Source organism: Streptomyces sp. NPDC102514, from assembly GCF_055584525.1.
The window spans coordinates 715294-761813 of sequence record NZ_JBVJLW010000002.1 but is presented as its reverse complement, the minus strand read 5'-3'; the positions used below and the strand labels follow the sequence as shown (position 1 = coordinate 761813).

Here is a 46520-nt window from a genome sequence, read left to right as displayed (position 1 = left end):
CGCCAAGCGTCACGACCACCGCACGCCGCAGGTCACTGTCCACGGATTCGCCCGCCCCTTCCCACAATTCCGGTCAAAGTATCACCGAGGCGTCTTACCAGATGATCGCCAGGACAGGTCCTAGGGGGTTTGCCTGCGGGTTCGGTGGGGGCGGGCCCAAAGGATTGCGCAGTTCCCCGCGCCCCTGGGTACGTCAGCGCGTCCGCTGCCTTTCAGCCCGTCCGGCGTTCGAGGACGAGCGCGGAGCGCGATGGCGGGGGCTCGGGGGCGGCAGCCCCCGTGCAGTGACCCGCTGCCAACACCACCTGCCCCCCCCCGGGACGGGACCCCCTCAGCCGGACTTCTGGCTCTCGGCCGCCGCGAACAGCGCGAACGACAGCACGAGCAGCGCGACGCTCCCGTAGATCTCGCGGCCGTCGAGGAAGTCGAGCCCCTGTACGAGGCCCCAGCCGTGCAATCGGCCGGTGAGCTCGTGGACCAGGCCGACCCCGCCCTGCAGGAGGGCGATCACACCGAGAAACTCCAGAACCTGCTTCATACGAGGATGCTCGCCCCGCGGCCCCGGCGGATTCATCGGCCACGGGTCGCGCCGCGCACGGCGGAAGTCCCGGAACGGCGCCCGGGATCGCGCCGAAAGTCTGACGTGTCCGCGACTTTGGTAGCCGACCTGGCGACGGGAGCGGCACCGGCGCGCATCGATGCGTAGATTGCCGACTGTGAGTGATATCGCGCCGCTGCCGAAGCCCCCGAACCCCCCGGTCCGCCGGTGGTTTCTGCCGTCGGCCGTCACCTCGGAGCTGGACCCGGAGAACACCGACCGCAAGGGCCGCCCCCGGCGCACCGCGCGGGACTGGGCCGTCGACTTCGCCTGTTTCCTGATCGCCGTCGGGGTGGGCCTGCTCGGCGCGGACCAGGCGGACGGCGACCCGAACATCCCGTACGCCCTGGAGGTCGTCGACCAGTTGCTCGGCGCGGTCGCCTGCGCGGCCGTCTGGCTCAGGCGGCGCTGGCCGCTCGGCCTCGCCATCGCGATGGTGCCGGTCTGTTTCGTCTCCAACACCGCGGGCGGCGCGGGACTGGTCGCCCTGTTCACGCTCGCCGTGCACCGCCCCTTCAAGTACGTAGCCTGGACGGGCGGCGCGCAGCTCGCCCTGCTGCCCTTCTTCTCCTGGTGGCGTCCCGACGCCGACCTGCCGTACCTGGCCGTCGTCGGACTCGGAGTGCTGCTGACCGGTGCGGTGGTCGGCTGGGGCATGCTCGCGCGCTCCAAGCGGCAGCTCATGCTGAGCCTGCGCGACCGGGCACGGCGTGCCGAGACCGAGGCGGCGCTGCGTGCCGAACAGGCGCAACGGCTGGCCCGGGAGGCGATCGCCCGCGAGATGCACGACGTCCTCGCCCATCGCCTGACCCTGCTCAGCGTGCACGCCGGAGCACTGGAGATCCGCCCGGACGCCCCCCGGGCGGAGGTCGCGCGGGCCTCCGGGGTGATCCGTGAGAGCGCGCACGAGGCCCTGCAGGACCTGCGCGAGATCATCGGGGTGCTCAGGGCCTCCGGGGACGACGCCGACGAGTCGGGGCGGCCCCAGCCGACGTTCGGCGCGCTGGAGGGGCTGGTCTCCGAGAGCCGGGAGGCCGACATGAAGGTCACGCTCGACAACCGGGTCGTCGACGCGGCGACCATCCCCGCCTCGGTGGGCCGCACCACGTACCGGATCGCCCAGGAGTGCCTGACCAACGCCCGTAAGCACGCCCCCGGCGCGGAGGTCACGGTCACCGTGGCCGGGGCCCCGGGCACCGGTCTCACCGTCTCCGTACGCAATCCGCCGCCGCCCGGCGACGTTCCGCACGTCCCGGGCTCCGGCCAGGGGCTCATCGGCCTCACCGAGCGGGCCGTACTCGCGGGCGGACACCTGGAACACGGTCCCGAAGGGGACGGCGGCTTCCTGGTGCACGCGTGGCTGCCCTGGGGATGACGGATCACTACGGTGGGCGCATGAATCCGATCCGCCTCCTCCTCGTCGACGACGACCCGCTGGTCAGAGCAGGCCTGTCCTTCATGCTGGGCGGCGCCGACGACCTGGAGATCGTGGGGGAGGGCGCCGACGGCAGCGAGGTCGAGGCGCTCGTCGACCGCACGCGCCCCGATGTCGTCCTCATGGACATCAGGATGCCCACGGTGGACGGGCTCGTCGCCACGGAACGGCTCCGGGGCCGCGAGGAGGCTCCCCAGGTCATCGTCCTCACCACCTTCCACGCCGACGAACAGGTGCTGCGGGCGCTGCGGGCGGGTGCGGCCGGCTTCGTCCTCAAGGACACTCCGCCCGCGGAGATCCTCCACGCGGTGCGCCGGGTCGCGGCGGGTGATCCGGTGCTGTCGCCCGCCGTGACACGGCAGTTGATGGAACAGGCCGCGGGGGCGGGGCCCGACACGCGGCGTGCGGGTGCGCGTACGCGGGTCGCCGCGCTCAACGACCGTGAACGCGAGGTCGCCGTGGCGGTGGGGCGGGGGTGTTCCAACGCGGAGATCGCGGCGGGGCTGTTCATGAGCGTGGCCACGGTGAAGACGCACGTCTCCCGAATCCTCGCGAAGCTGAGCCTCAACAATCGCGTCCAGATCGCGCTACTGACGTACGACGCGGGCCTGTTGGACAACGACGCCGATGACCGCTGACGCGTTCGCGTTTCGTCGCTGTCTGCGGCGTCTGCGGCCCGACGGGGGCTGGCCGCGCAGTTCCCCGCGCCCCTGAATGGTGCCGGCCGGTTTGTTGCCTGCGGGCCGGTGGGGGCTGGTCGCGCAGTTCCTCGCGCCCCTTAAAAGACCGGGCCGGTGGGGGTTGAGCGCGCAGTTCCTCGCGTCCCTTCGGCGGGGTCGCTTGCTCTGGGGGTGAAAAGCTGGGGCGCAGCCCCGGTTTTCAGGGGCGCGGGGAACTGCGCGACCGGCCACGACGGCGCCGCAGCCGACCACGCACCCCACCTCCACCGCACCCCCGACCCGCGGTCGACGGTCAGTCGATCAGTCCCGGCCGCCCGGGATCTCCGACAGCGGGACGGACCGGCGCCCGCGCCGAGACAACTCGCACGCCTCCGCGACCCGCAACGCGTGCAACGCCTCACGCCCGTCGCACGGATTCGCCCGTTCGCCCCGCACGACCTCGACGAACGCGTGCAGCTCCGCCTCGTACGCGGGCCCGAACCGTTCCAGGAACCCCGTCCACGGCTTGGTGGCCGCAGGCGGCCCCGCCGGTTCCGTGGAGGCGATCGGCGTACGGTCGTCGAGCCCCACCCCGATCTGGTCCAGCTCCCCGGCCAGCTCCATGCGGACGTCGTAACCCGCCCCGTTCAGCCGCGTCGCCGTGGCCGTCGCGAGCGTCCCGTCGTCCAGCGTGAGGACGACCGCCGCCGTGTCGATGTCACCCGCCTCGCGGAACATCGCGGGCCCGGCGTCCGATCCCATCGCGTAGACCTCGGTGATCTCACGCCCGGTGACCCACCGCAGCATGTCGAAGTCGTGCACGAGCGTGTCCCGGTACAGCCCGCCGGAGAGCGGCAGATGTTCGGCCGGCGGCGGCGACTGGTCCGAGGTCATCGCCCGTACGGTGTGCAGCCGGCCGAGCTGCCCCGACCGCACCACCTCCCGCGCGGCGGCGTACCCCGAGTCGAAGCGCCGCTGGAAGCCCATTTGCAGGATCGTTCCGGCGGCCTCGACCTCCGCGATGGCCGTGAGGGTGCCTGTCAGGTCGAGGGCGATGGGCTTCTCGCAGAACACGGGCAGTCCGGCGCGGGCTGCCCGACCGATCAGTTCGCCGTGTGCCGAGGTGGCCGCGGTGATGACCACGGCGTCCACCCCCCAGGTGAAGATCTCGTCCACGCCGGGTGCCGCGGTGGCACCTAAGCGGTCCGCGAGCCGGCGTGCTCGTGCGGGATCCGCGTCCGTGACGATGAGGGAGCCGCCCACCTCGCGGTGGCGGCTGAGGGCGGTCGCATGAAATGTACCGATACGACCCGTCCCGATGAGTCCGATGCGCATGCGACAAAGTTGAGGGCGAACCCTACACCCTGTCAACTCTTTGTCCGGACAATCGAACCTCACAACTTCCCGTCAACATGCACCGGAGCTACGCTCGGGCCCGTGCCCAAACCAGATGTGGACCCGACCACGCCGCTCCAGCTCAGCGTCGACCGGAACAGCCCGGTACCGCTGTACTTCCAGCTGGCCCAGCAACTCGAAGCGGCGATCGAGCGCGGTGCCCTCACCCCGGGCAGCCTGCTGGGCAACGAGATCGAGCTCGCCGGACGCCTCGGTCTGTCCCGCCCCACGGTCCGCCAGGCCATCCAGTCACTGGTGGACAAGGGCCTCCTCGTACGCCGTCGGGGTGTCGGCACCCAGGTCGTCCACAGCCAGGTCAAGCGCCCCCTGGAACTCAGCAGCCTCTACGACGACCTGGAGGCGGCCGGACAGCGTCCCGCGACCCGTGTCCTCGTCAACACCGTCGTCCCGGCGACGGCCGAGGTGGCGGCGGCCCTGTCGGTGGCGGAGGGCAGCGAGGTGCACCGGGTGGAGCGGCTGCGGCTGGCCCACGGCGACCCGATGGCGTACCTCTGCAACCATCTGCCGCCCGGCCTGCTCGACCTGGACAGTGCACAGCTGGAGGCCACCGGTCTGTACCGGCTGATGCGCGTCGCGGGCATCACCCTGCACAGCGCCCGCCAGTCCGTCGGCGCCCGGGCCGCCACCGCCGTGGAGGCGGAGCGCCTCGACGAGTCCGCCGGCGCCCCGCTGCTCACCATGCAGCGCACCACCTTCGACGACACGGGCCGCGCCGTCGAGTTCGGTTCCCACACCTACCGCGCCTCGCGCTACTCCTTCGAGTTCCAGCTGCTCGTTCGCCCCTGAGCCCTCGTCCGCCCCTGAGCTGGTACGACTCCACGCACTCCCACGCATGCCCGCGTGGCGGTGTCGACGGCCCCGCTGTCCGGAATCCTTCACTCCGTATCCGATACTTGGTTGTTTCATGTATCGGACATCAAGAAGGGCACGGCCTCGTGGCACGGTTTCGGACCTGGGTCAGCATCGCGGTGGCAGGGGCGCTGGGCGCATCCCTGGCCGGGTGCAGCAGCACCGGCGGCAAGCGCGCCGAGGACGCCCGCAAAGCGGCGTCGGCCCAGGGCGGGGGCGCGGTGAGCACGCCGCGCTGGACCGTCGCGATGATCACCCACTCGGGTGATGGCGACACCTTCTGGGACATCGTCCAGAACGGCGCCCAGCAGGCCGCCGACAAGGACAACATCAAGTTCCTGTACTCCCACGACGACGAGGGACAGCAGCAGGCGCAGCTCGTGGACGCCGCCGTGGACAAGGGCGTCGACGGCATCGTCGTCACCCTCGCCAAGCCCGACGCCATGAAGAGCGCGGTCGCGCGCGCCGTGAAGGCCGGCATCCCCGTGATCACCGTGAACTCGGGATCCGAGAAGTCCAAGGAGTTCGGCGCGCTCACCCACATCGGGCAGGACGAGACGATCGCCGGCGAGGCCGTCGGCGACGAACTGAACAGGCGTGGCCGGAAAACGGCCCTCTGCGTCCTCCACGAACAGGGCAATGTCGGCCATGAGCAGCGCTGCGCGGGCGTGAAGAAGACCTTCGACGGCACCGTACGGAACATCTACGTGGAGGGCACCGACATGTCGGCCGTCCAGTCCTCCATCGGCGCCAAGCTCCAGGCGGACACCGCGGTCGACGCCGTCGTCACCCTCGGCGCGCCCTACGCGGACACCGCGGTCAAGGCCAAGGAGGACGCGGGCAGCAAGGCCGAGATCGACACCTTCGACCTGAACGCCAAGGTCGCCGCCTCCCTCAAGGACGGCACCCTCGGCTTCGCCGTCGACCAGCAGCCCTACCTCCAGGGGTACGAGGCCGTGGACCTGCTCTGGCTGTACCGGTACAACGCCGACACCCTCGGCGGCGGACGCCCCGTCCTCACCGGCCCGCAGATCATCACCAAGGACCAGGCCGCAGAGCTGGAGAGCTACGCGGACCGGGGCACCCGATGACCGCGACGAACCCCACGCCTCCCACGCCCCCCGGGGGTTCCACGGGCTCCACCGCGGACGACCGGCTGCTGCGGACCTCGCCGCTGCGCAGGCTGCTGGGCCGGCCCGAACTCGGCTCGGTGGTCGGCGCGCTCGCCGTCTTCCTCTTCTTCGCGCTGATCGCGGACGGTTTCGTACGGGCCGCGGGCCTCAGCACCGTGCTGTACGCGGCCTCCACCATCGGCATCATGGCGGTGCCCGTCGCCCTGCTGATGATCGGCGGCGAGTTCGACCTGTCCGCCGGCGTCATGGTGACGTCGTCCGCGCTGATCTCGTCGATGTTCAGCTACCAGATGACCGCGAACGTCTGGGTGGGCGTCGGGGTCTCGCTCCTCGTCACCCTCGCGATCGGCTTCTTCAACGGGTTCATGCTCACCCGCACCAAGCTGCCCAGCTTCATCATCACGCTCGGCACCTTCCTCATGCTGACCGGGATGAACCTCGGCTTCACCAAGCTGATCAGCGGCACCGTCTCCACCAAGACGATCGCCGACATGGAGGGCTTCGCCTCCGCCAAGGCCCTCTTCGCGTCCGTCCTCACCGTCGGCGGCGTCGACTTCAAGGTCACCATCCTGTGGTGGCTGGGCCTGGTGGCCCTCGCCTCCTGGATCCTGCTGCGCACCCGCGTCGGCAACTGGATCTTCGCCGTCGGTGGCGGAAAGGAAGCGGCCCGCGCGGTGGGCGTACCCGTCGCCGCGACCAAAATCGGCCTCTACATGGGGGTGTCCTTCGCCGCCTGGATCGCCGGACAGCACCTGCTCTTCTCCTTCGACGCCGTGCAGTCGGGAGAGGGCGTCGGCAAGGAACTGACGTACATCATCGCGGCCGTCATCGGCGGCTGCCTGATCACCGGCGGATACGGCTCCGCCGTCGGCTCGGCGGTCGGCGCGCTGATCTTCGGCATGACCGACAAGGGCATCGTGTTCGCCGAGTGGAATCCCGACTGGTTCAAGTTCTTCCTGGGAGCGATGCTGCTCCTCGCGACCCTGCTGAACGCCTGGGTCCGCAAGCGCGCGGAGGCCACGGCATGACGCAGCCCGCCACGACGACGTCCACCGGGCGCACGCCCCTGGTCGAGCTCGACGACGTCAGTAAGTACTACGGCAACATCCGCGCCCTGGAGGGCGTCTCGCTGGAGGTCCACGCGGGGGAGATCACCTGCGTCCTCGGCGACAACGGCGCCGGCAAGTCGACCCTCATCAAGATCATCGCGGGGCTCCACCAGCACGACGCGGGCACCTTCCGCATCGAGGGCGAGGACACCCGCCCGGCGTCCCCGCGGGAGGCCCTGGACCACGGTATCGCCACGGTCTACCAGGACCTCGCCGTCGTCCCCCTGATGCCGGTCTGGCGCAACTTCTTCCTCGGCTCCGAGCCCCGCAAGGGGTCCGGCCCCTTCAAGCGCCTGGACGTCGACCACATGCGCCGCACGACCCATGCGGAACTCCTGCGCATGGGCATCGACCTGCGGGACGTCGACCAGCCCATCGGCACCCTCTCGGGCGGCGAGCGCCAGTGCGTGGCGATCGCCCGGGCCGTCCACTTCGGCGCGAAGGTCCTCGTCCTCGACGAGCCCACCGCGGCGCTGGGCGTCAAACAGTCCGGTGTGGTCCTCAAATATGTGGCCGCCGCACGTGACGCGGGCCTGGGTGTCGTCTTGATCACCCACAACCCCCACCACGCGTACCTTGTCGGCAACCGCTTCGTCCTCCTCAAGCGCGGCACCATGGTCGGCAACCACACCCGGGAAGAGATCACCCTGGACGAACTGACCCGCCAAATGGCGGGCGGCAACGAACTGGACGACCTCCGCCACGAACTGGAGGGCAGCGCCTCGTAGGGCGCCCCGGGTGCTGCCCCGCAGGGGGCGCGGGGCTTTGCCGATGCGCGGCTCCGCCGCGCGGGCACGCCCGGCCGAGGCTTCTTCCAGGGGCGCGGGGCCGCGTCGATCTGCGGTTCCGCCGCCTGGGCCCGCCCGGCTGCGGCTTCTTTTAGGGGCCGCGGGGCTGTGCCGATGTGCGGCTCCGCCTCCTGGCTCGTCCGGCCGCGGCTTCCTTTAGGGGCGCGGGGAACTGCGCGACCAGCCACGACGCTCCCGCAGGCAGCGGATCACCGGCACCACCCCAGGGCGCCCCGAGCGCGGCGAAGGACGCCGCCGTGCGGCCGAGCGGCAGCGTGGGGCAGAATCGGCGCGATGAGCACCTACCGCGACCTCGCCCTGCCCAGGGCGCTCGGCTCCGCCAGAGCCGCGGGCGCCCCCATCGGCTCCCGCCGTGCCACCGCCCTGCGCACCGTGGGCACGCGCGAGCGCCGTTCCCACCTGACGGCGCCGCGCGTCCCCACCGTCGGCATCGACATCGGCGGCACGAAGGTGATGGCGGGCGTCGTGGACGCGGACGGCAACATCCTGGAGAAGGTCCGCACCGAGACCCCCGACAAGTCCAAGAGCCCCAAGGTCGTCGAGGACACCATCCTCGAACTGGTCCTGGACCTCTCCGACCGCCACGACGTGCACGCGGTCGGCATCGGCGCGGCCGGCTGGGTCGACGCGGAGCGCAACCGGGTCCTGTTCGCACCCCACCTCTCCTGGCGCAACGAACCCCTGCGGGACCGCCTGGCGGGCCGCCTCGCCGTCCCCGTCCTGGTGGACAACGACGCGAACGCCGCCGCCTGGGCGGAGTGGCGCTTCGGCGCGGGCCGCGGCGAGGACCACCTCGTCATGATCACCCTCGGCACCGGCATCGGCGGCGCGATCCTGGAGGACGGGCAGGTCAAGCGCGGCAAGTTCGGGGTGGCGGGCGAGTTCGGCCATATGCAGGTCGTGCCCGGCGGCCACCGCTGCCCGTGCGGCAACCGCGGCTGCTGGGAGCAGTACAGCTCCGGCAACGCCCTCGTCCGCGAGGCCCGCGAACTCGCCGCCGCCGACTCCCCGGTGGCCTACGGCATCATCGAGCACGTCAAGGGCAACATCGCCGAGATCACCGGCCCGATGATCACCGAGCTGGCCCGTGAGGGCGACGCGATGTGCATCGAGCTGCTCCAGGACATCGGCCAGTGGCTGGGCGTCGGCATCGCGAACCTCGCGGCGGCCCTCGACCCGTCCTGCTTCGTCATCGGCGGTGGCGTCAGCGCGGCCGACGACCTCCTGATCGGCCCCGCGCGCGACGCCTTCCGCCGCCATCTGACCGGCCGCGGCTACCGCCCCGAGGCCCGGATCGCCCGCGCCCAGCTCGGCCCCGAGGCCGGCATGGTCGGCGCCGCGGACCTGGCCCGCCTCGTGGCCCGCCGCTTCCGGCGCGCCAACCGGCGCCGCGTCGAGCGGTACGAGCGCTACGAGCGGTACGCCGAGTCGCGCCGCGAGGCGCAGGAGACGCTGTGATGACGGCCTCGCTGCCGCGCCAGGCCTCACCCCCGGACGAGCCGCCGCGCCCGCCCGAGGAGCCGGGCCACAGGATCCGCCGCCGCGCCCTGACCCTGCTGATCATCGTGCTGCTCATCGGTGTCCCGGCCGGCTATCTGGTGATCTCCGCCAACCAGAGCCGTGACAGCGGCAAGGACAAGGAGGCGAAGTACTCGGCGACCGGACTCACCCCGGGCTGGCCCTCCCGGGTCCAGCGCCGCCTGTACCAGGTGCCCATCCCCGGCTACTCGGCCGAGGTCGCGTACTACGAGACGAACAACTGGAAGACCAGCCGTCTCTACGTCCAGTTCCTCACCAGCGACGAGGGACTGGAGAAGTTCCTCAAGACCATCGGGACCAGCCTCGACGCCCTGGAGAAGGACGAACTCGCCATCAGCGCACGCGACCGGCGGGTCGTCGGCTGGGAGTTCACCGGACCCGGCCCCTGGTCGGGCCTGAACCACGCACGGAAGAACCCGATGCCCACGCAGCACATCGTCGTGGACTGGGCGAAGCCCGGCCATCCCATGGTCTACGTGGTCTCCAGAACGACCCCCTGACCCCACCCCGAAGCCACCGCGACCACGCCCCGACGACCTGCCCCTTCCGGCCGACGGGCCGCGTTGTCAGACCCGGCCCGTAGAGTCGAAGACGATCGATCCGACCGGGACGAGAGCGGGCGAGGGAGGTGGCCGGGAGCATGACTGCGGGGACGCGTACGAGTACGGGGACGGGTGAGGGGACGAGCACGGGGGAGCCCCGTGCCGAGGCCGGCCCCGGCGCCGGCCCGAAGCCCGAGGTCTCCCTCCGGCTGGCCGCGGTGTTCCTGCCCGCCGCGCTGCCCCGCGGCGGACGGATGGCCTTCTGGGACCCGGACGGCGACCTCCCGCTCCCCACACCGGACACCGAGCTGACGGTCGTACGACGGCACGGTACGGGGACACGACGGCACGCGGTCCCCGCGCTGACCATGCCGGTCACCGAGGCCCTGCCACTTCTGGTACGGGCCAGGCGCGACCCCGCCGCCCACCCCGCCACGGCCTGCTGGGGAGCCGCCGCCCTGCACGCGCTGCGGCTCGTCGCGCGCGGCCGGCTGCTGCCCGGCCTGACACCCGAAGGGTTCGACGCGTGGCGTGCGGGCCCCCTGGACCCGGACGACATCGCCCACCTCAGGGCGATCGCCGCGGCCCTCCCGTACGAGGGACACGCCGTCCCCCTGCCGGGCAGTGGCCCGCTCAGGCTGCCCGAGCCGGAAGCGCTGACACGCGCCTTCCTGGACGCGGTCGCCGACGCCCTGCCCCGCACCCCGGCCGCTCCGTACGCGGCGGGGAGGCCCTTCGCAGCGAGCGGGGCCCAGCGGCTGCCGGGCGCCCAGGACTGGGCGGCGGAGGTCGCCGCCGGAATGGACGCCGGGGTCCGCATCTCCCTGCGTCTCGACCTGTCCGCGGACGAGCTCTTCGACGACAGCGAGGGCGCGCGGCGGGCGGGCGCGGCCGTCGTCCAGGTGCACAGCCTCGCCGACCCCACCCTCGTCGTCGACGCGGCGGCCCTGTGGGCGGGCACCGCGGACGCCACGTTCGGCCCGCGCGCCCGGGTCGACGCGGCCCTGGCCGTGCGCCGCGCGGCCCGCGTCTGGCCGCCCCTGGACCGGCTGTCCGCGCAGGACGTGCCGGACGTACTGGCCCTGTCCGAGGACGAGCTGTCGGACCTGCTCGGTGTGGCGGCCACCCGCCTCGGCGCGGCCGGGGTCGCCGTGCACTGGCCGCGCGACCTCGCCCAGGACCTGAGCGCGGCGGCGGTCGTCCGCCCCGCGCCGGGCTCGGCCACGGACGGGACGGGCTTCTTCGAGAGCGAGGAACTGCTCCAGTTCCGCTGGCAGCTGGCCCTGGGCGGCGACCCGCTCAGCGAGGCGGAGATGGACGCCCTCGCGGAGGCGCACCGCCCCGTCGTCCGGCTGCGGGACCAGTGGGTGCTCGTCGACCCGGCCCTCGTCCGCAAGGCCCGCAAGCGCGAACTGGGCCTGCTCGACCCGGTCGACGCCCTCTCCGCGGCCCTCAGCGGCAGTGTGGAGGTCGACGGGGAGAGCGTCGAGGCGGTGCCCGTCGGAGCGCTCGCCGCGCTGCGCGACCGCCTCACGGCCGGACTGCGCCCCGCCGAACCGCCGCCCGGCCTGCGGGCGACCCTCCGCGACTACCAGCTGCGCGGGCTGGCCTGGCTCGACCTCATGACCTCGCTCGGCCTCGGCGGCTGCCTCGCCGACGACATGGGACTCGGCAAGACCATCACCGTCATCGCCCTCCATCTGAAGCGGGCACGTACCGAGCCGACCCTCGTGATCTGCCCCGCCTCGCTGCTCGGCAACTGGCAGCGGGAGATCGAGCGGTTCGCCCCCGGCGTGCCCGTGCGCCGCTTCCACGGACCGGAGCGCTCCCTGGCGGACATGGACGGAGGCTTCGTCCTGACCACCTACGGGACGATGCGCTCGACGGCACCGCGGCTCGCCGAGCAGACCTGGGGCATGGTCGTCGCGGACGAGGCCCAGCACGTCAAGAACCCGTACTCGGCGACGGCCAAGGCCCTGCGGACGATCTCCGCACCGGCCAGGGTCGCGCTGAGCGGCACACCGGTGGAGAACAACCTCTCCGAGCTGTGGGCCCTGCTCGACTGGACGACCCCGGGACTCCTCGGACCGCTGAAGTCCTTCCGCGCCCGGCACGCGCGCGCCGTGGAGAACGGCGAGGACGAGGAGGCCGTGGCCCGCCTCGCCCGGCTGATCCGGCCCTTCCTCCTGCGCCGCAAGAAGTCCGACCCGGGCATCGTCCCCGAACTGCCGCCCAAGACGGAGACGGACCACCCCGTCCCCCTCAGCCGCGAACAGGCCTCCCTGTACGAGGCCGTGGTGCGCGAGTCGATGCTCGCCATCGAGACCACGCAGGGCATCGCCAGGCGGGGCCTGGTCCTCAAGCTCCTCACGGCGCTCAAGCAGATCTGCGACCACCCCGCGCTGTATCTGAAGGAGGAGCCCGACGGGCTCCCCAGTGGCTCGGGAACGGCTCGACAGGCCGCCCGTTCCGGCAAACTGGCCCTGCTCGACGAGCTGTTGGACACGCTGCTCGCCGAGGACGGCTCGGCCCTCGTCTTCACCCAGTACGTGGGGATGGCCCGGCTGATCACGAACCACCTCACGGCACGCGCGGTCCCCGTCGAACTGCTCCACGGCGGCACGCCGGTGTTCGAGCGCGAACACATGGTGGACCGCTTCCAGAGCGGGGCGACGCCGATCCTGATCCTGTCGCTGAAGGCCGCCGGTACGGGTCTCAACCTCACGCGCGCGGGGCATGTCATCCACTTCGACCGCTGGTGGAACCCGGCCGTCGAGGAACAGGCCACCGACCGCGCCTACCGCATCGGCCAGACCCAGCCCGTCCAGGTGCACCGCCTCATCACCGAGGGCACCGTCGAGGACCGCATCGCCGACATGCTCGCCTCCAAGCGGGCCCTGGCGGACGCGATCCTCGGCTCCGGTGAGGCGTCCCTGACGGAACTGACCGACCGCGACCTGTCCGACCTGGTGTCACTGCGGAGGTCCACGTGATGTCTCCGACGGATCAGCCGGGTACGGACGACGGGACGCCTCAGGCCGAGTCCCCGGCCCCCGCCCCCGCCCCCGCCCACGACGATGTGGCGTCTTCGGTGTACGGCTCCCGCCCGGCGGCCGAGGGGACGCGACCTGCCGACGCCGCCCGACGGGCCCTGCGGGAAGCCCGCCGAGCCGAAGCGATCTCGGACTCGGGCCTGGGCTCGGAATCGGGCTCAGGTCCGGGCTCGGGGGAGTCCTCGGTGGCTCCGGCCTCGAAAGCGCCCCCGGCGGCCGTGGAGCCACGCCGCCGAGCCGTCCACGGAACCGCACCATCCGGGCCGCGCCCGGGCGACGCCGCGCGCGAGGCACTGCGGCGAGCGGTGAGCCGTACCGGCGGTGACACCGCCGCGGGGACCGAGGGCGGGGGAGGAGCACCGGACTCCGTGGACACTCAGCAGCCGGAGGCCCGTGGTTCACGCCCGGCGTCCGAGGCGACGGCGACAGGGGTACCCGACGCGGTGTCCGATGCGGACTCCGTGTCTGATGCGACCGCCGAGCCGGAGGCGGTCGGCCGACTCGACGAGGTCTCCGAGCCGCCCGCGGCCGACCGGCCCGACGTTCCCTCCGAAGCCTCGCGTCCCGGCGACGTGGCCCGGGAGGCGCTGCGTGCCGCGCGCATCCAGGCGGAGCGGGAGCGAACTGCCGTGCAGGACAAGGGAGTCGGGGCGTCCAGGAAGCGGCGCGGGGGCGCCGCGGTCACCGCCCCCGGCTCTCGTCCGACGCGTCCCACCGGTCCGAGCCGCGAGGCCGCGGCCCATGTACGGGAACTGGCCGAGATGCTGGGCACCAGCCTCGATCTGTCGTCCCGGCTGGAGAGGGAAGAGCGGGCGGACGAGTCCGGCACAGCCACGGAAGCCGGTGCCGAAGCCGGTGCCGACGCCGGCCCCCTCGGCTCCGAAGCCGCTCATCCGCACCCCCACCCACATCCCCATCCCCCTGCCGAGCCCGCCCCCGGCATCTTCGCCGTCCCCGGCGAGCCCCCGGCCCCCGCACAGCGCAGCGTCCCCGCAGCCGGTCGTTCCATGGCCGCCCCCGCCCGGGACGGTGAGCTGCGGCGTACGTTCCCGCCGCCGAAGCGGGCGCGGCGCGAGGGGGGCGGGTTCGCCGAGACGTGGTGGGGCAACGCGTGGGTCGCCGCGCTGGAGGAGATGGCGCTCGACGAGGCGCGGCTCGGGCGGGGGAAGGCGTACGCGGGGGAGGGACACGTCGACGCGGTCACGGTCACCCCGGGGCTCGTGCTCGCCTATGTGCACGGGAGCCGTCCGCGGCCGTACCGCGTGCAGATCCGGATGCGTACGCTCTCGGACGACGACTGGGAGCGGTTCCTCGGCGCCGCCGCCGAACGCCCGGCCCGCATCGCCGCGTTGCTCGACAAGGAGCTGCCCCAGGCACTCGCCGACTGCGGGGTGGACCTGCTCCCCGGCCCCGGCGACCTGGTCCCGCGCTGCAGTTGCCCCGACTCCGGCCACCCCTGCAAGCACGCGGCGGCCCTCTGCTACCAGACCGCGCGGCTGCTGGACGAAGACCCGTTCGTGCTCCTCCTGTTGCGCGGCCGGGGCGAGCGCGAACTGCTGGACGAGCTGTCCCGGCGCAACGCCACGCTGGCCGCCCGTTCGGCCCGCGCCGCCGAGGAGCCGGCACTTCCCGGAGTTCCGGCCCGGGAGGCGGTCGAGCGCCGCGTACGGGCGGCCCTGCCGGCCCCGCTGCTGCCGCCCGCGCATCCCGAACAGCCCCCGGCCTACCCGGCCTCGCCCGGCGGGCCCGACCCGTTCGCGCTGGACCAGTTGGCCACCGACGCGGCCGCCCGCGCGCACGCCCTGCTCACCACCGGCCGCGACCCCCTGGCCGAGCTGACGCTCTGGCAGGACGCCGTCCGGCTCGCCGCCACCCGCCCGGGTTCCGGCCTCACCGCCACCACCCGCGCCCTCTACGCGGACCTGGCCACCGCCGCGCGTCGCACCCCGGGAGACCTGGCCCGCGCGGTCGCGGCATGGCGCCAGGGCGGGCTCGAAGGGCTCGCCGTCCTCGAAGAGGCCTGGGACCCTCCGGCGGGCCGTTTCGACCGGGCCCGCCCCCTCCTCCTCGCGGCCGACTTCCCCGCCTTCCGGCCCTGGCACAACCACCTGACGCACCCCCATGGCCACATACAGCTCCGCCTGGGCCACGACGGCCTCTGGTACGCGTACGAGTCGGAACCGGGCCACGACGACTGGTGGCCCCGCGGCACCCCCGACCTGGATCCGGTCGGCGCCCTCACCGGCCTGGGCTCGCCGACCGACGTCTGAGCGCGCCCGACTCCCGCGATTCACCGGCGAGTCGGCGCGCGGACTCGTACCATGGCGCCCATGATCCTCAGCCGGTGCCGCCCTGCTCCGCGGTTCAGCGTGCGTACGCCGCACGGCTGTTGTTGATCTTCACCGAGCCCGTAACCGCGCTCCCGGCCGCACTTCTCCTCCTGCGGCCCACCTCCACCCCCAGGCCCGAGGGCCCGGCGAGTTCTGCCGTACCCGCGGGCCCGCGGTCACCCCACCACCTCCGCACCCGTGCCCGTGAACCCCCGACAGGCAGGAGCCCACCCATGTCCCGTACCGACTCACGTACCGACTCCCGTACCGGCACGCGCGATGAAGAGTCCGTCTACGACCGTCGCAGACTCCGTCAGTGGTTCGCGGGCGAGGCCCGGGCCGACGGCATCGAGCGGCGCGACATGCTCCGCCTGCTGGCCGCCGCCGGACTGGCCACCACAACCACCGCGGCCACCGCCGGTTTCGCCGCACCCGCCGTGGCCGCTCCCGCGACCGACACCGGAACAGTCACCGCGACCACCGACCGCGCGTCCGCCGCCGCCGTACCCGGGATAGTCAAGCCGCTTCCCGACGCCTGGTTCACCTCGCGCGGCACGAACGCCGAGACCAGGTTCGAGGCACTGGCGGGCACCGGCCACCACACCCCCACGGACCGCTTCTTCGTCCGCAACCACACCGCCACCCCCGTCCTGGACGCGAACGCCTGGAGTGTCACCGTCTGGGGAGACGGCCTCGCGGGCGGCGGGTCCGCCGAGTTCACGCTGGACGACCTCAAGTGCCTGCCCGCCACCACCCGCAGCGCGTTCGTGGAGTGCGCGGGCAACGGCCGCAGCTTCTTCACGACACAGCAGGGCCAGACCGTGTCCGGCACGGCGTGGACCCTGGGCGCGATCGGCGTGGCCCGCTGGCGCGGGGTACGGCTCGGCGAGGTGCTGCGCCGCGCCGGGCTGAGCCGCGGCGCCGTGGACGTCCTGCCCCGCGGCCTGGACGCCGACTACGTCACGGCGGACGGCACGAACCTCGGCCGCGTCCGCCGCCCGCTGCCCCTGTCGAAGGCCCTGGACGACGTGCTGCTCGCGTACGAGATGAACGGCGAGCCGCTCCCGCCGGACCACGGCGGTCCCGTACGGGTTCTCGTGCCGTCCTGGATCGGGATCGCGTCGATCAAGTGGGTCGGTGACATCGAGGTCTCCGCCCAGCCGCTGTACTCCCCGTGGAACACCGATTTCTACCGGCTGTTCGGCGACGCGTACCCGGCGGGCGGCAGCGCCCCGCTCAGCCGTCAGACGCTCAAGTCGGCCTTCGAACTCCCGTGGAACGCAAGCCTGGAGGCCACCGCCGAGCACCGTCTCACCGGCCGTTCGTGGTCGGGCGCGGGCGTCGTGGCGCGCGTCGACGTGAGCACCGACGGCGGTTCGAGCTGGCGGCGCGCCCGTCTGCACGACGCCCCGCGCCGCGCCGACTGGGTCCGCTGGTCCGCCGACTGGCGTCCGGCGGCCCCGGGAACGTACACGCTCCTTGCCCGTGCGACCGACACCACGGGCCGCACCCAGCCGCAGACCACCGTCCACAACACCCAGGGCTATCTCTTCGACGCGGTCGTCCGGCACCCGGTCCGGGCGGTGTGACCCGCGCCCCGCGACGCCCGCCTCCACGGGGAGCCCCGGCCGTCGCCCCGAGCCCCTGAAGGTTCGTAGGGTCCATCTGTACGATGACGCGCGGTGCGGCCGGGGTCCCTTGCCACCCGGCTGCCACTCGGTGAGTTGTGAAGGCCGGTGCGGAGGATCTTCGCGAGGCTGCCACAACGTGGGACGCCTTGCATGGGGATCCGACCCAAGTGCGTGAGAAATCGTGAGATGTGGGAGCGTGAGTCGGGTGAGCGACGCACAGACCAACACCCTTCAATACCGCTTTGACGGGCCAGAAGACGCACCTGTCCTGATCTTGGGTCCCTCACTGGGCACCACCTGGCACATGTGGGACCGGCAGGTCCCGGAGCTGGCCAAGCAGTGGCGGGTCTTCCGCTACGACCTGCCCGGTCACGGCGGCGCACCCGCGCACCCGACCGGCTCGGTCACCGAGCTCGCCGAACGGCTGCTCGCCACCCTCGACGGGCTCGGCGTCCAGCGGTTCGGCTACGCGGGCTGCGCGCTCGGCGGAGCCGTGGGGGCCGAGCTGGCGCTGCGCCGCCCCGAGCGCCTCGCCTCGCTCACGCTGATCGCGGCCTCCCCGCGCTTCGGCACGGCCGACGAGTTCCGGCAGCGCGGTGTGATCGTCCGGTCGAACGGCCTGGACCCCATCGCGCGGTCGTCCCCCGAGCGCTGGTTCACGACCGGGTTCGCCGCGGCACAGCCCGCGATCACCGAGTGGGCCGTACAGATGGTCCGCACCACCGACCCGGGCTGCTACATCGCCGCCTGCGAGGCGCTCGCCGCGTTCGACATCCGTGCCGACCTCGGCCGTATCGGTGTGCCCACGCTCGTCCTGGTCGGTTCGGACGACCAGGTGACCGGCCCCGCCGAAGCCCGCACCCTGGTCGCCGGGATACCCGACGCCCGCCTCGCGGTCGTGCCCGGCGCCTCCCACCTGGTCCCCGTGGAGCAGCCGGCGGCGGTCACGGACCTCCTCGTACGGCACTTCTCCACGGCCTGGCAGCAGCCCGCCTACGACTCGTCCACCGGGCAGATGTCGGTCGTGGTCCCGCAGGCGAGCCCGGTGCTCTCCGTGCCGCAGCAGGCGTCGCCCGTCGCCGAGATCGCCCCGGCCCCGCAGCCCGAGGCGCTGATGGGCAGGTCCGATCCGTACGACGCGGGCCTCAAGGTCCGCCGTGAGGTGCTCGGGGACGCCCATGTGGACCGGGCGCTGGCCCAGGCCGACGAGTTCTCCGGGGACTTCCAGGAGTTCATCACGCGCTACGCGTGGGGCGAGATCTGGGACAGGCCGGGCCTCGACCGGCGCTCGCGCAGCTGTGTGACCCTCACCGCGCTGGTCGCGGGCGGCCACCTCGACGAGCTGGCCTTCCACACCCGGGCCGCCCTCCGCAACGGGCTCACCCCCGTCGAGATCAAGGAAGTACTCCTCCAGGCGGCCGTCTACTGCGGCGTACCGGCCGCGAACAGCGCCTTCAAGGTGGCCCAGCAGGTCATCCGCGAGGAGACCACTCCGCAGGAGTGAGCGGCGGGAAAGGGCCCCCTCGGGTGGGCCCGCTCCGACGGGCGGAGGCAGGATGGAAGGCATGAAGTTCACAAAGAAGTCGCACGCCTGCGTCCGCCTGGAGAAGGACGGCCGCACACTCGTCATCGATCCCGGGGTCTTCAGCGAGGAGGACGCCGCGGTCGGCGCGGACGCGATCCTCGTCACGCACGAGCACCCCGACCACTTCAGTGAAGGGCACCTGCGGGCCGGTCTCGACGCCAACCCGCAGGCGGAGATCTGGACCCTGAAGTCGGTCGCCGACCAGCTCTCGGCCGCGTTCCCGGGCCGGGTGCACACCGTCGGGCACGGCGACACGTTCACCGCCGCGGGCTTCGACGTACAGGTCCACGGCGAACTGCACGCCGTGATCCACCCGGACATCCCGCGCATCACGAACGTCGGCTACCTCGTCGACGGCGGGCGCGTCTTCCACCCCGGCGACGCGCTCACCCTCCCCGACCACCCGGTCGAGACGCTGCTGCTGCCCGTCCAGGCCCCCTGGAGCAAGATCTCCGAGGTCATCGACTACGTCAGGGAGGTCAAGCCGCAGCGCGCGTACGACATCCACGACGCCCTGCTCACCGACCTCGCGCGCCCCGCCTACGACCGCCAGATCGGCACCCTGGGCGGCTCCGAGCACCTGCGCCTGGCCCCGGGGGAGACCGCCGACCTCTGAGTGGCCGATCTCCGACTGTCAGAGGCGCCCGGTAGGTTGTGGGGCATGCGTATCGCCACCTGGAACGTGAACTCGATCACCGCCCGTCTCCCGAGGCTGCTGGCCTGGCTGGAGAGCAGCGGCACGGACGTGCTGTGCATCCAGGAGACGAAGACCACCGCCGAGCAGTTCCCCACCGAGGAGCTGCGCGAGCTGGGCTACGAGTCGGCGGTGAACGCGACCGGGCGGTGGAACGGCGTGGCGGTGGTGTCCCGGGTGGGCCTGGAGGACATCGTGCGGGGCCTGCCCGGCGACCCGGGCTACGAGGGCGTCGAGGAGCCCCGCGCGGTCTCCGCGACCTGCGGGCCGGTCCGCGTCTGGTCGGTCTACGTGCCGAACGGCCGCGAGGTGGACCACCCGCACTACGCGTACAAGCTCCAGTGGTTCGAGGCCCTGAGGACGGCCGTCGCGGGCGACGCGGCCGGCAGCCGCCCGTTCGCGGTGATGGGCGACTACAACGTGGCTCCGACGGACGACGACGTCTTCGACCGCGCCGTCTTCGAGGGCTCCACGCACGTCACGGAGCCCGAGCGCGCCGCGCTCACCGCCCTGCGCGGCACGGGCCTCACGGACGTGGTCCCGCGCCCCCTGAAGTACGACCACCCGTTCACGTACTGGGACTACCGCCAGCTCGGCTTCCCCAAGAACCGGGGCATGCGCATCGACCTGGTCTACGGCAACGCCCCCTTCACCAAGGCGGTGACCGACTCCTACGTGGACCGCGAGGAACGCAAGGGCAAGGGCGCCTCGGACCACGCCCCGGTGGTAGTGGACCTGGACGTATAGCCCCGCAAGGGGCGCGGGGAACGGCGCGCCCGGCCGCATCGGCCCCGCACCCGACACACGACCCAAGCCCCGTAAGGGGCGCGGGGAACGGCGCGCCCGGCCGCATCGGCCCCGCACCGGACACACGACCCAAGCCCCGTAAGGGGCGCGGGGAACTGCGCGACCAGCCACATCGGCCCCGCACCCGAACAGCGACCTCACCGGCCCAGAATCCGCCCCGCCTACAACAACCCCAGATCCACGGACTCAGCCAGCGCAGCGAGCCCCGCATCGCCAGGGTGCAGATGGTCTCCACTGTCATAGACAGGAAGAAGCCGCGCAGGATCCCCCGGATCCCGCAACACCGCGTCGAAGTCGAGCACCCCGTCGAACCCGGCATCGGCCGCCCCGGACCGGATCCACCGGTTCACATCACTCCGCTGGGCATCGACATCGGCCGTGCACCGAGCCTCGCCCTCACAGGGCACGATCGTCGCGGCCAGCACCCGCAGCCCCCGCCCGTGCGCCCGCTCGGCGACCTCCTTCAGCCCCTCCACGACCTGCTCGGCGCCGGCGCCCCAGCGGACGTCGTTGATCCCCTCGAAGACGATGACCGTACGTGCCGACGTCTGTGCGAGGACATCCCGGTCGAGGCGGTGCAGCGCGCTCACCCCGCCCGTGTCGGTGGAGACACCGTCACCGACGTACCGGTCCGTGACCACACGATTCGCCGAGATCCCCTGGTTGAGCACCCCATAGTGCGGCACCACACTCTGTTCCCGGAGCCGGTCGGCCAGCAGATCGGGCCAGCGCCGGTTCGCGTCCCGCGTCGACTTCTCACCGTCGGTGATCGAGTCCCCGAGTACCACGACGGACCCCGGCCCGCCGTCTGCACCGCCGCCTGACCCACCGCCCGGTTCGTCACCCACGTCGACACCGGTCAGCAGCGGCCAGTTGAGGATCGTCGAGGTGTACGCGTCCGGGGCGGTGTCGCCGGCGTGGTCACCGGGCTCGCTGACGTACGACTGCTGCACGGCCAGGCTGTGCACGGGCGCCGCCACCACCGTTCCGGGCAGGTGGAAGCTCACGAGGAGATTGCTGTCCGCGGGCACGTCGAAGCCGAGCGGATCGCTGAACGCCTGCGCCCCCGCAGGGATCCCGGTGCCTGCGGAGCCCCCGAAGGACAGCGGCACGGGAGCGCCTCGCGGGCTCGCCCCGGACGCCTGCACCGCCACCGTCGCGCTCCCGATCCGTACGGGCGTGGCCGCGAAGGTGTTGTCGAGCCGGATCCGTACCCGGGGCCCGCCCGCCGAGGTGTGCACCACCAGCCGCAGTGTCCGGTCGGTCCAGGGCCCGACGGCCGGGTAGCCGGAGGTCGAAGCGGCCCAACTCCCCGTCCAGCCGGGGCTGTCGGAGCGTACCGACAGGGCGAACACATGCAGGTCTTCGTTGTCCGGCAGGTCCACGGAGTCCACCGCGCGCCCTCGGACGAGCGGCACGGTCACCACGTACAGCCGTGCCTTCTCGGCGAGTTGGCCGTCGGAGGTGTTGACGTGGGGGAGGGCCACGGCCTTGGTGGCGAGCGGCCCGCCGCGCCAGTCCGACGCGCTCAGCCGGTACGCGGAGCTGGACCCGTCGAGGTACCGCACCACGCCCGTGCCGCTCTCCTCGCCGCCGCCCGTGCCCGCGACCAGGAAGGCGAGCGCGTCACCGTGGCCGCGTACCCGTACGGACTGGCCGTCGGCGCGTACGTTGTCGGGCCGGCCCGGGGTCCGGCGGGGCCAGGTCAGCCGGGCGCCCTGGACGGTGAGTGCGCGTCCCGGTGTCCAGCCGGCGGCGGTGAGGTCCTGCGCCGACAGGGAACGGCCCGAGCCGTCGAAGTCCGCCTGGGCGGGCCGGGCGTCGTCGCTCACGGCCGTGTTGTCGAAGTGCCGCTCCAAGGGCAGCGGGCGCTCCTTGACCTGCGGAGCGGCCGTCGCACGGACCGCCTCCGCCGGAGCGACCGCCTCCACCGCCGGGACCGCGGCCGTCGCCGGGACCGCGGCCGTCAGCACTGACAGCAGGGTCAGGGCAACGGTGGTACTCCACACGCGTCGGCGCACACCGACTCCTCCCGCTCAGGATGCACCGTAAAGCTGCACGGTGAAGCTAAGGAGACGACAGGGTCCCGCCAATGAGGCAGGCGCGAACTGCGTGCGAACTCCCCGGGAACAGGCATTCCGCGCGCCCTGTGGTGCGGTGGGCGATACGGATGAAAGGCTGGGTGTATGAACATCCCTTTCCTGGGCAACTGGCGCAAGAAGCGGGGCCCCGCCCATGGGGTCGCGGTGTTCTCGGACAGCGAGAGCGACCACGAGGGGGTGGCCGAACTGCTCTCCGAATGTGAACTGCTCCGCTCCCAGGCGCATCAGGCGGGGATCGAACTGGACGACACCGTCGCCTCGTTGGAGGCGCTCGACCAACTGCTGCCACGCTGGCGCGACGACGAGGAGAGCCTGCCCTGGCTCGGCAACGACGCCGGCCTCTACCTCGGCACGGTCATCGTGCGTACGGTGCCCGGCGCGCTCTGGGAGGTGTGGCCCAACGGCCAGCCGGTGGTGCGGCTGGTGTCGGGCCGGGAGATCGACGTGGTCGTGTCGGGCCGTGAATGGGCGGCCAGCGGAGTTCCCGAACTCTCTCAGCTGTACGCCGAGGTCGCGGAAGCGTGAAGCCCTGGCCCGTACTGGCGGAGTAAATACGGCTAATGCCCGAAAAGTGCGTGTCGTGTATTAAGTCCATCCTCGTCTGGATAGTTTGCCGCAATCGCGACACTGCTGAGAGTGGGTAGGGCTGAGCATGGCCGTCGATCCGTTGATCGAGCTGCGTCACGTCAACAAGTACTTCGGGGAGCTGCATGTCCTGCAGGACATCAACCTCACCGTCGGCAAGGGGGAGGTGGTCGTGGTCATCGGCCCCTCGGGGTCGGGCAAGTCGACCCTCTGCCGGGCGATCAACCGTCTGGAGCCTATCGGGTCGGGTGAGATCAGGCTGGACGGACAGCCGCTGGCCGAGGAGGGCAGGGAACTCGCGAAACTCCGCGCCGAGGTCGGGATGGTCTTCCAGTCCTTCAACCTCTTCGCGCACAAGACGGTCCTTCAGAACGTCTCCCTGGGGCAGATGAAGGTACGCGGCCGCAAGAAGGACCAGGCCGACAAGCGCTCGCTCGAACTCCTCGACAGGGTGGGACTCGCCTCGCAGGCGCCGAAGTACCCGGCGCAGCTCTCCGGCGGTCAGCAGCAGCGCGTGGCCATCGCCCGCGCCCTCGCGATGGATCCCAAGGCCCTCCTGTTCGACGAGCCGACCTCGGCGCTCGACCCGGAGATGATCAACGAGGTTCTGGAGGTCATGCAACAACTCGCGCGCGACGGTATGACGATGGTGGTCGTCACCCACGAGATGGGCTTCGCGCGTTCGGCGGCCAATCGGGTCGTCTTCATGGCCGACGGCCGCATCGTCGAGGACCGCACCCCCGAGGAGTTCTTCACCGACCCACGCAGCGACCGTGCCAAGGATTTTCTCTCCAAGATCCTCACACACTGAGCGGGGGAGCGTGATCATGACCCGTACGGCACGTGCGGCACGTGTACGCCCTGAACCCGCGTCGGTTCCGCGCCTCGGCGCCGGTGAGGGCTTCCGCCAGGCCGGGGGACGGGCCGCGCCCGGTCTCGACTACGCTTTGTCGTTCATCCCCGCGGTGACAGAGGCTGTCGAAGGCGCCTCGGCCGACCCAGGGACGCTGCTGCCGGGCACGCGGTAGCGAGGGGCAATGGCCCGTCCGGCGGCAGCCGGGGATCACTGCTCACGCAGCGGGACCGACATGTACGTCGGCCGCTGGTGAGAAGAAGGTCAGCTGCGCCGGTCGGGTTGTGCTCCCCCCGCCACCGCCCTACTGCCCGGCACGATGGGTGGTGGTCCGGGTGGCCCCCTCGGGCAGGGGCGTCTGCGCGGCGCGGGTGACGTCCGCGACCAGCTCGACGACATCCGGCCCGTACGCCTGGGAGTTCACGACCTTCAGAAGGAGCGCGAAGGAGCTGTTGCCGTGCTTGCGGTACAGCCGCTCGTGGTTGCGGGCCAGATAGCGGGTCGCCGCCTGGTTGGTGATCGCACGCTGCCCGCAGAAGAGGAACACGGGCCTGCCGAGGCCCGGCTGCCCGGCGGTGAGCCGCGCGAGCAGGACGTACTCGGCCACCCCTGGCTGCATACGGTGGCGATCGCTGCCTATCTGGAACGCCAGACGGTCCGGACCCGGCTCCGGATCGACGTTCACCCGCACACCCGGCAGCATGGCCTGCATGTGGGCGGCCATCCGGCGGTTGGACCCCGGGCCGCCGACACAGAACTCCGTGCGCTCCCCGAAGCCCTGCCGGGCAGCGTCCTGGGTGATCACGTCGGCATGCGCGTTGCAGTCCTTGATGAGCGCGGAGAGCTCCAGGAGCGCGAACACGTCGTAGCGGTGCACGGCCAGGTCGGGGCTGCCGGCGTCGCGGTTGACCACGAGCAGCGACTCGGAGTGGTCGGGCAGCCCGAAGAAGGCCTGCTTGCGGCGGAGCCTGCGCTTCCACAGGTAGGTCCGGGCGAGCCAGCCCAGCGAGGCGCTGAGGCCCGCCGCGACCACTCCGAGGACGATGTTGCGCACGTCGTCAGTCATGGGCGCGCATGTTAGCGGGCAGGCGCATCCGTGTTCGAGAGGCACCTGACGCGGCCATGCCGAGGAAGTTACGCTGCGCAGGGAATCGCTGACTGGAGGTACTGATGGGGCGCTCGGTCGCGCGGAGACTTGCTGTGCTGGCGGTGTCGGCCGCTGTGGTGTCGGTGGGGGCGGCACCGCCCTCCTCGGGGACCGGCGGGAGCGGTTCAGGACCGGCGGGGAAGGTGCCGGTGGCCGTCGGCTACGGCGGAGCCGTCGCGAGCGTCGACGCGGACGCCTCGGCCGCCGGGGTGGAGATCCTCCGCAAGGGCGGCAACGCGGTGGACGCGGCCGTCGCCACGGCGGCGGCCCTCGGCGTCACCGAGCCGTACTCGTCGGGCATCGGCGGAGGCGGCTACTTCGTCTACTACGACGCCAAGTCCCGTACGGTGCATACGATCGACGGGCGGGAGACGGCGCCCCTGACGGCCGACTCGGGGCTCTTCCTGGAGAACGGCCAGCCGATCCCGTTCGCGGACGCGGTGACCAGCGGTCTGGGCGTGGGCACACCCGGTACACCGGCCACCTGGCAGACGGCGCTGGACAGTTGGGGCAGCAAGCGGCTCGGGCCGCTGCTGGAGCCCGCGGAGCGGCTGGCGCGGGACGGGTTCACCGTCGACGCCACGTTCCGCTCGCAGACCGAGTCCAACGAGACGCGGTTCAGGAACTTCCCCGACACGGCCGACCTGTTCCTGCCGGGCGGCGCGCTGCCGGTGGTCGGCTCGACGTTCAAGAACCCCGATCTGGCCCGCACGTACCGGGAGTTGGGCCGCAAGGGCGTGGGCGCCCTGTACCGCGGCGAACTGGCCGAGGACATCGTCGACACGGTCAACGAGCCGCCGGTGGACCCCGCTTCGGGATACGACGCCCGCCCCGGCGACCTGACGCTGAAGGACCTGGCGAAGTACCGGGCGAAGCGGCAGGCGCCCACGAAGACCTCGTACCGCGGTCTGGGTGTCTACTCGATCGCGCCCTCCTCCTCCGGTGGCACCACGGTCGGTGAGGCGCTCAACATCCTTGAGAACACCGACCTTTCGAAGGCCTCCGACGTCCAGTACCTGCACCGGTACATCGAGGCGAGCCGGATCGCCTTCGCGGACCGGGGCCGCTGGGTCGGCGACCCCGCCTTCGAGGCCGTACCGACGAAGGAACTGCTGTCGCAGCGGTTCGCCGACTCGCGCGAGTGCCTGATCAAGGACGACGCGGTGCTCACCAGCCCGCTGGCGCCGGGCGATCCGCGCGACCCGGCGGCGTGCGCGACCGGGGGCAAGGCCGCGCCGACGACGTACGAGGGCGAGAACACGACCCATCTGACGGCGGCCGACAAGTGGGGCAACGTCGTCGCCTACACGCTCACCATCGAGCAGACCGGCGGCAGCGGGATCACCGTCCCGGACCGCGGGTTCCTCCTCAACAACGAGCTGACCGACTTCTCCTTCGCCCCGGCGAGCCCGGCCGTGCACGACCCGAACCTGCCCGGGCCCGGCAAGCGTCCGCGCTCGTCGATCTCGCCGACGATCGTGCTCGACCGCCACGCGAAGCCGGTGGTGGCGCTCGGCTCACCCGGTGGCGCGACCATCGTCACGACCGTGCTGCAGACGCTGACGGGCTTCCTCGACCGGGGCCTGCCGCTCGTCGACGCGATCGCCGCCCCGCGGGCCAGCCAGCGCAACCAGACGACCACCGAGCTCGAACCGGGCCTGTGGAACAGCCCGCTGAGGACCCAGCTGGAAGGCATCGGCCACGGTTTCCGCCAGAACCCGGAGATCGGCGCGGCGACGGGCGTCCAGCGCCTCCCGAACGGCAAGTGGCTGGCAGCCGCGGAGACCGTACGCAGGGGCGGCGGCTCGGCGATGGTGGTGAAACCGGCGCCATAGGAGTCCGCTCAGTTGCCGGACCCCTCGCGGCCGACCGTCATGGACCAGCGCACGGCCGAGGGGCCGGCAACCGAGACACTGCCCTCCTTCTCCGCTCCCACGACACCGACCCGGTGGTGGGCGGTGGTCGCCCTGCCGGCGAGGCATGCCACCGGGAAGCCGACGTTCAGCGGCTGCACGGAGACCTGGATCTCCCCCTTGCCCCGGCACCGGACGGCGACGATCAGGGCATCGCCCTTCTCGCCGGCGCCGAATGCGAGGGTGCCGCCGCCACGGGTCCCGCCCCGGCGGCCGGCGACGGTCTCGGTGCCGTCCAGCGGGTCTCCGTGGCCCGTGCGGGCACCTCATTCTCACCTTACGTTCCGGGGTGGTAACCGCACTCTGCGTCCAGGTCGAAAACTCGTCGTAGCGCTTTCGTAACACGACTGGTGTTTTCTGCCATATTGGAGTGCTCCGGTCCGGCGTGGGGTGGTGGGGTGAACGGCATGACGGTGGAACAACTTCCGGACCGGGTCCGGGAGTTCGCGCACTACCTCAACGGCCTGCTGTCCCGGCTCGACCAGGGCGGCGGCTGGTGCGGTGTGTTCTGGCAGCGCGACCCCGAAGGGATGCGGGCCTGCCTGGACGGGTGGGAAGTACCGCCCTGGGACGTCGTGGAGGCCATCCTCCAGGATCTGGGCGCCGAGTACGGCGACCGGGCCGCGGCTCGGGAGACCGAGCGGGCCAGGGCCCTGCACGCCGCATCCCTCACCGCGTACGACGCACGGCCCGGCGGCCGTGACGCCCTCGGCGACCGGCTCGACGTGATGCTGCGCGAACAGCGTTACGCCGCCGAACGGCTCTCGGAGCTGGGGCGTTCGCTACCCGCGGCCACCACCCAGGAGGAGAACGACTCCCTCCGTCTCGATCTCGCCTGGGCCCGCGACGACCACGACCGCGCGACCGCCCGTTGCGCCGAAATCCGGTCCCGCATAGACGAGTTGGACCGGCAGGCGATGGACGGACACGCCCGGAGCGGGAACGACGGCCGTGATCCCGGCCGAACGGCCGCCCAGGCAGCCGCCCCGCGCCTGGGCGTACAGCGCCCGGCGCCGGACGAGGACGACTGGCCGGGCCTCTGGCGCGACGCCTCCGCGGACCGGGCCGCCCGGCAGGACGCGGCGGTCCACCCGGACGCGCACGAAGCCCCCGACGCGCACGAAGCGTACGAAGCGCATGAAGCTCCCGAAGTGTCCGGAGCCACCGAGCACCCCGTCCCTCCCGAAGCCCCCGCGCCCAAGCAGCGCTCCAAGCGCCGCCTCCGGGGCGGCGCCCGGGGCAGCGCCCGCTTCGCCGGCATGGCGGACGCGAACACGGACGCCGACCCGGACGCGAACACGGGTGCAGGCGCAGGCTCGGGTACCGGCCAGGCAAGGGACGCGAGCAGCCCCGTGACCCCCGTTCCGCCCGCGCCGCAGCGCGCGGACCGCACCCCCCGGGGCGCCCGGTTCGCGGGCGGTGCCGAGGCGGGCGGTGGGCAGCGGGCGCCACGGCGCGAGGCCCTGGACGACGACGCGCGGCGGACCACCGTCGAGACCGTCGCCACGCTCGTGCGGCTGCGGGGCGAAGGCCGTACCGGCGAGGCGCACGCCGTACTGGTCGAGGCCGCCCACTGGCCCGCCGCCCGCTTCCCGCTCCTCGCCGCCGAACTGCACCGCGCCGGACTCGACGCGGACTGGGCCTCCCTCCTCTGGGAGGCCGTCTCGCTGCCCGCCGACCGGCTGGTCGCCGCGGCCGACGCGCTGGTCGCGGCCGGACGCACCGCGGACGGCCGGCAGATGCTCCGGCAGGGCGTCGCACGCCCCGCCCCCGAGATAGGCGAGGCGGTCCTGGGCCTCGTCGAGGAGGGGCGGCACCGCGAGGTCCGCGCCCTGCTGGACGCGTACGTCCGCGTCCGCACCCCGGAGGAAGCCGCCCGCAGCATCGACGCCGACCCGCAGTTCCTCGCCCCGCTCCTCCTGGAAGCGGCCCGCGAGGTCTCGGAGCAGCGCTACTGGGACCTGATCCACGCCCTGCGCGTGGCCGGCTACACGGCCTGAGGCGGGACACGCAGTCCCGCTCACCCACAGGGGTGTGAAACATGATCGACTCCGCCGGTTAACGGCGATGGTCTTGCCCAGGGCAGCGCCGAGGCTTACTTTCAGGGCTCTACGCCCCGTGTCTACGGGCGTAGAAGCTCTCTGACGTCACGTCGAAGGAGCAGCTCATGGCCAACGTCGTACGCGCCGCTCTGGTCCAGGCCACCTGGACCGGCGACACCGCATCCATGGTCGCCAAGCACGAGGAGCACGCCCGCGAGGCGGCCCGTCAGGGCGCGAAGATCATCGGATTCCAGGAAGTCTTCAACGCCCCCTACTTCTGCCAGGTCCAGGAGCCCGAGCACTACCGCTGGGCGGAACCCGTACCGGACGGTCCGACCGTCACCCGGATGCGGGAACTCGCCCGCGAGACCGGCATGGTCGTCGTGGTCCCGGTCTTCGAGGTCGAACAGTCCGGCTTCTACTTCAACACCGCCGCGGTCATCGACGCCGACGGCACGTACCTCGGCAAGTACCGCAAGCACCACATCCCCCAGGTCAAGGGCTTCTGGGAGAAGTACTACTTCAAACCGGGCAACCTCGGCTGGCCCGTCTTCGACACCGCGGTCGGCAAGGTCGGCGTCTACATCTGCTACGACCGCCACTTCCCGGAGGGCTGGCGCCAGCTCGGCCTGAACGGCGCCCAGCTCGTCTACAACCCCTCGGCGACCTCCCGCGGCCTGTCCGCCCACCTGTGGCAGCTGGAACAGCCGGCCGCCGCCGTCGCCAACGAGTACTTCGTCGCCGCGATCAACCGGGTCGGCGAGGAGGAGTACGGGGACAACGACTTCTACGGGACGTCGTACTTCGTCGACCCGCGCGGCCAGTTCGTCGGCGAGCCCGCGAGCGACAAGAGCGAGGAACTCGTCGTCCGCGACCTCGACCTCGACCTGATCGACGAGGTCCGGCAGCAGTGGGCGTTCTACCGGGACCGCCGCCCCGACGCGTACGAAGGGCTGGTGCAGCCGTGACCGAGGACCTGCTGGGCCGTCACCGGGCCGTTCTGCCCGACTGGCTCGCCCTCTACTACGCGAACCCGATGGAGATCACGCACGGCGAGGGCCGCCACGTCTGGGACGCCGAGGGCACCAAGTACCTCGACTTCTTCGGCGGCATCCTCACCACGATGACCGCCCACGCCCTGCCCGAGGTCACGAAGGCCGTCAGCGAGCAGGCCGGGCGCATCAACCACTCCTCCACGCTCTACCTCAACCGGCCGATGGTCGACCTGGCCGAGCGGATCGCCACACTGTCGGGCATCCCGGACGCGCGCGTCTTCTTCACCACCTCGGGCACCGAGGCCAACGACACCGCGCTGCTCCTGGCCACCGCGTACCGCCGCAGCAACCAGATCCTGGCGATGCGCAACAGCTACCACGGGCGTTCGTTCAGCGCGGTCGGCATCACCGGCAACAAGGGCTGGTCACCGACGAGCCTGTCACCCCTCCAGACGCTGTACGTGCACGGCGGCGTCCGCACCCGCGGCCCGTACGCGGATCTCGACGACACCGCCTTCGTCGCGGCCTGCGTCGCCGACCTGGAGGACCTGCTCGGCCATGTCCGCGCGCCCGCCGCCCTGATCGCCGAACCCGTCCAGGGCGTCGGCGGCTTCACCTCACCGCCGGACGGCCTGTACGCGGCCTTCCGCGAGGTCCTCGCCGAGCGCGGCATCCTGTGGATCGCCGACGAGGTGCAGACCGGCTGGGGCCGGACCGGCGACAACTTCTGGGGCTGGCAGGCCCACGGGCAGCACGGCCCGCCCGACATCCTCACCTTCGCCAAGGGCATCGGCAACGGCATGTCCATCGGCGGAGTCGTCGCCCGCGCCGAGATCATGAACTGCCTCGACTCCAACTCCATCTCCACCTTCGGTGGCACCCAGGTCACCATGGCCGCGGGCCTCGCCAACCTCACGTACCTCCTGGAACACGACCTCCAGGGCAACGCCCGCAGGGTCGGCGGACTTCTCATCGAGCGGCTGCGGGCCGTCGCCGAGCAGCTTCCGGGCGTACGGGAGGTCCGGGGCCGCGGGCTCATGATCGGCGTCGAACTGGTGAAGCCCGGCACCGACGAGGCCGATCCGGACGCGGCGGCGGCCGTGCTCGAAGCGGCCCGCGAGGAAGGCCTGCTCATCGGCAAGGGCGGTGGGCACAGCACCAGCGTCCTGCGGATCGCCCCGCCCCTGTCCCTCACCGTCGCGGAGGCCGAGGAGGGCGCCGCGATGCTGGAGCGCGCCCTGCGGAGCGGTCTGCGGCGCTGAGCCGCTGTCAGCCTCGACCGACGTCGGCTCCGAGGAGTGTTCGGCACCGCGAGATTGAAGGTTCGCCCTGATGACGACCGCCTCGGAACCCGCCCTGTCGGTCCGGCAGATCCTCGCCCTGGAACGGGTGCTCGCCGGGGAGCCCGAGGTGGTGGCGGGCGCGGGCCAGCTCGACCGGCCCGTGCGCTGGGTGCACGTCGCCGAGGCCGCCGACGTCGGGGTGATGCTCAGCGGCGGCGAGATGGTCCTCACCACCGGCGTGCTGCTCGCGGGCGACCGGGAGGCGCAGGCCGAGTACATCCGCTCCCTGCACCGCGCGGAGGCCTCGGCCGTCGTCCTCGGACTCGGCCGGGCCTTTCCCGCGCCGCCCGAGGTGATGCGCAGGGCCGCCGAGCGGTGCGGGCTGCCGATGGTGGTCCTGCACCGCCCGTTCCCCTTCGCCGAACTCACCGAAGAGGTCCAGTCCCGGCTCGTACGAAGGAAGTTCGCGGCCGTCAGCCTCTCGGAGGCCGTACGGACCGCGCTGACCGGGCTCATCACGACGGGCGCCCCGCTGCAACGGCTCCTCGACGAGATCGCCGGCCACAGCGCCTGCCCGGTGGTCGTCACCAACCTCGCCCACCGGGTCCTCGCCACGGCGGGGGAGCGGTCCGCCGTCGACGACGTGCTGCGCGACTGGGAGCGCATCGCGCGGCAGGCGGGCGGCAGCGAGGGCGACGGCTGGGTCCGCGCCGAACTGGGCGGACGCGGGGAGCGCTGGGGCCGCATCGTGCTCTGCGGCTACCGCGGCGACACCGCCACAGGCCGGCTCCTCGCCGACCGCGCCGCCGAGGCACTCGTCCTGCACCGGATGCTCGGCGGCCCCGCGCACTCCTGGGAGGAGCAGTCCGCGCAGAGCCTGCTCACCGACCTCGTCTCCGGAGCCGTACCGGCCCGGCACCTGCTGCCCCGGGCCCGCGCGGCCGGACTGCCGGTCAACCGGCGGACGTTCGTACCGCTGGCCGTACGAGGTGTCGGCGCGGCGCAACTCGCTCGCGTACTGCGGCTGTTGGGGCTCCCCGGGCTCGTCGCCGAACTGGCCGACGGGGTCACCGCCGTCCTGCTGAGCCTCGCCAGGGACCAGGACGCCGAAGCCCTCGCCGCGCACTTCGCCACCCGGCTGCGTACGGAACCGGGTGACGGAGTTCCACGGGAGCGGGCGTCCGCGGCCGTCGTCGCCGCCGCGGACGCGCGGACCGGGTGGGACGACGTGCCCGCGGGACTGCGCGAGGCCCGGCACGTGGCCGACTCGGTGGCCGAGAGCCCGGCCGACCTGGACCTGCCGGCCGTGGTGCGGCTGAGGGACGTACATCTGCGCGGACTGGTACGGCTGTTGCGCGACGACCCGCACGTCCAGTCCTTCGCGGAACGGGAGTTGGACGGGCTGCTGTGCGGCGCCGACGCGGAGGCGGAACTGCTGCCGGTGCTGCGGACGTATCTCGCCACCGGCCGCAACAAGTCGCGCACCGCGCAGCTCCACCATGTCTCGCGGCCCGCGCTGTACCGGCGGCTTGAGTCCATAGAGGCGCGGCTCGGGGTCGACCTCGACGACTTCGAACAGGCCGCCTCCATCCACATCGCCCTCCTCGCGCACGACGCGCAACAACGCTGAAACCTGGAACGACCTGGGAAAACGGTGGTGAAACATGGGCCTTCGCAAGGGTGACACCGTGGAACGCCACACGCCCGCAGACGTGACACGCTGCAACTCAAAGTCCCTCCTACGGCTTCCTAAGCTCCTGGGGCGGACGACGGCACTTCCGACGCCCGCCCCAGCACACCCAGCGACCGGAGGTCCCGATGAGCAGAGTGATCCGCGCCGCCGTCTTCCAGACCGCATGGACGGGCGACAAGGAATCGATGATCCAGGTCCACGAGCAGGCGGTCCGGGACGCGGCCGCGCAGGGCGCCCAAGTCCTCTGCTTCCAGGAGCTGTTCTACGGCCCGTACTTCTGCCAGGTCCAGGACAAGGCGTTCTACGAGTACGCCGAGCAGATCCCCGAGGGCCCGATCGTCCGCCGATTCCAGTCCCTGGCAGCGGAGTTGGGCATCGTCCTCGTCCTGCCGATGTACGAGGAGGAGCAGCCCGGCGTCCTCTACAACACCTCGGCGGTGATCGACGCCGACGGCTCGTACCTCGGCAAGTACCGCAAGCACCACATCCCGCAGGTCGAGGGCTTCTGGGAGAAGTTCTACTTCCGTCCCGGCAACAGCGGTTGGCCGGTCTTCGACACCGCGGTCGGCAAGGTCGGCGTCTACATCTGCTACGACCGGCACTTCCCGGAGGGCTGGCGTGCCCTCGGGCTGGCCGGGGCCGAGATCGTGTTCAACCCGTCGGCCACCTCGCGCGGACTGTCCGCCTACCTCTGGCAGTTGGAGCAGCCGGCGGCGGCCGTCGCCAACGAGTACTTCGTGGGCGCCATCAACCGCGTGGGAGTGGAGGAACTGGGCTCCAACGACTTCTACGGGACCTCGTACTTCGTGGACCCGGAAGCACAGTTCGTCGGAGAGGTGGCGAGCGACAAGGAGCCCGAACTCGTCGTCCGCGACCTGGACATGGAGAAACTCCGCACGGTCCGGGACCGCTGGCAGTTCTACCGGGACCGCCGACCGGACGCGTACGGCCCCCTGACGGCTCCCTGAGCGGGGCCCCGTAAGGGGCGCGGGGCTGCGACATCATGCGGCTCCGCCGCGTGGGCGCGACCAGCCACGACGCACCCGCACGTACCCACCGCCCTCCACCGGAGGTGCCCGTCAGGACAGACAGGAGAGGAATCATGAGCACCCGTACAGTCATCCGCGGTGGTCTGGTAATCACCGCTTCCGACGAACTCCACGCGGACGTCCTCATCGAGGACACCCGAATCGTCGCCCTCGCAGCCACCGGCACCCCCACCGCCGACGCCTGGACGGCCGACCGCACCATCGACGCCACCGGCAAATACGTGATCCCGGGCGGAGTCGACGCCCACACCCACATGGAACTGCCCTTCGGCGGCACCTTCGCCTCCGACACCTTCGAGACCGGCACCCGCGCCGCCGCCTGGGGCGGCACGACGACGATCATCGACTTCGCGGTCCAGAGCGTCGGCCGCTCCCTGCGCGAGGGTCTGGACGCCTGGAACGCCAAGGCCGACGGCAAGTGCGCCATCGACTACGGCTTCCACATGATCGTCTCCGACGTCAACCAGGACACCCTCAAGGAGATGGACCTGCTGGTCGAGGAGGGTGTCACCTCCTTCAAGCAGTTCATGGCCTACCCCGGCGTCTTCTACAGCGACGACGGCCAGATCCTGCGCGCCATGCAGCGCTCCGCCGAGAACGGCGGCCTGATCATGATGCACGCCGAGAACGGCATCGCGATCGACGTGCTCGTGGAGCAGGCGCTGGCCCGGGGCGAGACCGACCCCCGTTACCACGGCGAGGTCCGCAAGGCCCTCCTCGAAGCCGAGGCGACCCACCGCGCCATCAAGCTCGCCCAGGTGGCCGGCGCCCCGCTGTACGTCGTGCACGTCTCGGCCACGGAGGCCGTCGCCGAGCTGGCGCGGGCCCGCGACGAGGGCCTGAACGTCTTCGGCGAGACCTGTCCGCAGTACCTGTTCCTGTCGACGGACAACCTCGCGGAGCCGGACTTCGAGGGCGCGAAGTACGTGTGCTCGACGCCGCTGCGGCCCAAGGAGCACCAGGCCGCCCTGTGGCGCGGTCTGCGCACCAACGACCTCCAGGTCGTCTCCACCGACCACTGCCCCTTCTGCTTCGTGGGCCAGAAGGAGCTGGGCCGGGGCGACTTCTCGAAGATCCCCAACGGTCTGCCGGGCGTCGAGAACCGGATGGACCTGCTGCACCAGGCCGTGGTCGACGGGCACATCTCGCGCCGCCGCTGGATCGAGATCGCCTGCGCGACCCCGGCCCGGATGTTCGGCCTGTATCCGAAGAAGGGGACGATCGCGCCGGGCGCCGACGCGGACGTCGTCATCTACGACCCGCACGCCGAGCAGATCATGTCCGCCGAGACCCATCACATGAACGTCGACTACTCGGCGTACGAGGGCAGGCGCACCACCGGCCGCGTCGAGACGGTCCTGTCGCGCGGCGAGGACGTCATCACCGAGCGGAAGTTCACCGGCCGTGCCGGGCACGGCAGTTACACCCCCCGCTCCACCTGTCAGTACCTCCTCTGAACCCTTCTCCGAGCGACCAGGAGTGGCGCCATGGACTTCGGACTCGTCCTGCAGACAGACCCACCTGCCTCCCGCGTCATCAGCCTGATGAAGCGGGCCGAGCGCAACGGCTTCACGTACGGCTGGACCTTCGACTCCGCCGTGCTCTGGCAGGAGCCGTTCGTGATCTACAGCCAGATCCTGTCCAACACCACGAAGCTGAAGGTCGGCCCGATGGTGACGAACCCGGGCACCCGCACCTGGGAGGTCACCGCCTCTACCTTCGCCACGCTCAACGACATGTTCGGCAACCGCACGGTCTGCGGGATCGGACGCGGCGACTCGGCCATGCGTGTGGCCGGCCGCAAGCCCAACACCCTCGCGCGGATCAGTGAGGCCATGAAGGTCATCCGGGCGCTGGGGCGCGGCGACGAGGCCGACCTCGGCGGCACGGTGATCAGGTTCCCGTGGATCAAGCCGGGCGCCGAACTCCCCGTCTGGATGGCCGCGTACGGGCCCAAGGCCCTGAAGATGACCGGCGAGGAGGCGGACGGTTTCATCCTCCAGCTCGCCGACCTGTATCTCACCGAGTACATGGTCAAGGCGGTGAGGACCGCGGCGGCCGAGGCCGGACGCGACCCGGCCGACGTCAAGATCTGTGTGGCCGCGCCCGCCTACATCACCGAGGACGACTCGCCCGGGGCGCTCGCCCACGCGCGGGAGCAGTGCCGCTGGTTCGGCGGCATGGTCGGCAACCACGTCGCCGACCTGGTCTCCAAGTACGGCGAGCACTCCGCCGCCGTCCCCGACGAACTCACCGACTACATCAAGTCCCGCGAGGGCTACGACTACTCCCACCACGGGCGCAGCGGAAACCCCGACACCCAGTTCGTGCCGGACGAGATCGTCGACCGGTTCTGTCTGATCGGCACGGCCGAGCAGCACATCGCGAAGCTGAACGCCCTGCGGGAGCTGGGCGTCGACCAGTTCGCCCTGTACGACATGCACGACGCGCAGGAGGAGGTCATCGAAGCGTACGGATCGACGGTCATTCCCGCGGTCAACAGTTGACGGTCATTCTCCGCCGTCAACTGTTGACTGCGCCCTGAGAACTCCACCCGCACGGCCTTTCCCGTCCCGCCTCATTGATTGGCCTGCTCATGACCGAAACCGTCCCCACAGGGCCACCGATAACCCAGTCCACCGACACCGAGGGGCGGATCGAACTCCGCCCCGGAGCCTTCCCCGAGAGCAGTCCCTTCGCCAACGAGGACCTGCGTCCCGTCCCGGTCGCCGAGCGCAAGTGGACGACGTACAACTTCGCGGCGCTGTGGATCTCCATGGCGCACTGCATTCCCAGCTGGACCCTGGCCTCCGGTCTGGTCGCCCTCGGGATGGACTGGAAGCAGGCCGTCTTCACGATCGCGCTGGCCAACGTCATCGTGCTGCTGCCGATGCTGGCCACCGGACACGCCGGGCCCAAGTACGGCATCCCCTTCCCCGTGCTGGCCCGTGCCTCCTTCGGGCTGCGCGGGGCCAACATCCCGGCGCTGATCCGGGCGGCCGTGGCCTGCGGCTGGTTCGGCATCCAGACCTGGATCGGCGGCAGCGGCATCTTCGCCCTCGGCTCCAAGCTGACCGGCGGGGAGTGGGAGAAGGCCGGACAGATCGCCGGCAACCCCTGGCCGCTGTGGCTGTGCTTCCTGCTCTTCTGGGCCGTGCAGATCGCGATCATCTACCGCGGTATGGACTTCCTGCGGCGCTTCGAGAACTGGGCCGCGCCCGTCGTGATCGTCGGCGCGTTCGTGCTGTTGATCTGGATCGCCGTCAAGGCCGACGGCTTCGGCGCGCTGCTCGACCAGCCCTCGAAGCTCGGCTGGGGCACCGACTTCTGGACGGTCTTCTTCCCGGCCCTGATGGGCATGATCGGCTTCTGGGCGACGCTGTCCCTGAACATCCCCGACTTCACCCGCTTCGGCGCCAGCCAGAAGGCGCAGACCTGGGGGCAGAGCCTTGGGCTGCCTACGACGATGACGCTCTTCGCGATCCTCGCCGTGCTGGTCACCTCCGGCTCGGAGGCCGTCTACGGAGAGGCCATCTGGGACCCGGTCGCCCTCGCCGCGAAGACGGACAGCGCCTTCGGACTGCTCTTCGCGCTCTTCATCGTGCTGATCGCCACGATCTCCGTGAACATCGCGGCGAACGTGGTCTCACCGGCGTACGACCTGTCCAACCTGGCGCCGAAATTCATCAACTTCCGTACCGGGGCGCTCATCACGGGTGTCATCGGCATCCTGATCTTCCCCTGGAAGCTGATCTCCACCCCGGAGTTCTACATCTTCACCTGGCTCGGGGTGGTCGGCGGGCTGCTCGGTACGGTCGCGGGCATCCTGATCGCCGACTACTGGATCGTCCGCCGTACGGTCCTGCACCTCGCGGACCTCTACACGCCCGGCGGACGCTACTGGTACACGAACGGCTGGAACTGGCGGGCGGTGCTGGCCTTCGTGGTCGGCGGTGTCCTGGCCGTCGGCGGCTCGTACTCGACCGTCGACGCGAAGGGCGCGAAGCTCGGCCCGTTCCCCGTCGACGGACTCATCCCGTTCCTCAAGCCGCTCGCGGACTACGGATGGGCGGTCGGCGTCGCCTCGTCGCTCATCCTGTACGTCGCCCTGATGGCACCCGTGGCACGGGCCGAACGGGAGCAGTCCCTGCACAAGGCCGCCTGACGGCGGTCCGGCCGCGCCGGGAGCCGCCCGCTACTGGGCGGCCTCCAGCGCGGCCATCCCCTCCTTGGCGGCCTTGATCGCGCCCTTGTTGATCTCGTCCGTACCGGGCGCCTTCTTCGACTCGAAGTCGCTGCCGTTGTACGTGACGACCACCAGGGCGTTGGACGCGCGGACGATCACCATGCCCTCGCGTGTCTGCTGCTTGTCGTCGGTGGTGAGGTTCACCACCGAGTAGGCCTCGTCGCCGACGCCGGGGACCTCACCGCCGCCGCTCTTCTCCGTGGTGCGCTGCTTGTACGCGGCGAGGGCGGTCTCGTCCGATTTCTTGATCTCGTACGAGATGTCCAGCCAGCGGTAGTCGAACGACTTGAGCGCGTTCCAGGAACAGGTGCGGCGCAGCGACTCGTCGGTCGACGGGATCTCCTTGCCGGCCGTCTTGGCGCCCGGCACCAGCGCGGTCACCGTCTTCTTCGTGATGCCCTCGCAGGGCGCGGGGGAGTCGCGGTAGGTGCGGACCGCCGCGGCGGTCGCGGGCGCCGACGGGGATCTCTCGCCGTCGGGGGCGGCCTTCTTCTCCGTTGCCGGAGTCGCGGCGAGCGGCCCGGACGACAGCGCCCAGCCCGCCGTGGCGAGCACGACGACCGGCGCCAGACGCGCGGTGAGAGCGAGAGGAAGAGATCGCACGGCGCACATTTCGTGGGGGACGGTGCGGAGGGGTCCGCACTGCGGACGGGACGCCAGTGTCACACGCGTGGCTGTGGGGCGGAAGTGCGAACTCGCTCCGTGCCTGCCCGTGTCCGGGCGGTGACAGTACTTACCGGGTCACTCGACGTGCCGAGTCGCGTGCCGAGTCGCTTACGGCGGCCTGAAGGGGCAGCGCGCGCTCGATACGGTCCACGGCGGTGAACGCCCCGTACGCGATCAGCTCGACCAGGCAGTGGTCCGTGAACGGCGGCTTCTTCCAGGCGGCCACGTCCTCGTCGGTGATCCGGTACGGAGCCAGCGCCGCCAGCAGCGCCAGCCGCGCCCCGGGCCGGTCCGCGCGTCCGGGCAGGGCGTCCCAGACCACCGGCTGATGCGTGCCGTCCCAGACCGCGACCGTGTCCCGTACGAGGTTCTGGTCGGCCTCGGTCAGCAGCGAGGAGCCCGCCATGGCCGCGGCCCGCAGTGCCGCGTAGGCCGGACCGACCGTCGTGCCGGCCGCCCAGGCCGGGCCGGCGCCCGCGTCGCCGTCGAGGAGGGCGAGGCTCGTGCCCGGGACGAGGCGCCGGCGCACGGTCTTCGCCACGGAACGCCCGACGAGGCTGCGGACCGACCTGAACCGCTGGACGTTGCCCGGCAGCAGGTTCTCGGTCAACAGGGCCGAGACGATCCGGTTGATGAAGTGGAAGGCCAGGGCGGTGCCCACGTACGCGGCGGTGTGCCGGACGAAGAAGGGCAGCGGGGTGAGTTCCGGGCTGCCCGGGACCCGGGTCGCCTCGCCCCAGGCGACCATGCGCGCCTGGATCTCCCTCTCCGGGGCCTTCCCGCGGGCCAGGCGCTCCGCGAGGGCGTGGTCGCCGGTGGCGTGCAGCAGGAGCGTGTGCGCGTCCACGCAGAACGGGCACTTGTTGGCCCGGGACACCCCGAACGCGGCCAGCTCCTTTCCGGTGCGGCTGCCCTCGCCCGCGAGCAGCGACTCCCGCATCAGCGCCCAGGCGGCGGCCATCAGGTCCGGCGAGGAGGACAGGACGACGAAGGTGGAGGCGCTCTCGATACCGAAGTCCTCCGCGAGCTGCCGGTACACCTCCGCGGTGCGGCCGGTGGCGGACCTGGGCGGCAGGGGTTCGGTGTGACGGAACGGCGCGGTCGTGAACGGCGCGGTCAGGAAGGCTGCGGTCATGGGAAGAACCCTGGCCCGCCGGGGCACCCCCACGCGTCGTACGGCCGGAGGCAGTTGGCGGTGCGCCGGCCCGACCGCCCGGCACCTCCCACTACTGCGGGGGGAGTAGTGCGGGAGTTGTCCACAGGGCTGACGCCGCTGTCCGTCCGGCGGTCTACGGTACGGACATGAGCGCGGACCAGGCACTCCTCAAGCGGCTCGCCGACGTGGCAATCGCCGTCGTGATCGGCGCCGTCACCGTGTCCGCGGCGGCCCTCGACCAGGACACCACCGCGCTCGACCTCGCGCTGATCGTGGCCGGCTCGCTCGCCCTGGCCGCGTACCGCAAGGCACCCCAGGTGGTGCTCGCCCTCACGACCGCGGCCCTCAGCGCCCACGCGCTGCACGCGCAGCCGGGGCCGGTGGCCGCCCTGCCCGTGGTGACCGCCGTCCACCTCGCGGCGCAGGCGGGACACCGGGCCGTCGGCGCGGTCGCGGGCGCCGTGTTCCTCGGCGCGTATCTCGCGGCGGGCCCGGTCGCCCACAGCACCGTCGAACGGGCCGTGCTGCTCGCGGGCTGGTTCCTGTGCGCTGTGGTCAGCGGCCTCGCGGGCCGTAACTGGCAGGCGTATCTGCGCCAGACCGAACAGCGCGCCCTGGAGGCCGAGCGCACCCGCGAGGAGGCGGCCCTGCGCCGCGCCGGGGAGGAACGCCTGCGCATAGCGAGGGAGTTGCACGACTCCCTGACCCACAGCATCTCCATCGTCAAGCTCCAGGCGGGCGTCGCCGTCCATCTCGCGCGCAAGCGCGGCGAGGAGATACCTCCTGCCCTGCTGGCCATCCAGGAGGCCGGCGGGGAGGCCATGCGCGAACTGCGGGCCACGCTGGACATCCTGCGCACCGACGAGCCGACCGGCACGCCCGCGCTGCTCGTGGAGCGGGCCCGCGCGGCCGGTCTCGCCGTCGACCTGACCGTGACGGGCCGCGAGCGCCCGCTGGCGGCGACCGTGGACCGTGCCGCGTACCGCATCGTCCAGGAAGCCCTCACGAACGCCGCAAGACACGCGGGACCCGCCAAGGTCGCCGTGCGACTCGACTACGGAGAAGGTGAGTTGACGATACGCGTCGACGACGACGGAACCGCCGAACCGTCCTGTCCGCCCGCCGAGGGCATCGGGCTCACCGGCATGCGCGAACGCGTCACGGCACTCGGCGGCACCCTGCGCGCCGCCCCGCGCGAAGAGGGCGGCTTCTCGGTACGGGCCGGCCTGCCGCTGGAACACGCGTGATCCGGGTCGCGCTCATCGACGACCAGGCGCTCATGCGGGCCGGGTTCCGGGCCCTCCTGGACGCCGAGGACGGCATCGAGGTGGTCGGCGAGGCGGCCGACGGCGAGCAGGGTGTGGCGCTGGTGCGCGAGCACGTGCCGGACATCGCCCTCGTCGACGTGCAGATGCCGGTGATGACGGGCATCGAGGCGACCCGCCGCATCGCCGCCGACCCACGGCTCTCAGGCGTGCGCGTGGTGATACTGACCAACTACGGCCTCGACGAGTACGTCTTCGAGGCGCTGCGGGCCGGGGCCAGCGGCTTCCTGCTCAAGGACACCGAGCCCGCGGATCTGCTCCAGGCCATTGAGGTCGTCACGCGCGGCGAGGCCCTGCTGTCGCCGTCCGTCACCCGCACGCTGATCGGGGAGTTCGTGTCCCGGCCGCCGGACCGGGCGAAGGCACCGGGCCTGGAGTGCCTGACCCGCCGGGAGCGCGAGGTCACCGCGCTCGCCGCCCGCGGCCTCACCAACGAGGAGATCGCCGCCCACATGGTCATCAGCCCCTTCACCGCCAAGACCCACATCAGCCGCGCGATGACCAAACTGGGCGCCCGCGACCGCGCCCAACTGGTCGTGTTCGCCTACGAGTCGGGGCTGGTCGCCGCACGAGGACGGGTGGAGTGAGGGCCTTCGCCGGGGGCTCGTGTGATGATCGGCGGGTGATCGCTACACGAGCCAGGCCGTTCCGCAGTGCCGCCCTCGTCTGCCTGTTGGTGGTGGCACCGGTGCTGGGGGCGAGCGGGTGCGGGCTCTCCGCCGAACTGGACCGGGAGAGCAACCCCGAACGCACGCCCACGCCGACGCCGTCCCTCGCGGTGGTACCGCCCTCACCCACACCCGGGCCCGTGACCTCCGAACCCTCCCAGACCCCCTCCCCGACCGTCCCCGGTCAGCAGACGGAGGACTGCCCCAAGTCCGGTCTGCGCTTCGCGGCCGATCAGGGCGACGCGGCGATGGGGCTGCGCGCGATGGGCCTCGACGTCACCAACTGCGCCGACGAACCACGCAAGTTGAACGGGTATCCGGCCATCACCGTCCTGGACGCGTCGGGTGACCCGTTCCCGGGTGTGCGGACCGTCGAGGGCACGGACCAGGTGTCCATGGCTCCGGAGGATCCCGGCCCCCGGCCGCTGACGCTCGCCCCCGGGGAGTCCGCACACGCGGCCCTGTACTGGCGGATGAACAACAGCAGCGGCGTGTACCTCCGCGTCGCTCCGAAGAAGGGCGACGACACGGTGACCGTACGGCCGCCGTACCCGCTCGACATCGGCCCGGAGAACGTCCTCGGGACGACGGCCTGGCAGCCCTCGGACCGCCCGTAACGGCAGTCTGCGTACCATCGCCGGACGTCCTGGCCCGCGGTCCGGCACCTGCCCCGCAGTCCGCGGGCCGCAGTCCGCAGTTCGTGATCCGCGGGCCGCAGGCCCGTCCCGCAGTGAGGAGTTCCCCGTGTTCACGACCCGACCCACGCTCCAGGGCACCTTCGGAATGGTGTCCTCCACGCACTGGCTCGCCTCGCAGTCGGCGATGGCCGTGCTGGAGGACGGCGGCAACGCGTACGACGCCGCCGTCGCCGCGGGTTTCGTGCTGCACGTCGTCGAGCCGCACCTCAACGGGCCCGCCGGTGAGGTGCCGATCATCCTCGCCCCGGCGGGCGGCGAGGTACGGGTCCTGTGCGGTCAGGGCGTGGCACCGGCCGGGGCCACCATCGCCCATTACAGGGGACTGGGCCTGGACCTCGTTCCCGGCACCGGACCCCTCGCCGCCGCCGTGCCCGGCGCCTTCGACGCGTGGATGCTGCTGCTCCGCGACCACGGCACGAAGTCCCTGGCCGACGTCCTGAAGTACGCCGTCGGGTACGCGCGGGACGGGCACGCGCCCGTGGAGCGGGTCGGCCAGACCGTGGAGACCGTACGGGAGCTGTTCGAGACCGAGTGGACGTCGTCCGCCGAGGTGTATCTGCCGGGCGGGGAGCCTCCGCGGACCGGCGAGCTGTTCCGCAATCCCGCGCTGGCCGCGACCTGGACGCGGCTCATCGCGGAGTCCGCCGGGGCGGCCGAGGCGCAGGAGGGCGACCGCCGCATCGCGCAGATCGAGGCCGCGCGGCGGATCTGGCGCGAGGGCTTCATCGCCGAGGCGCTCGTACGGCAGGCAGGCCGGCCCACGCGGGACACCAGCGGCGAGCACCACTCCGGCACGCTCACCGCGGCCGACCTGGCCTCCTGGTCCGCGTCCTACGAAACTCCGGCCACCTACGACTGGCGGGGCTGGACCCTGTGCAAGGCCGGGCCCTGGAGCCAGGGCCCGGTGCTCCTCCAGCAGCTGGCCCTGCTGCCGCCCGAGCTGCCCCGGTACGGCTCCGCCGAGTACACGCACCTGCTGATCGAGGGCTGCAAGCTCGCGATGGCCGACCGGGAGGCCTGGTACGGGGACGCGGGCGAGGTGCCCCCGGCGGAGCTGCTGGCGGAACTGTTGTCGCCCGAGTACAACGCCGGGCGGCGGGCGCTGGTCGGCGAGAAGGCCTCCCACGAGCTGCGGCCGGGGAGCCCCGGCGGCCGGACCCCGTTGCTCAGCGGGCACGCGCGCGTGGTGGCCTCGGGGGAGGGCGGGTTCGACGCGCTCGCGGCGCCGGGCGCGGGGGAGCCGACCGTGGCGCGAGGGGCCGAAGGGGCCGGCGAGCCGACCGTGGCCAAGCCGCCGACGTCTCCCGTGCCCGGCGAGCCCGACGTCTCGGCGGACGGTGGCACCCGGGGCGACACCTGCCACCTCGACATCGTCGACCGCTGGGGCAACATGGTCGCGGCCACGCCCAGCGGCGGCTGGCTCCAGTCCAACCCGGTCGTGCCCGAGCTGGGCTTCCCGCTCGGCACCCGGCTCCAGATGGCCTGGCTGGACGAGGGACTGCCCAACTCCCTGACCCCGGGCCGCCGTCCGCGCACGACGCTCACCCCGTCGCTCGCCCTGCGGGACGGCGTCCCCGTCATGGCCTTCGGCACGCCCGGCGGCGACCAGCAGGACCAGTGGCAGCTGCACTTCTTCCTGGCCGTCGCCCTGCGCCCGGAAGTGCGCGGCGGCCCCGACCTCCAGGGCGCGATCGACGCCCCCAACTGGCACAACGACAGCTTCCCCGGCTCCTTCTACCCGCGCGGGATGCGCCCCGGCAGCGTGACGGTCGAGTCCCGCACGGACCCCGGGGTCGTCGCCGAACTGCGCCGCAGGGGCCATGACGTCCAGATCGGCGACGCCTGGTCCGAGGGGCGCCTGTGCGCGGTCGCCCGGAACCCGCGGACCGGCATCCTGTCTGCGGCGGCGAACCCCCGCGGGATGCAGGGGTACGCGGTCGGCCGCTGATGTCGGTGCCGACAGCTGGGGCGGGTGTCGGTCACCGAAGCAGGCGCCGGCCTCGGCGTACTCGTTGTTCATGCCGATTCCACCCGTGATGCACCCACCGGGTGGGGATTGTCAGTGGCGCGTGCTCTCATGGAGGCATGATCGAACACATGGAAACCATCGACGAGTTTCTCGCACACCGCACGGCAGACGTCGAACAGGCCGTCCGCGAGGCGGCAGCCACCGAGATCATGCCGCGCTTCCGGCAGCTCGCGGCACACGAGGTGGACCAGAAGAGCGGCCCGCACGACCTGGTCACGGACGCCGACCGCAAGGCCGAGGAATACCTCACCGAGGTGCTCGGCAAGCTGCTGCCCGGCTCGGTCGTGGTCGGCGAGGAAGCGGTCCACGCGGACCCGGTGACGTACGAGGCGCTGCAGGGCGAGGCGCCCGTCTGGATCGTCGACCCGGTCGACGGCACCCGCCAGTTCGTCCACGGCGACCCCGGCTTCTGCACGCTGGTCGCGCTCGCCCAGCGCGGCGTCGTGCTGGCGTCCTGGACGTACGCCCCGGTCCGCGACCAACTCGCCGTGGCCGTACGGGGCAGGGGCGCCCTGCTCGACGGCGAACCCCTCCTGGCGGGCGCGCCGGACCCCGGCCGTGACCTCGAAGTCGCCACGTCCCACCCGGACTACACGACGGACGACCAGAAGCGGGCACTGCTCGGCCTGCGCACGCAGGGCGTCGGCCCGCGCCCCTGCGGCTCCGCCGGACTGGAGTACCTGGCCATCGCCCGCGGCGAGTTGGACGCCGTCGCGTTCAGCTGGGAGGCCGCCTGGGACCACGCGGCGGGCCTTCTGCTCGTCGAGGAGGCGGGCGGCGCCCACCTGACCCTCGCGGGGGAGCCGTTCCGCATAACCGGCGGCAACACCCTTCCGTTCACGGCGGCGCGGGACGCGGCCACGGCCCGCCGGGTCCTCGAACTGCTGTCGGGCGGTGCCTGAGCAGCGCTTGAGCGGCGCCTGCGCGGGGCCGATCAGGTTCGGGTGACGACTGGGCGAGGGGCGGGGACGGGCGCTGTCGGAGGCCCGGCATATCCTGACCGTCAGTGGCCATCGGCTGACAAAGGAGTCCGAAGGTGCCGTCGATGCTCGATGCCGTCGTGGTGGGTGCGGGGCCGAACGGACTGACGGCTGCCGTGGAGCTGGCCCGCCGCGGCTTCTCCGTGGCCGTCTTCGAGGCGCGCGACACCGTCGGGGGAGGTGCCCGCACCGAGGAGCTGACCCTGCCCGGCTTCCGGCACGACCCGTGCTCGGCCGCGCACCCCCTCGGTGTCAACTCACCCGCCTTCCGCGCGATGCCGCTGGGGCGGTACGGGCTGGAGTGGCTGCAGCCCGAACTGCCCATGGCACACCCCTTCCTGGACGGCACGGCGGCCGTGCTGTCGCGGTCGGTGGCGGAGACGGCCGCCTCGTTCGGACCCCGGGACGCGGGCACGTACCGCAGGCTGGTGGAGCCCTTCACCCACCGATGGGACACCCTCGTACAGGACTTCATGTCCCTGCCGCTCAGCGCGCTGCCCCGGGACCCGGTCACCCTCGCCCGCTTCGGGCTGGTCGGACTGCCGCCCTCGACCTGGCTGATGCGCAGGTTCCGCGACGAGCGGGCCAAGGCGCTGTTCGCGGGGCTCGTCGCCCACGTCATGTCGCCGCTGGGCGGTGTCGCCACCGGAGCCGTCGGCCTCGTCTTCGCGCTGGCCGCGCACGCCAGGGGCTGGCCCGTCGCCCGGGGCGGCTCCCAGTCGATCTCCGACGCGCTCACCGCGTACCTCAAGGACCTGGGCGGCGCCGTCCACACGGACTACGAGGTCAAGCGGCTCGACGACCTGCCGCCCGCGCGCGCGTACGTCTTCGACACCTCGCCCACCGCACTGAGCCGGATCGCGGGCTTCGGGAACCACTACGACCGGTACCGGTACGGGGC

38 protein-coding genes (1 of these 38 running past the window's edge) are annotated in these 46520 nt (G+C 72.0%); 31 read left to right on the top strand and 7 right to left on the bottom strand.

All coding sequences use genetic code 11. The features are described from left to right. Positions 1 to 331 precede the first annotated feature (331 nt). Positions 332 to 538 (bottom strand): hypothetical protein, encoded by a 207-nt coding sequence (locus ACZ60E_RS08215; protein WP_469438984.1) that lies wholly within the window; start codon positions 536 to 538, stop codon positions 332 to 334. A gap of 169 nt (positions 539 to 707) precedes the next feature. On the opposite strand from ACZ60E_RS08215, the gene ACZ60E_RS08210 reads away from it, so the two are divergent. After that, positions 708 to 1973 (top strand): sensor histidine kinase, encoded by a 1266-nt coding sequence (locus tag ACZ60E_RS08210; protein WP_469438983.1) that lies wholly within the window; start codon positions 708 to 710, stop codon positions 1971 to 1973. A 20-nt stretch (positions 1974 to 1993) separates the two neighbouring features. After that, positions 1994 to 2671: a response regulator gene (locus ACZ60E_RS08205; RefSeq protein WP_385835477.1), complete on the top strand. Its 678-nt coding sequence runs from the start codon at positions 1994 to 1996 to the stop codon at positions 2669 to 2671. A 342-nt stretch (positions 2672 to 3013) separates the two neighbouring features. Here the strand turns inward: ACZ60E_RS08205 and ACZ60E_RS08200 are convergent, their stop codons facing one another. Next, positions 3014 to 4027, bottom strand: coding sequence for a Gfo/Idh/MocA family protein (locus ACZ60E_RS08200; protein WP_469438982.1), 1014 nt, complete (start codon positions 4025 to 4027; stop codon positions 3014 to 3016). 117 nt (positions 4028 to 4144) lie between these two features. Between ACZ60E_RS08200 and ACZ60E_RS08195 the strand changes: the two genes are divergently transcribed. The 12 genes from ACZ60E_RS08195 to ACZ60E_RS08140 all read left to right on the top strand — a co-directional run bounded on the left by ACZ60E_RS08195 (position 4145) and on the right by ACZ60E_RS08140 (position 20129). Further along, positions 4145 to 4894, top strand: coding sequence for a GntR family transcriptional regulator (locus ACZ60E_RS08195; RefSeq protein WP_107016720.1), 750 nt, complete (start codon positions 4145 to 4147; stop codon positions 4892 to 4894). 149 nt (positions 4895 to 5043) lie between these two features. After that, complete coding sequence (locus ACZ60E_RS08190) at positions 5044 to 6048, top strand: sugar ABC transporter substrate-binding protein (RefSeq protein WP_385835479.1); 1005 nt, start codon at positions 5044 to 5046, stop codon at positions 6046 to 6048. After that, positions 6045 to 7118 (top strand): ABC transporter permease, encoded by a 1074-nt coding sequence (locus tag ACZ60E_RS08185; protein ID WP_469438981.1) that lies wholly within the window; start codon positions 6045 to 6047, stop codon positions 7116 to 7118. Before ACZ60E_RS08190 ends, ACZ60E_RS08185 begins: the two co-directional genes overlap by 4 nt. Further along, positions 7115 to 7927: an ATP-binding cassette domain-containing protein gene (locus ACZ60E_RS08180; protein ID WP_469438980.1), complete on the top strand. Its 813-nt coding sequence runs from the start codon at positions 7115 to 7117 to the stop codon at positions 7925 to 7927. Before ACZ60E_RS08185 ends, ACZ60E_RS08180 begins: the two co-directional genes overlap by 4 nt. A 354-nt stretch (positions 7928 to 8281) precedes the next feature. After that, positions 8282 to 9466 carry an ROK family glucokinase gene (locus ACZ60E_RS08175; protein WP_210888539.1) on the top strand — a complete coding sequence of 395 codons (1185 nt, stop codon included), beginning with the start codon at positions 8282 to 8284 and terminating at the stop codon, positions 9464 to 9466. Further along, positions 9466 to 10047, top strand: coding sequence for a sugar kinase (locus tag ACZ60E_RS08170; protein WP_384806933.1), 582 nt, complete (start codon positions 9466 to 9468; stop codon positions 10045 to 10047). Before ACZ60E_RS08175 ends, ACZ60E_RS08170 begins: the two co-directional genes overlap by 1 nt. Positions 10048 to 10187: 140 nt before the next feature. Continuing rightward, positions 10188 to 13082 (top strand): SNF2-related protein, encoded by a 2895-nt coding sequence (locus ACZ60E_RS08165; protein WP_384806935.1) that lies wholly within the window; start codon positions 10188 to 10190, stop codon positions 13080 to 13082. A 428-nt stretch (positions 13083 to 13510) separates the two neighbouring features. Continuing rightward, positions 13511 to 15412 carry an SWIM zinc finger family protein gene (locus ACZ60E_RS08160; protein WP_469438979.1) on the top strand — a complete coding sequence of 634 codons (1902 nt, stop codon included), beginning with the start codon at positions 13511 to 13513 and terminating at the stop codon, positions 15410 to 15412. Between the two features lie 293 nt (positions 15413 to 15705). After that, a complete protein-coding gene (locus ACZ60E_RS08155) occupies positions 15706 to 17061 on the top strand; it encodes a sulfite oxidase (RefSeq protein ID WP_469438978.1) in 1356 nt (451 codons plus the stop codon). Positions 17062 to 17308: 247 nt separating this feature from the next. Continuing rightward, positions 17309 to 18607, top strand: coding sequence for a bifunctional 3-oxoadipate enol-lactonase/4-carboxymuconolactone decarboxylase PcaDC (gene pcaDC, locus ACZ60E_RS08150; protein ID WP_384806942.1), 1299 nt, complete (start codon positions 17309 to 17311; stop codon positions 18605 to 18607). Between the two features lie 61 nt (positions 18608 to 18668). After that, a complete protein-coding gene (locus tag ACZ60E_RS08145) occupies positions 18669 to 19304 on the top strand; it encodes an MBL fold metallo-hydrolase (protein WP_384806945.1) in 636 nt (211 codons plus the stop codon). 45 nt (positions 19305 to 19349) lie between these two features. After that, positions 19350 to 20129 (top strand): exodeoxyribonuclease III, encoded by a 780-nt coding sequence (locus ACZ60E_RS08140; RefSeq protein WP_469438977.1) that lies wholly within the window; start codon positions 19350 to 19352, stop codon positions 20127 to 20129. A gap of 221 nt (positions 20130 to 20350) precedes the next feature. Here the strand turns inward: ACZ60E_RS08140 and ACZ60E_RS08135 are convergent, their stop codons facing one another. Next, positions 20351 to 22210 (bottom strand): SGNH/GDSL hydrolase family protein, encoded by a 1860-nt coding sequence (locus ACZ60E_RS08135; protein WP_469438976.1) that lies wholly within the window; start codon positions 22208 to 22210, stop codon positions 20351 to 20353. Positions 22211 to 22375: 165 nt separating this feature from the next. Here ACZ60E_RS08135 and ACZ60E_RS08130 point away from each other — a divergent pair, with 165 nt between their 5' ends. Together ACZ60E_RS08130 and ACZ60E_RS08125 are read left to right on the top strand one after the other, a co-directional pair. Then, positions 22376 to 22816 carry a DUF6278 family protein gene (locus ACZ60E_RS08130; protein WP_210888516.1) on the top strand — a complete coding sequence of 147 codons (441 nt, stop codon included), beginning with the start codon at positions 22376 to 22378 and terminating at the stop codon, positions 22814 to 22816. A gap of 127 nt (positions 22817 to 22943) precedes the next feature. Continuing rightward, a complete protein-coding gene (locus ACZ60E_RS08125) occupies positions 22944 to 23687 on the top strand; it encodes an amino acid ABC transporter ATP-binding protein (protein ID WP_453794654.1) in 744 nt (247 codons plus the stop codon). 346 nt (positions 23688 to 24033) lie between these two features. Here ACZ60E_RS08125 and ACZ60E_RS08120 read toward each other — a convergent pair whose 3' ends face one another. After that, positions 24034 to 24795: a hypothetical protein gene (locus tag ACZ60E_RS08120; protein WP_469438975.1), complete on the bottom strand. Its 762-nt coding sequence runs from the start codon at positions 24793 to 24795 to the stop codon at positions 24034 to 24036. A gap of 104 nt (positions 24796 to 24899) precedes the next feature. Here ACZ60E_RS08120 and ggt point away from each other — a divergent pair, with 104 nt between their 5' ends. Continuing rightward, on the top strand, positions 24900 to 26711 hold the full coding sequence (gene ggt, locus ACZ60E_RS08115) for a gamma-glutamyltransferase (RefSeq protein ID WP_469438974.1): 1812 nt from the start codon (positions 24900 to 24902) through the stop codon (positions 26709 to 26711). Between the two features lie 8 nt (positions 26712 to 26719). Here the strand turns inward: ggt and ACZ60E_RS08110 are convergent, their stop codons facing one another. After that, positions 26720 to 26890, bottom strand: coding sequence for a hypothetical protein (locus ACZ60E_RS08110; protein ID WP_469438973.1), 171 nt, complete (start codon positions 26888 to 26890; stop codon positions 26720 to 26722). 306 nt (positions 26891 to 27196) lie between these two features. Here ACZ60E_RS08110 and ACZ60E_RS08105 point away from each other — a divergent pair, with 306 nt between their 5' ends. The 8 genes from ACZ60E_RS08105 to ACZ60E_RS08070 all read left to right on the top strand — a co-directional run bounded on the left by ACZ60E_RS08105 (position 27197) and on the right by ACZ60E_RS08070 (position 38016). Then, positions 27197 to 28789 carry a hypothetical protein gene (locus ACZ60E_RS08105; protein WP_469438972.1) on the top strand — a complete coding sequence of 531 codons (1593 nt, stop codon included), beginning with the start codon at positions 27197 to 27199 and terminating at the stop codon, positions 28787 to 28789. 167 nt (positions 28790 to 28956) lie between these two features. Beyond that, on the top strand, positions 28957 to 29799 hold the full coding sequence (locus ACZ60E_RS08100; RefSeq protein ID WP_384806967.1) for a nitrilase-related carbon-nitrogen hydrolase: 843 nt from the start codon (positions 28957 to 28959) through the stop codon (positions 29797 to 29799). After that, entirely contained in the window at positions 29796 to 31088 is a 1293-nt protein-coding gene (locus tag ACZ60E_RS08095; protein ID WP_384806970.1) for an aspartate aminotransferase family protein, read from the top strand. Before ACZ60E_RS08100 ends, ACZ60E_RS08095 begins: the two co-directional genes overlap by 4 nt. A gap of 70 nt (positions 31089 to 31158) precedes the next feature. Next, positions 31159 to 32739, top strand: coding sequence for a PucR family transcriptional regulator (locus ACZ60E_RS08090; RefSeq protein ID WP_384806972.1), 1581 nt, complete (start codon positions 31159 to 31161; stop codon positions 32737 to 32739). 188 nt (positions 32740 to 32927) lie between these two features. Further along, positions 32928 to 33770 (top strand): nitrilase-related carbon-nitrogen hydrolase, encoded by an 843-nt coding sequence (locus ACZ60E_RS08085; RefSeq protein WP_384806975.1) that lies wholly within the window; start codon positions 32928 to 32930, stop codon positions 33768 to 33770. A gap of 134 nt (positions 33771 to 33904) precedes the next feature. Continuing rightward, positions 33905 to 35308 carry a dihydropyrimidinase gene (gene hydA / locus ACZ60E_RS08080; RefSeq protein ID WP_384806978.1) on the top strand — a complete coding sequence of 468 codons (1404 nt, stop codon included), beginning with the start codon at positions 33905 to 33907 and terminating at the stop codon, positions 35306 to 35308. 30 nt (positions 35309 to 35338) lie between these two features. Then, the gene (locus ACZ60E_RS08075) at positions 35339 to 36358 is read left to right on the top strand and encodes a TIGR03842 family LLM class F420-dependent oxidoreductase (RefSeq protein ID WP_469438971.1); all 1020 of its coding nucleotides are present in this window, start codon (positions 35339 to 35341) and stop codon (positions 36356 to 36358) included. Between the two features lie 89 nt (positions 36359 to 36447). Continuing rightward, positions 36448 to 38016, top strand: a complete 1569-nt coding sequence (locus tag ACZ60E_RS08070; RefSeq protein WP_469438970.1) for an NCS1 family nucleobase:cation symporter-1 — start codon at positions 36448 to 36450, stop codon at positions 38014 to 38016. Positions 38017 to 38046: 30 nt separating this feature from the next. On the opposite strand, the gene ACZ60E_RS08065 is transcribed toward ACZ60E_RS08070, so the two are convergent. Together ACZ60E_RS08065 and ACZ60E_RS08060 are read right to left on the bottom strand one after the other, a co-directional pair. After that, complete coding sequence (locus ACZ60E_RS08065; RefSeq protein WP_385835838.1) at positions 38047 to 38709, bottom strand: hypothetical protein; 663 nt, start codon at positions 38707 to 38709, stop codon at positions 38047 to 38049. Positions 38710 to 38830: 121 nt separating this feature from the next. Further along, positions 38831 to 39898 carry a carboxymuconolactone decarboxylase family protein gene (locus ACZ60E_RS08060; protein WP_469438969.1) on the bottom strand — a complete coding sequence of 356 codons (1068 nt, stop codon included), beginning with the start codon at positions 39896 to 39898 and terminating at the stop codon, positions 38831 to 38833. Between the two features lie 167 nt (positions 39899 to 40065). Between ACZ60E_RS08060 and ACZ60E_RS08055 the strand changes: the two genes are divergently transcribed. The 6 genes from ACZ60E_RS08055 to ACZ60E_RS08030 form a co-directional block, all read left to right on the top strand. Next, complete coding sequence (locus ACZ60E_RS08055; RefSeq protein WP_469438968.1) at positions 40066 to 41166, top strand: sensor histidine kinase; 1101 nt, start codon at positions 40066 to 40068, stop codon at positions 41164 to 41166. Then, positions 41163 to 41831: a response regulator gene (locus tag ACZ60E_RS08050; RefSeq protein ID WP_469438967.1), complete on the top strand. Its 669-nt coding sequence runs from the start codon at positions 41163 to 41165 to the stop codon at positions 41829 to 41831. Before ACZ60E_RS08055 ends, ACZ60E_RS08050 begins: the two co-directional genes overlap by 4 nt. 35 nt (positions 41832 to 41866) lie before the next feature. Next, complete coding sequence (locus tag ACZ60E_RS08045) at positions 41867 to 42529, top strand: DUF4232 domain-containing protein (RefSeq protein WP_469438966.1); 663 nt, start codon at positions 41867 to 41869, stop codon at positions 42527 to 42529. Between the two features lie 127 nt (positions 42530 to 42656). Beyond that, positions 42657 to 44558, top strand: coding sequence for a gamma-glutamyltransferase family protein (locus ACZ60E_RS08040; protein ID WP_469438965.1), 1902 nt, complete (start codon positions 42657 to 42659; stop codon positions 44556 to 44558). A gap of 137 nt (positions 44559 to 44695) precedes the next feature. Continuing rightward, a complete protein-coding gene (locus ACZ60E_RS08035; protein ID WP_453794640.1) occupies positions 44696 to 45541 on the top strand; it encodes an inositol monophosphatase family protein in 846 nt (281 codons plus the stop codon). A 143-nt stretch (positions 45542 to 45684) separates the two neighbouring features. Then, a protein-coding gene (locus ACZ60E_RS08030) for a phytoene desaturase family protein (protein ID WP_469439017.1) crosses the window boundary here: on the top strand, positions 45685 to 46520 show its 5' portion. 574 nt of this gene lie beyond the right edge of the window; 836 of the gene's 1410 nt are visible here — the first part of the coding sequence; it begins with the start codon at positions 45685 to 45687; the stop codon falls past the right edge of the window.

Bases quoted from the DNA above. Each gene is read 5' to 3' on its own strand.
- ACZ60E_RS08215 (WP_469438984.1), bottom strand. From the start codon at position 538: ATGAAGCAGGTTCTGGAGTTTCTCGGTGTGATCGCCCTCCTGCAGGGC.
- ACZ60E_RS08205 (WP_385835477.1), top strand. From the start codon at position 1,994: ATGAATCCGATCCGCCTCCTCCTCGTCGACGACGACCCGCTGGTCAGA.
- ACZ60E_RS08200 (WP_469438982.1), bottom strand. From the start codon at position 4,027: ATGCGCATCGGACTCATCGGGACGGGTCGTATCGGTACATTTCATGCG.
- ACZ60E_RS08185 (WP_469438981.1), top strand. From the start codon at position 6,045: ATGACCGCGACGAACCCCACGCCTCCCACGCCCCCCGGGGGTTCCACG.
- ACZ60E_RS08180 (WP_469438980.1), top strand. From the start codon at position 7,115: ATGACGCAGCCCGCCACGACGACGTCCACCGGGCGCACGCCCCTGGTC.
- ACZ60E_RS08175 (WP_210888539.1), top strand. From the start codon at position 8,282: ATGAGCACCTACCGCGACCTCGCCCTGCCCAGGGCGCTCGGCTCCGCC.
- ACZ60E_RS08170 (WP_384806933.1), top strand. From the start codon at position 9,466: ATGACGGCCTCGCTGCCGCGCCAGGCCTCACCCCCGGACGAGCCGCCG.
- ACZ60E_RS08165 (WP_384806935.1), top strand. From the start codon at position 10,188: ATGACTGCGGGGACGCGTACGAGTACGGGGACGGGTGAGGGGACGAGC.
- ACZ60E_RS08155 (WP_469438978.1), top strand. From the start codon at position 15,706: ATGTCCCGTACCGACTCACGTACCGACTCCCGTACCGGCACGCGCGAT.
- ACZ60E_RS08145 (WP_384806945.1), top strand. From the start codon at position 18,669: ATGAAGTTCACAAAGAAGTCGCACGCCTGCGTCCGCCTGGAGAAGGAC.
- ACZ60E_RS08140 (WP_469438977.1), top strand. From the start codon at position 19,350: ATGCGTATCGCCACCTGGAACGTGAACTCGATCACCGCCCGTCTCCCG.
- ACZ60E_RS08130 (WP_210888516.1), top strand. From the start codon at position 22,376: ATGAACATCCCTTTCCTGGGCAACTGGCGCAAGAAGCGGGGCCCCGCC.
- ACZ60E_RS08125 (WP_453794654.1), top strand. From the start codon at position 22,944: ATGGCCGTCGATCCGTTGATCGAGCTGCGTCACGTCAACAAGTACTTC.
- ACZ60E_RS08120 (WP_469438975.1), bottom strand. From the start codon at position 24,795: ATGACTGACGACGTGCGCAACATCGTCCTCGGAGTGGTCGCGGCGGGC.
- ggt (WP_469438974.1), top strand. From the start codon at position 24,900: ATGGGGCGCTCGGTCGCGCGGAGACTTGCTGTGCTGGCGGTGTCGGCC.
- ACZ60E_RS08105 (WP_469438972.1), top strand. From the start codon at position 27,197: ATGACGGTGGAACAACTTCCGGACCGGGTCCGGGAGTTCGCGCACTAC.
- ACZ60E_RS08100 (WP_384806967.1), top strand. From the start codon at position 28,957: ATGGCCAACGTCGTACGCGCCGCTCTGGTCCAGGCCACCTGGACCGGC.
- ACZ60E_RS08090 (WP_384806972.1), top strand. From the start codon at position 31,159: ATGACGACCGCCTCGGAACCCGCCCTGTCGGTCCGGCAGATCCTCGCC.
- ACZ60E_RS08085 (WP_384806975.1), top strand. From the start codon at position 32,928: ATGAGCAGAGTGATCCGCGCCGCCGTCTTCCAGACCGCATGGACGGGC.
- hydA (WP_384806978.1), top strand. From the start codon at position 33,905: ATGAGCACCCGTACAGTCATCCGCGGTGGTCTGGTAATCACCGCTTCC.
- ACZ60E_RS08075 (WP_469438971.1), top strand. From the start codon at position 35,339: ATGGACTTCGGACTCGTCCTGCAGACAGACCCACCTGCCTCCCGCGTC.
- ACZ60E_RS08070 (WP_469438970.1), top strand. From the start codon at position 36,448: ATGACCGAAACCGTCCCCACAGGGCCACCGATAACCCAGTCCACCGAC.
- ACZ60E_RS08065 (WP_385835838.1), bottom strand. From the start codon at position 38,709: ATGTGCGCCGTGCGATCTCTTCCTCTCGCTCTCACCGCGCGTCTGGCG.
- ACZ60E_RS08060 (WP_469438969.1), bottom strand. From the start codon at position 39,898: ATGACCGCAGCCTTCCTGACCGCGCCGTTCACGACCGCGCCGTTCCGT.
- ACZ60E_RS08055 (WP_469438968.1), top strand. From the start codon at position 40,066: ATGAGCGCGGACCAGGCACTCCTCAAGCGGCTCGCCGACGTGGCAATC.
- ACZ60E_RS08035 (WP_453794640.1), top strand. From the start codon at position 44,696: ATGATCGAACACATGGAAACCATCGACGAGTTTCTCGCACACCGCACG.